Source organism: Alteromonas confluentis, assembly GCF_001757105.1.
In the GTDB taxonomy this organism is placed as follows: Bacteria; Pseudomonadota; Gammaproteobacteria; order Enterobacterales; family Alteromonadaceae; genus Alteromonas; species Alteromonas confluentis.
Genome location: NZ_MDHN01000045.1, coordinates 1 through 57015, shown reverse-complemented (window position 1 = coordinate 57015; position 57015 = coordinate 1). Strand labels below are relative to the sequence as shown.

At 46.5% G+C, this 57015-nt stretch carries 57 protein-coding genes and 1 tRNA gene (1 of these 58 only partly in view); 28 read left to right on the top strand and 30 right to left on the bottom strand.

Translation table 11 applies throughout. The features are described 5' to 3' along the window. The 7 genes from moeA to cmoA form a co-directional block, all read right to left on the bottom strand. A protein-coding gene (gene moeA / locus BFC18_RS21025) for a molybdopterin molybdotransferase MoeA (protein WP_070127731.1) crosses the window boundary here: on the bottom strand, nt 1–490 show its 5' portion. 764 nt of this gene lie to the left of the window's left edge; 490 of the gene's 1254 nt are visible here — the first part of the coding sequence; its start codon is at nt 488–490; the stop codon falls past the left edge of the window. A 111-nt stretch (nt 491–601) separates the two neighbouring features. Next, the gene (locus tag BFC18_RS21020; RefSeq protein ID WP_070127730.1) at nt 602–2365 is read right to left on the bottom strand and encodes a sugar phosphorylase; all 1764 of its coding nucleotides are present in this window, start codon (nt 2363–2365) and stop codon (nt 602–604) included. Between the two features lie 3 nt (nt 2366–2368). Further along, on the bottom strand, nt 2369–3592 hold the full coding sequence (locus BFC18_RS21015) for a glycosyltransferase family protein (RefSeq protein WP_070127729.1): 1224 nt from the start codon (nt 3590–3592) through the stop codon (nt 2369–2371). A gap of 14 nt (nt 3593–3606) precedes the next feature. Continuing rightward, entirely contained in the window at nt 3607–4425 is an 819-nt protein-coding gene (locus tag BFC18_RS21010) for an HAD-IIB family hydrolase (protein WP_070127728.1), read from the bottom strand. Nucleotides 4426–4427: 2 nt separating this feature from the next. Then, nucleotides 4428–5294, bottom strand: a complete 867-nt coding sequence (locus tag BFC18_RS21005; RefSeq protein WP_070127727.1) for a kinase — start codon at nt 5292–5294, stop codon at nt 4428–4430. A 94-nt stretch (nt 5295–5388) separates the two neighbouring features. Beyond that, nucleotides 5389–6372 (bottom strand): tRNA 5-methoxyuridine(34)/uridine 5-oxyacetic acid(34) synthase CmoB, encoded by a 984-nt coding sequence (cmoB, locus tag BFC18_RS21000; protein WP_070127726.1) that lies wholly within the window; start codon nt 6370–6372, stop codon nt 5389–5391. Next, a complete protein-coding gene (cmoA, locus tag BFC18_RS20995) occupies nt 6365–7117 on the bottom strand; it encodes a carboxy-S-adenosyl-L-methionine synthase CmoA (RefSeq protein WP_070127725.1) in 753 nt (250 codons plus the stop codon). Before cmoA ends, cmoB begins: the two co-directional genes overlap by 8 nt. A gap of 189 nt (nt 7118–7306) precedes the next feature. Between cmoA and BFC18_RS20990 the strand changes: the two genes are divergently transcribed. Continuing rightward, nucleotides 7307–7942, top strand: coding sequence for a response regulator transcription factor (locus BFC18_RS20990; protein WP_070127724.1), 636 nt, complete (start codon nt 7307–7309; stop codon nt 7940–7942). A 67-nt stretch (nt 7943–8009) separates the two neighbouring features. Here BFC18_RS20990 and fadE read toward each other — a convergent pair whose 3' ends face one another. From fadE to purM, 4 genes are all read right to left on the bottom strand, one after another. Continuing rightward, nucleotides 8010–10436: an acyl-CoA dehydrogenase FadE gene (gene fadE, locus BFC18_RS20985; RefSeq protein WP_070127723.1), complete on the bottom strand. Its 2427-nt coding sequence runs from the start codon at nt 10434–10436 to the stop codon at nt 8010–8012. A 141-nt stretch (nt 10437–10577) separates the two neighbouring features. Beyond that, the gene (locus tag BFC18_RS20980) at nt 10578–11324 is read right to left on the bottom strand and encodes a DUF3108 domain-containing protein (RefSeq protein ID WP_070127722.1); all 747 of its coding nucleotides are present in this window, start codon (nt 11322–11324) and stop codon (nt 10578–10580) included. Beyond that, nucleotides 11284–11934: a phosphoribosylglycinamide formyltransferase gene (purN, locus tag BFC18_RS20975; RefSeq protein WP_070127721.1), complete on the bottom strand. Its 651-nt coding sequence runs from the start codon at nt 11932–11934 to the stop codon at nt 11284–11286. Before purN ends, BFC18_RS20980 begins: the two co-directional genes overlap by 41 nt. Further along, on the bottom strand, nt 11934–12971 hold the full coding sequence (purM, locus tag BFC18_RS20970; RefSeq protein ID WP_070127720.1) for a phosphoribosylformylglycinamidine cyclo-ligase: 1038 nt from the start codon (nt 12969–12971) through the stop codon (nt 11934–11936). Before purM ends, purN begins: the two co-directional genes overlap by 1 nt. Nucleotides 12972–13181: 210 nt before the next feature. On the opposite strand from purM, the gene BFC18_RS20965 reads away from it, so the two are divergent. Both BFC18_RS20965 and hda read left to right on the top strand, forming a co-directional pair. Further along, entirely contained in the window at nt 13182–14453 is a 1272-nt protein-coding gene (locus BFC18_RS20965; protein WP_070127719.1) for a DUF2066 domain-containing protein, read from the top strand. Nucleotides 14454–14460: 7 nt separating this feature from the next. Then, a complete protein-coding gene (hda, locus tag BFC18_RS20960; RefSeq protein ID WP_070127718.1) occupies nt 14461–15201 on the top strand; it encodes a DnaA regulatory inactivator Hda in 741 nt (246 codons plus the stop codon). Here the strand turns inward: hda and BFC18_RS20955 are convergent. Genes BFC18_RS20955 through arsC form a run of 3 tightly spaced genes read right to left on the bottom strand, consistent with a single transcriptional unit; the run spans nt 15198 to nt 16569 of the window. Then, nucleotides 15198–15617 carry a DUF2069 domain-containing protein gene (locus BFC18_RS20955; RefSeq protein WP_070127785.1) on the bottom strand — a complete coding sequence of 140 codons (420 nt, stop codon included), beginning with the start codon at nt 15615–15617 and terminating at the stop codon, nt 15198–15200. The two genes, hda and BFC18_RS20955, sit on opposite strands and share 4 nt — an antisense overlap. Before the next feature lie 11 nt (nt 15618–15628). Further along, on the bottom strand, nt 15629–16216 hold the full coding sequence (gene wrbA, locus BFC18_RS20950) for an NAD(P)H:quinone oxidoreductase (protein WP_070127717.1): 588 nt from the start codon (nt 16214–16216) through the stop codon (nt 15629–15631). Continuing rightward, the gene (gene arsC, locus BFC18_RS20945) at nt 16216–16569 is read right to left on the bottom strand and encodes an arsenate reductase (glutaredoxin) (protein ID WP_070127716.1); all 354 of its coding nucleotides are present in this window, start codon (nt 16567–16569) and stop codon (nt 16216–16218) included. Before arsC ends, wrbA begins: the two co-directional genes overlap by 1 nt. Before the next feature lie 68 nt (nt 16570–16637). On the opposite strand from arsC, the gene BFC18_RS20940 reads away from it, so the two are divergent. Next, the gene (locus tag BFC18_RS20940) at nt 16638–17165 is read left to right on the top strand and encodes a TlpA disulfide reductase family protein (RefSeq protein WP_070127715.1); all 528 of its coding nucleotides are present in this window, start codon (nt 16638–16640) and stop codon (nt 17163–17165) included. A 1-nt stretch (nt 17166) separates the two neighbouring features. Here BFC18_RS20940 and bepA read toward each other — a convergent pair whose 3' ends face one another. After that, nucleotides 17167–18630 carry a beta-barrel assembly-enhancing protease gene (bepA, locus tag BFC18_RS20935; protein WP_070127714.1) on the bottom strand — a complete coding sequence of 488 codons (1464 nt, stop codon included), beginning with the start codon at nt 18628–18630 and terminating at the stop codon, nt 17167–17169. Between the two features lie 248 nt (nt 18631–18878). On the opposite strand from bepA, the gene BFC18_RS20930 reads away from it, so the two are divergent. After that, nucleotides 18879–19952, top strand: coding sequence for an AI-2E family transporter (locus BFC18_RS20930; RefSeq protein WP_070127713.1), 1074 nt, complete (start codon nt 18879–18881; stop codon nt 19950–19952). 62 nt (nt 19953–20014) lie between these two features. Here the strand turns inward: BFC18_RS20930 and bcp are convergent, their stop codons facing one another. Together bcp and BFC18_RS20920 are read right to left on the bottom strand one after the other, a co-directional pair. Next, entirely contained in the window at nt 20015–20479 is a 465-nt protein-coding gene (bcp, locus tag BFC18_RS20925) for a thioredoxin-dependent thiol peroxidase (protein ID WP_070127712.1), read from the bottom strand. A 22-nt stretch (nt 20480–20501) separates the two neighbouring features. After that, entirely contained in the window at nt 20502–21029 is a 528-nt protein-coding gene (locus BFC18_RS20920) for a glycine cleavage system transcriptional repressor (RefSeq protein ID WP_070127711.1), read from the bottom strand. Between the two features lie 264 nt (nt 21030–21293). Between BFC18_RS20920 and dapA the strand changes: the two genes are divergently transcribed. From dapA to BFC18_RS20900, 4 genes are all read left to right on the top strand, one after another. Continuing rightward, nucleotides 21294–22178, top strand: a complete 885-nt coding sequence (gene dapA, locus BFC18_RS20915) for a 4-hydroxy-tetrahydrodipicolinate synthase (protein WP_070127710.1) — start codon at nt 21294–21296, stop codon at nt 22176–22178. A 12-nt stretch (nt 22179–22190) separates the two neighbouring features. After that, the gene (bamC, locus tag BFC18_RS20910) at nt 22191–23306 is read left to right on the top strand and encodes an outer membrane protein assembly factor BamC (protein ID WP_070127709.1); all 1116 of its coding nucleotides are present in this window, start codon (nt 22191–22193) and stop codon (nt 23304–23306) included. Between the two features lie 15 nt (nt 23307–23321). Next, nucleotides 23322–24038: a phosphoribosylaminoimidazolesuccinocarboxamide synthase gene (gene purC, locus BFC18_RS20905; protein WP_070127784.1), complete on the top strand. Its 717-nt coding sequence runs from the start codon at nt 23322–23324 to the stop codon at nt 24036–24038. Nucleotides 24039–24171: 133 nt separating this feature from the next. After that, entirely contained in the window at nt 24172–25014 is an 843-nt protein-coding gene (locus BFC18_RS20900) for a DMT family transporter (protein ID WP_070127708.1), read from the top strand. 34 nt (nt 25015–25048) lie between these two features. On the opposite strand, the gene BFC18_RS22065 is transcribed toward BFC18_RS20900, so the two are convergent. Both BFC18_RS22065 and BFC18_RS20890 read right to left on the bottom strand, forming a co-directional pair. Next, on the bottom strand, nt 25049–25600 hold the full coding sequence (locus BFC18_RS22065) for a prepilin-type N-terminal cleavage/methylation domain-containing protein (RefSeq protein ID WP_083273230.1): 552 nt from the start codon (nt 25598–25600) through the stop codon (nt 25049–25051). Nucleotides 25601–25744: 144 nt separating this feature from the next. Further along, nucleotides 25745–26359, bottom strand: a complete 615-nt coding sequence (locus tag BFC18_RS20890) for a LysE family translocator (RefSeq protein ID WP_070127706.1) — start codon at nt 26357–26359, stop codon at nt 25745–25747. A gap of 237 nt (nt 26360–26596) precedes the next feature. Here BFC18_RS20890 and efpL point away from each other — a divergent pair, with 237 nt between their 5' ends. Both efpL and BFC18_RS20880 read left to right on the top strand, forming a co-directional pair. Then, nucleotides 26597–27169 carry an elongation factor P-like protein EfpL gene (gene efpL, locus BFC18_RS20885; protein ID WP_070127705.1) on the top strand — a complete coding sequence of 191 codons (573 nt, stop codon included), beginning with the start codon at nt 26597–26599 and terminating at the stop codon, nt 27167–27169. Between the two features lie 79 nt (nt 27170–27248). Beyond that, a complete protein-coding gene (locus BFC18_RS20880; protein WP_070127704.1) occupies nt 27249–27551 on the top strand; it encodes a hypothetical protein in 303 nt (100 codons plus the stop codon). Between the two features lie 64 nt (nt 27552–27615). On the opposite strand, the gene yfaE is transcribed toward BFC18_RS20880, so the two are convergent. From yfaE to ubiG, 4 genes are all read right to left on the bottom strand, one after another. Continuing rightward, nucleotides 27616–27888 carry a class I ribonucleotide reductase maintenance protein YfaE gene (gene yfaE / locus BFC18_RS21550; protein ID WP_083273229.1) on the bottom strand — a complete coding sequence of 91 codons (273 nt, stop codon included), beginning with the start codon at nt 27886–27888 and terminating at the stop codon, nt 27616–27618. A gap of 14 nt (nt 27889–27902) precedes the next feature. Beyond that, complete coding sequence (nrdB, locus tag BFC18_RS20875; RefSeq protein ID WP_070127703.1) at nt 27903–29033, bottom strand: class Ia ribonucleoside-diphosphate reductase subunit beta; 1131 nt, start codon at nt 29031–29033, stop codon at nt 27903–27905. Between the two features lie 70 nt (nt 29034–29103). Then, on the bottom strand, nt 29104–31434 hold the full coding sequence (nrdA, locus tag BFC18_RS20870; RefSeq protein WP_070127702.1) for a class 1a ribonucleoside-diphosphate reductase subunit alpha: 2331 nt from the start codon (nt 31432–31434) through the stop codon (nt 29104–29106). A 424-nt stretch (nt 31435–31858) separates the two neighbouring features. Further along, on the bottom strand, nt 31859–32563 hold the full coding sequence (gene ubiG, locus BFC18_RS20865) for a bifunctional 2-polyprenyl-6-hydroxyphenol methylase/3-demethylubiquinol 3-O-methyltransferase UbiG (RefSeq protein ID WP_070127701.1): 705 nt from the start codon (nt 32561–32563) through the stop codon (nt 31859–31861). A 356-nt stretch (nt 32564–32919) separates the two neighbouring features. On the opposite strand from ubiG, the gene gyrA reads away from it, so the two are divergent. The 10 genes from gyrA (at nt 32920) to pyrF (ending at nt 45827) form a co-directional block, all read left to right on the top strand. After that, entirely contained in the window at nt 32920–35616 is a 2697-nt protein-coding gene (gene gyrA, locus BFC18_RS20860; protein ID WP_070127700.1) for a DNA topoisomerase (ATP-hydrolyzing) subunit A, read from the top strand. 89 nt (nt 35617–35705) lie between these two features. Continuing rightward, nucleotides 35706–36791 carry a 3-phosphoserine/phosphohydroxythreonine transaminase gene (gene serC / locus BFC18_RS20855; RefSeq protein ID WP_070127699.1) on the top strand — a complete coding sequence of 362 codons (1086 nt, stop codon included), beginning with the start codon at nt 35706–35708 and terminating at the stop codon, nt 36789–36791. Nucleotides 36792–36794: 3 nt separating this feature from the next. After that, entirely contained in the window at nt 36795–38075 is a 1281-nt protein-coding gene (gene aroA / locus BFC18_RS20850) for a 3-phosphoshikimate 1-carboxyvinyltransferase (RefSeq protein WP_070127698.1), read from the top strand. Between the two features lie 136 nt (nt 38076–38211). Continuing rightward, entirely contained in the window at nt 38212–38886 is a 675-nt protein-coding gene (cmk, locus tag BFC18_RS20845; RefSeq protein ID WP_070127697.1) for a (d)CMP kinase, read from the top strand. 131 nt (nt 38887–39017) lie between these two features. Further along, on the top strand, nt 39018–40688 hold the full coding sequence (gene rpsA, locus BFC18_RS20840) for a 30S ribosomal protein S1 (RefSeq protein ID WP_070127696.1): 1671 nt from the start codon (nt 39018–39020) through the stop codon (nt 40686–40688). 76 nt (nt 40689–40764) lie between these two features. Then, nucleotides 40765–41055 carry an integration host factor subunit beta gene (gene ihfB / locus BFC18_RS20835; protein WP_070127695.1) on the top strand — a complete coding sequence of 97 codons (291 nt, stop codon included), beginning with the start codon at nt 40765–40767 and terminating at the stop codon, nt 41053–41055. Between the two features lie 222 nt (nt 41056–41277). Then, nucleotides 41278–43617: a hypothetical protein gene (locus tag BFC18_RS20830; protein ID WP_070127694.1), complete on the top strand. Its 2340-nt coding sequence runs from the start codon at nt 41278–41280 to the stop codon at nt 43615–43617. 82 nt (nt 43618–43699) lie between these two features. Further along, nucleotides 43700–43954 (top strand): lipopolysaccharide assembly protein LapA domain-containing protein, encoded by a 255-nt coding sequence (locus BFC18_RS20825; protein ID WP_070127693.1) that lies wholly within the window; start codon nt 43700–43702, stop codon nt 43952–43954. Nucleotides 43955–43957: 3 nt separating this feature from the next. Further along, nucleotides 43958–45127, top strand: a complete 1170-nt coding sequence (lapB, locus tag BFC18_RS20820) for a lipopolysaccharide assembly protein LapB (protein ID WP_070127692.1) — start codon at nt 43958–43960, stop codon at nt 45125–45127. A gap of 7 nt (nt 45128–45134) precedes the next feature. Further along, a complete protein-coding gene (pyrF, locus tag BFC18_RS20815; protein WP_070127691.1) occupies nt 45135–45827 on the top strand; it encodes an orotidine-5'-phosphate decarboxylase in 693 nt (230 codons plus the stop codon). Between the two features lie 75 nt (nt 45828–45902). On the opposite strand, the gene ald is transcribed toward pyrF, so the two are convergent. Further along, nucleotides 45903–47030: an alanine dehydrogenase gene (ald, locus tag BFC18_RS20810; protein ID WP_070127783.1), complete on the bottom strand. Its 1128-nt coding sequence runs from the start codon at nt 47028–47030 to the stop codon at nt 45903–45905. A gap of 134 nt (nt 47031–47164) precedes the next feature. Here ald and lrp point away from each other — a divergent pair, with 134 nt between their 5' ends. The 6 genes from lrp to serS all read left to right on the top strand — a co-directional run bounded on the left by lrp (nt 47165) and on the right by serS (nt 54204). Next, nucleotides 47165–47650 (top strand): leucine-responsive transcriptional regulator Lrp, encoded by a 486-nt coding sequence (gene lrp, locus BFC18_RS20805; protein WP_070127690.1) that lies wholly within the window; start codon nt 47165–47167, stop codon nt 47648–47650. A gap of 260 nt (nt 47651–47910) precedes the next feature. Next, nucleotides 47911–50568, top strand: a complete 2658-nt coding sequence (locus tag BFC18_RS20800) for a DNA translocase FtsK (protein WP_070127689.1) — start codon at nt 47911–47913, stop codon at nt 50566–50568. Between the two features lie 5 nt (nt 50569–50573). Beyond that, nucleotides 50574–51200, top strand: a complete 627-nt coding sequence (gene lolA / locus BFC18_RS20795) for an outer membrane lipoprotein periplasmic chaperone LolA (RefSeq protein WP_070127688.1) — start codon at nt 50574–50576, stop codon at nt 51198–51200. Nucleotides 51201–51241: 41 nt separating this feature from the next. Continuing rightward, nucleotides 51242–52510, top strand: coding sequence for a replication-associated recombination protein A (locus BFC18_RS20790; protein WP_070127687.1), 1269 nt, complete (start codon nt 51242–51244; stop codon nt 52508–52510). A gap of 4 nt (nt 52511–52514) precedes the next feature. Beyond that, complete coding sequence (gene crcB / locus BFC18_RS20785; RefSeq protein WP_070127686.1) at nt 52515–52898, top strand: fluoride efflux transporter CrcB; 384 nt, start codon at nt 52515–52517, stop codon at nt 52896–52898. A gap of 10 nt (nt 52899–52908) precedes the next feature. Then, nucleotides 52909–54204, top strand: a complete 1296-nt coding sequence (serS, locus tag BFC18_RS20780) for a serine--tRNA ligase (protein ID WP_070127685.1) — start codon at nt 52909–52911, stop codon at nt 54202–54204. Nucleotides 54205–54268: 64 nt separating this feature from the next. On the opposite strand, the gene BFC18_RS20775 is transcribed toward serS, so the two are convergent. From BFC18_RS20775 to BFC18_RS20755, 5 genes are read right to left on the bottom strand one after another with little or no spacing between them, the layout of a single operon-like run. After that, nucleotides 54269–54613 (bottom strand): TusE/DsrC/DsvC family sulfur relay protein, encoded by a 345-nt coding sequence (locus BFC18_RS20775; RefSeq protein WP_070127684.1) that lies wholly within the window; start codon nt 54611–54613, stop codon nt 54269–54271. Then, nucleotides 54610–54873 (bottom strand): hypothetical protein, encoded by a 264-nt coding sequence (locus tag BFC18_RS20770; RefSeq protein WP_139139063.1) that lies wholly within the window; start codon nt 54871–54873, stop codon nt 54610–54612. The genes BFC18_RS20775 and BFC18_RS20770 overlap by 4 nt, the downstream gene beginning before the upstream one ends. Next, the gene (locus tag BFC18_RS20765; protein ID WP_070127682.1) at nt 54873–55238 is read right to left on the bottom strand and encodes a DsrE family protein; all 366 of its coding nucleotides are present in this window, start codon (nt 55236–55238) and stop codon (nt 54873–54875) included. The genes BFC18_RS20770 and BFC18_RS20765 overlap by 1 nt, the downstream gene beginning before the upstream one ends. After that, nucleotides 55238–55591, bottom strand: a complete 354-nt coding sequence (tusD, locus tag BFC18_RS20760; RefSeq protein ID WP_070127681.1) for a sulfurtransferase complex subunit TusD — start codon at nt 55589–55591, stop codon at nt 55238–55240. The genes BFC18_RS20765 and tusD overlap by 1 nt, the downstream gene beginning before the upstream one ends. Nucleotides 55592–55645: 54 nt before the next feature. After that, nucleotides 55646–56311 carry a Bax inhibitor-1/YccA family protein gene (locus BFC18_RS20755; protein ID WP_070127680.1) on the bottom strand — a complete coding sequence of 222 codons (666 nt, stop codon included), beginning with the start codon at nt 56309–56311 and terminating at the stop codon, nt 55646–55648. 253 nt (nt 56312–56564) lie between these two features. Between BFC18_RS20755 and BFC18_RS20750 the strand changes: the two genes are divergently transcribed. After that, nucleotides 56565–56656, top strand: a tRNA-Ser gene (locus BFC18_RS20750). A gap of 21 nt (nt 56657–56677) precedes the next feature. Here the strand turns inward: BFC18_RS20750 and BFC18_RS21840 are convergent. After that, a partial coding sequence (locus BFC18_RS21840) for a hypothetical protein (RefSeq protein ID WP_211481057.1) occupies nt 56678–57015 on the bottom strand: 338 nt, incomplete at its 5' end.

Below are 57015 nucleotides of genomic sequence, written 5' to 3'. Positions count from 1 at the left end.
TGGCGGTGAGCTGGGTGCCTGCTGTTATAACGGTGGCGCCTGTTGCAATGTCGCCACCGGCGCGGCGGATATTTTCACCTGGCATGGCGGGTTTATTAATGACCACATCAGTGTCAGTACGCGTGGTATTTTCCTGCATGACAACACAATCAGCGCCATTGGGAACCAGCGCGCCCGTCATGATTCGTACCGCCTGACCTTTTTCCAGTTTCACTTCTCTTAACGGCATGCCGGCAAGTTGCGTATCTACAACCTGTAACGGCAGTGCAGACTGCGAATCACTGGCGTACAGCGCAAATCCGTCCATGGCCGAATTGTCGGCAGGGGGCACGTTTACACAAGCAACCACATCTTCACTTACCACCCGGTGTAATGCATCGCCAACCATTACGGCTTCAGCTTCTACTACAGGTTGAACGTGTGACAGCGCGTTATGAAGTGCATCTTCCAGGGGAAGCCAACCATTGGGGGCAGAAGTCGAGATAGTCATTATGTGTATACCGCAGGTGAAAAAAGGAATTATTGCTTAACAAAATAAAAAAACCAACACCCACAACAACATGTGCTGGAAGGTGCTGGTTTTTCGGGGTAGATAGCAGTGTTAGTCTTCAAACTCCATATTTGAAATCCACACTGTTTGGTAGGGTTTAAGCTGCAGGAAGCCACCCACATCTTCAAGCTCATCACGGGTGATGAGGTCCATCCATTTATCGGTACCAATCAAGTTTATACTCGACAGCAAAATAGACTGTTCTTCGTTCGTCACATTACTTACACAGAACACACTCTGCCGGCGATCAAGACTCTGGCGCCAGAAGCCGAACAAGGTGTCACCGAGTTGTAAAGTAAACTGTGTGGCGTTCGGGTGAAAGGCCGGTTGTGCTTTACGAATACGAATTAACTGCGAAATGCGTGTTAGCACCTTGTGATGCTGGGAGTAGGGCGAATCGAGCAGGGCAGCGAGTTCTTCAAAATTCCAGCGATGACGATTAATAGAGCGGTTTTGCCCAGTGTTGGCAACCTTTTCATAATCGTTACTGGTACCCAGCAAACTATGAATGTAAAGTCCTGGAATACCTTCCATACCAAGCATGATGGCATGCGCACAGATAAAGCGGTCTATCTGCCATTTGTCTGGCCCCGCCGTGGTACCTTGCAGAGCATCAAACAACGTGATGTTAATCTCGTATGGCTTTTGCTGACCGTGATCAGATGCCCGCCAGGACACTTTTCCGCCGAAATTCTGCATGGTGTGAACCAGTGTAGAAATTTCTTCGTCATCGAGTAAGCCTTCAGCAGGACGCAAACCAATGCCGTCGTGAGACGCAATAAAATTAAAATAAGTGGTGCCGTTTTGCGCCGGCGGCATGCTCATCATCCAGTTCTTCAAGTAGGCACAATTTCCGGTAACCAAGGTATTTACCAGCAAAGGTGGCAGCGAAAAATTGTAGATGGCATGGGCTTCATTAGCATTACCGAAATAGGTGAGGTTTTCCCGGTTTGGAATGTTAGTTTCGGTAATGATGATGACGGTCGGGTCGGCATGTTCAATTAGCGTACGAAGCAAACGAATGCACTCGTGAGTTTGAAACAAATTAATACATGAGGTGCCGATTATTTTCCATAGGAAAGCGACAGCATCCAAACGGAACAATTTCGCGCCTTTATCCAGGTACTGGCGAATGATTTCCACAAACGCCAGGAGCACCTTAGGATTGCGGAAATCAAAATCAACCTGATCATGACTGAAGGTACACCAAACATATTGCGTACCAGTGGCTGTTTGGGTTTCTCGTAATAGAGGAGAAACCCGGGGCCGGGTAACCATTGACAAATCATCACTGGGATCAGCGGTGAAGAAGAAATCGCTACCGATCCCTTCTCCTTTCTGGAAATTCTCAAACCAGGCACTGCGAGCTGAGCAATGGTTAATCACTAAATCGAACATCAGTCCGTAGTGTTTAGCCAATCGCTCGATATCACCCCAATCTCCAAGTGATTCATTCACACTGGAGTAGTCGATAACGGAAAAACCATCATCTGAGCTATAGGGGAAGAACGGCAACATGTGTACTTTGTTGATTGTGTTCTTACAGTAGGTATGGAGAAATCTATCGAGCGTGAACAATGGCTGTTCACCTTCACTGATCACACTATCGCCATAGGTGATCATAATGATGTCTTCTTCATCCCAGTAATTGCAGTATGGTGTTGGCTGAACGATATCTTCGTCAGCCTTCAGGCGCATGGTTGCTAATAGTTCCGTGGCCAGTTCACCAACCGGGATTTCCAGATGCACATCCGCATAAATAGCCTGTAATTGATTACAAACCTTTTCGTGTAATTGATCCCAACTTGTCGTCATGCGTTACCCTAGTAGTTCAGCGGTGTCTGCTTCAACAGCCTCCAGCAGGCGGTCAAGAATATCTGGTACCGCACTGGTGACACGGTTCCAGCTTGGAATAAACGGTGTTTCCATCGGATTTTCCAGGAAGCTAGTGCCTGCTTTCATGATGTTACTGGCGAATAATTCAACGGCTTTTTCTTCGTTGTGAATATCCAACGTAAGGCCGTTCATTACCGCATCGTTGTGGTAGGTTTCAACGAAATCCAGTGCAATACGGTAATATGTTGCTTTAATCGAACGGAACATTTCGTTACTGAACGTAAAGCCCTGTGTCGCTAGTTTGCGGAACAGTGCCTTGGTAATGTCGATAGACATTTTGGACAGGCCGCCCTGGTCGTTATTGAAAGACAGATCCTGGTGTTTGTGATCGTAGTTATCAGCAATGTCTGCCTGACACAAACGGTTATGGTTATAGTTTCTGTGCATTTCAGAAAGTACACCCACTTCCAGACCCCAGTCGCTTGGAATTCGAATATCGCTCAATACATCGCGACGGAAAGAAAATTCACCTGCCAGCGGATAACGGAAGCTGTCCATGAATTCGAGGTATTCGTGATCGCCTAGTGTACGCTTAAGCGCGCGCAATAATGGGGTAACCAGCAGTCGCGAAACCCGACCATTGATTTTTCCGTTAGCAACACGGGCATAGTAGCCTTTACAAAATTCATAGTTGAATTGTGGGTTAGCCACCGGATAAATCAGGCGCGCAAGTAAATCGCGGGTATAAGTCACAATGTCGCAATCGTGCAGCGCAACAGATTCTGAGCGGTTAGATGCCAGAATGTAACCCATGCAATACCATACGTTTCTGCCTTTGCCGAGCTCTTTAGGTGCCAGGTTAAGAGCAGATAATTCTTCATCGATGGCTTTTAAACGGGGGCCATCATTCCATAAAACACGGTGATGCTGTGGAAGCTTTTCAAAGAACTTCAGTGCAGACTTGTATTGTTCTTTATCGGCGCGGTCCAAACCAATGACGATTTCAGAAAGATAAGGAACTTGGGTCAGTTCGGTAACGATGTTAGGGAGTGCCTCACCTTCAAGCTCAGAATACAGCGAAGGTAAAATAAGAGCCATTGGGCGCTTCTGCGAAAATCGTAAAAGTTCAGCCTCAAGTTCCTCTGTGGGGCGTCTAGATAAGTTGTGTAACGTGGTCACTACGCCATTTTGATAAAAATCAGCCATGTGTTCTCCGTGTCCTATTTAAAAAGTAATTGGGTCAATACTTCAGTCCAGCCTTCGGGGCCATGTAGGGTACTGGTATATACATTTTCTTCTTTTTGTAATGGTGGTGGTGGATGGCTGGGAGAAGCGATTCTTACCGCTATATTCGCCGCCTCCAGCATCGCAATATCATTTTTGCCGTCACCCAGCGCTATGCTGGATACGTCTTCGTTACTTTGTCGACGGTACTCATCAACAAACCATTCCAAAGCTGCACCTTTATTGCAGTCGCCGGAAATGTGAATAAAGCGTCCGCCTTCGAGAGGGTAGGCGCCTCGCTCGGTTACCGATTTGATGAATGCTTCTTTGCGTTCATCAGAACCTTTCCATAAAACCGGTTCACCAAATTGACGCTGCGCTGCACGGGTGGCATCGGCGGCGTCGAGGCCGGTAGCTTCGCAAATATCTTCAATGGTCATTTCACTGAAATGGGTGAACTCATCCTGAAAATCCGGTTTCACTTTTTCAAGTAACTTCAGCCAGTACATTTTTGATGAAGTGAAGGATTTGCACCAAAACCCATCTTGCCAAACCGTACCTGCTGGCTTCTTCTTAAAAAAACCATGAGGAATATAGGCCGCAGCGCCATTTTCGACGATAAACGGTCCGTTCAGACTCAATGTTTGGCGTAGCGCCAATAATTCAACAAATGTCTTGCTGGTGGTTGGGATCACCGGAATGTTTGCGCCTTCCAGTTTTTTTAGCGTGGGTTCGGCGGCGGCAAAACTGTAAGTGTTGTGATCCAGCAGCGTGCCGTCCATATCAGTGAAAATTAGCGTTTTAGCGTTGCTCATTACTACTTCCTGATTACGTCTTTTATTATTCGGTTTTCGTCGAGTTCAAATACCTGATTACATTTATCTGGCAGTGTGGCAAATGCATGTTCGGTAAGTCGTTGATAGTGCTGTATGAAGCGTAGAATTTGTTCATCAGACATAATGCCAGCGTTGTGCTTCCCGGTTTTTGCGGCAAGTTTATGTTCTTGCTCGCATCGCCATTTATACACGTGTTCAAACGATGGACCTTTCAACATTACCCAATACTGCATAAATCGGTATAAGGATTCATATTCGTCAGTAATTTTATCGTTAACAAAATTGCGCCAGGTGCCGTCTGGGTCTTCCTCAGACTCGAGGATGTTAACCGGTTCGTTTAGTGCTTGTGGCGCTTGTGCATCTACGCCCCAGCACCAGCCTTCCATAAGCACGATATCTACGGGGGCTTGAATAACCGGCCACTGCGCCGATGGGAAAGGGTCGTTAATGGCTTTATTGAAACGGGGGAGGGCAACGTCTTCCGTTTCACCTAATGCGGTAAATGTTTGCAATGCGAGTGGCGTGTTGTGGGTGCCAGGTACGCCCCGGGTCTTAAGCAACGGGTGAACAGATTCAGCTAACTCAACGCGCGATTGTTTTGAAAGGTAGAAGTCGTCGAGAGACACCGTCACGGCGGTGAGGTTTTTAGAAGTAAAATAATGAACCAGAAAATCACATAAGGTGGATTTTCCTGAACCCTGACAGCCATTAACGCCAACAAAGAAAGGTTTGTTTGCACTCTTTTGGTGCTCTGCAATTTCCTCTGCGAGCGGCATGAACCACTTTAGTGCAGTGGTGCGATAGCTGTCCGGTAATTGGTGTTCGGTCAGAAAGCCCGTAATATCCATGTTACTACCTATGTGGCGTGCATCTCAGCACAATCTTATGAGAGTAGTAACTACAACAATTATGCCAACATAGGTCACCATGTTGGCGTAAAAGCTACTTTTTCGTGGCGACTAAAACGGCACGTTGTGGTGCAGGATAGCCTTCAATGGTCTTACTATTGTCTTCAGGGTCGAGGAAATCGACCAAAGACTGAGAGGTCATCCATTCGGTGGTTCGCTGCTCTTCCAGTGAGGTGGTATTGATATCGGCAACGCGGATATTTTCAAAACCGAGTCGCTCAAGCCATACGGTGAGCGCATTCACACTCGGTAAGAACCACACGTTACGCATTTGCGCATAGCGTTCACCGGCCAACAGCACCGCTTGCTCATCACCGTCTACCACCAACGTTTCGAGTACCAGTTCACCGCCTTTACGTAACTGATCTTTCAGTTGAGTAAGAAACAGCATTGGATCCTTTCTATGGTATAGCACACCCATTGAAAATACGGTATCAAAGGCTTTCACTGGCTGCATTTGTTCGATACCTAGCGGCAGGAAATGAATAGCTGAATTTTGACAGTAATGTTTAATCGCCTGAAATTGAATCAAAAACAATTGCGAGGGGTCGATACCATACACTCCTGACGCGCCTTGACCCAGCATCCGCCACATATGATAACCACTGCCACAACCCACATCGAGTACGTAGCGATTTTGTAATGGACTAATGTGCGGTAGCACGCGATCCCATTTCCAGTCTGAACGCCACTCAGTGTCGATATGAATACCGTGCAGATGGAAGGGGCCTTTTCGCCATGGCATGAATTGCTTTAGCAACCCTTCAATTTGCTTTTGTTGATAGTCTGTTACGCTGTTGGCATCGCCAATCGTTACCGAGTCGAGTAAGTCAACATTACCAGCAGGTACATCAGGTAACTTTTCCAGCAACTTACACCATTTATTGAACTCACCATGTAAATCGTTTTTCTGCCAGTGAGCAATTTGGGCAGGCAATGTCTCTAGCCAATGTGACAGCGGCGAGTGTAATACCTGTTCGTAACAATCTTTGAACCAGCGATCGGCAAGCTTATTCATTGCCAGACTCCTGGGGGGCTTTAATCGCCACCATGGAAGTAAAGTTAAAACACTTGAACCACATTACAACATCAGTAAAGCCTACGCCTTTGAGGCGGTCTTCGTGAACCTTAAAGGTGTCGGTAAGCATGACGTTTTCTAAAGCAGCTCGCTTTTGGCTCACTTCTAATTCGCTGTAACCATTATTGCGTTTAAATTGATGGTGCAAATCAATAAGCAGATGATTGCCGGCTTCACTCGGATGCTGAATTTTTTCTGAAAGCACCAAAATACCGCCGGGGTTGAGGCCTGCGAAAATAGTCGCAAGTAATCCTTCTCGTTCGGCAGGCGGAATAAACTGGAGCGTGAAGTTCATGATCACCATTGAGGCGTTTTCAATGGTAGTTTCCAGTGCTGATTCACAACGAATGGAAACCGGATTAGGCAAGTTAAAGCTGGAGACCACACGTTCGCATCGCTCAACCATGGCCTGGGAATTATCTATACCAATGATATTGCACTTAACGTGCTCGGTGCTTCTGGCCACAGATAAACTGGCAGCGCCTAATGAACAACCCAAATCATACACGTTGCTGTTATTCGTTACCCGTTCCCGGGCTAGTTCGCCAATAGTATGAAGAATGGTTTGATAGCCCGGTACCGAGCGCTGAATCATGTCGGGGAAAACATCGGCAACATGTTCATCGAAACGGAAGTCACTGACCTGGGTCATGTGATTCGCAAATATAGTGTCTGACTTTTGCACAGAAGCTGTCCGGATGGAAAAATTGAAAAAACAGGCGGCGATTTTAAAGGATTGGCAGAATTTTTTCACATAAAAGGAAAATTATTATGAATAATCAAGCCGTGTGCGCTAAATTGACTTTATATCCTTAGCCTAAAGTATTAGTCTATACAGATTAGCAAATTTCTATAAAAGATCGAGCACGCATTTATGACCCGTATTTTAGTCGCAGACGATCATCCACTGTTTAGAGAAGCACTTAGCGCCGCCCTTGAGCCGTACTTTAAAGATGCTGAAATTCTCGAAGCTGGCAGTCTTGAGGCAATGATGTCTGTACTGGCTGCAAACAGGCAGATTGATTTATTGTTGTTAGATTTGAACATGCCTGGTGGTGAATATTTCAACGGATTGATCACAGTAAAAGATGAATATCCAGATTTACCCGTTGCAGTCATCTCAGCCAACGAATCTATTGATGTGGTTGCACAGGTTATGGGGCTTGGGGCGGAAGGCTTTATTCCTAAATCCTCACCAACGAAAGAAATTGCATCTGCCATTGTCACTATTAAAAGCGGTGAGAATTGGGTGCCTGAAGAAATGAAAGAAGATTTGCAGAACGTAGATGAAGAGTTGACCATTCTCCTGAAGCGATTCCGCGAACTCACGCCAAAGCAAATTCAGGTGTTAAGTTTCTTACGCGCTGGCTTGATGAACAAACAAATCGCCCATGAAATGAATGTGACTGAAGCCACCATTAAGGCGCACATTAGTGCCATTCTACGTAAACTTGAGATTAACACCCGTACTCAAGCCGTACTGCTCATGGATAAACTGCAGTTTAGTTAACCTTTACTGTTGTACAAAAAAATGCCGCTTTCTATTAAAGCGGCATTTTTGTATCTGGAAAACGACATTACAATGTATTGATTTTCGCCACCAATTCTTCGTTGTCGAAGTCATCCACATTTATCGTGCGTAGTCGACCCGCTTCAGCGCGCTTCAGCAGCGCAGCTTCTTCTTCATCAATCCAGTCTGCAGCCAAGGCTTCATCCGCCAGAGCATCGAGGTTGGTAAAAGAGAGGCGGGCTTTTTTCTGCTTACTTATGCGTTCAAAAATAGGTTCCGCTTCGAGAATATCGTCAAGGGTTTGTTCGAGGTCGCCAAACAGGTTGCCTTCTTCTCGTGTTAAATATTGACCGTCGCCTAATCGACTGCGGGCTGTACCAGGTGTTTGTAGTACAGTGGCAATCTTGTGTTCCAGTTTGTCATCAGGTCGCTTACAAAGACGTCCGAAAGGCAATACCAGAAGCCGCATTGCCACAGACATGGGTTTACTGGGGAAGTTTGCGATAAAGTTATCGAGGGCTTCTTCAATATCAAACAATGTATTTTGCATCGCCCAATGCATCATTGGCGCATCTTCAAACAAGCGGCCGTCTTCGTCGAAACGCTTGAGCGTGGCACTGGCCAGATACAATCCACTGAGAATATCACCAAGACGGGCAGAGAGTCGCTCTCGACGTTTCAGATCGCCGCCGAGCATTCCCATGGAAATGTCGGTCAGAAAGGCAAGGTTAGCACTGTAGCCTTGTAACAACTGATAGTAGCGCGCGGTGTTATCGTTAAACGGGGCACGATGGAAAATACCGCCAGTTATGGAGAACCAGAAGCTACGTACCTTGTTAGCAATGGCAAAGCCGATGTGGCCAAATACGGCTTTATCAAAGGCGCGTAACTGCTCTCGTTTGTCCTCTAGGCCTGCGGCTTGGATTTCGGCCAGCACATAAGGGTGACAACGCATAGCACCCTGACCAAATATCATCATGTTGCGGGTAAGAATGTTGGCCCCTTCAACCGTAATGGAAATGGGCGCCCCCTGGTAACCACGACCAAGGTAGTTGTTCGGGCCGAGCATGATGCCTTTACCCCCGTGAACATCCATGGCGTCATTAATCACCTGGCGCATCTTTTCGGTTAAGTGATATTTGGCAATGGCTGAAATGACTGAGGGCTTTTCGCCTAAATCAACGCCAACAGTGGAAAAGCGTGTTACTGCATCCATGAGGTAAGCGTTACCACCAATCCTCGCCAGCATTTCTTCAACGCCTTCCATTTTCCCCACAGGAATACGGAATTGACGACGAATACGGGCATAAGCGCCGGTCGCTAGGGCGACAGACTTCGCGCCACCTGCACCGGTAGAGGGTAACGTGATGCAGCGTCCAACAGACAAGCATTCCATAAGCATTCGCCAACCTTTACCAGCCATTCGCGGACCACCGATTATAAAATCAAGCGGCACAAAGATGTCATTGCCTTTGACGGGACCATTCTGGAAAGGGGTATTCAATGGAAAGTGACGGCGCCCAATTTCAAGCCCTTTGGTATCTCGTGGGATCAAGGCGCAGGTGATACCTGAGGCATCATGCTCTAACAAACTATCAGGGTCTTCTAGTTTAAACGCCAAGCCTACCACGGTGGCAACCGGTGCCAGGGTAATGTAGCGTTTGTTAAATGTCAGGCGCATACCAAGCACTTCTTTGCCTTCCCATTCCCCTTTGCAAACGATGCCTACGTCTGGAATCGCACCGGCGTCGGAGCCGGCTTCCGGGCCTGTTAATGCGAAGCAGGGAATTTCATCACCATTTGCCAGCCGCGGCAGGTAATGATCTTGCTGCTCTGGTGTACCATAGTGCTGTAACAGTTCGCCGGGACCCAGTGAATTTGGTACGCCTACCGTGCTTGATAACACGGCTGAGCAGCCTGCTAACTTCTGAATTACTCTTGATTGGGCAAAAGCAGAAAATTCGAGGCCACCGTATTTCTTCTTAATGATCATGGCGAAGAATTTGTGCTCTTTCAGGTAGGCCCAGATCTCTGGCGACAAATCAGCATTCTGATGGTTAATTTGCCATTCGTTAACCATGTGACAGACCCGATCTACAGGCCCATCAAGGAACGCCCGCTCCTCTGGTGTTAGTCGCCCTTTAGGAATGGCATGAAGCTTGTCCCAATTGGGTTTACCAGAAAACAGTTCACCATCCCACCAGACAGTGCCGGCATCAATCGCTTCCTGCTCAGTGGCTGACATCTCAGGACTGACTTTTTTATAGAAAGCGAGTATGGGTTTAGTGATGTAAGGTCGACGAATATCCGGGATTGAAAGTGGTACGGCGACAATAAGAAAAACCAACCAACTGAAAAAACCAATACTACCGAATAAGGTACCGAGTACCATCACGCCGGCTAAAAGTGAAACAGTGTTAGACAACGTCATCCGTTTATATGCTGCGACACTGGCCGTCAGCAGGAAAACCAATAACCAGACGAGTTCACCCATATTAAGCTCCTTTACCGTATGAGAATGTAATGCTTTTAGAAAGCATTACTATGAGGTCAGACCAGACTAATGACCTTAAGCTAATCCCTCAACGAAAAAAGGTCAAGGAACGAGAGATGAATAATAAAAGAAGTCAGTCAATTAAAGGTGACGGTAGCTTTTTAGACGAATATCGCCCTGTTCGTCACCATCTTTGAATTGCTGCAAGCGGACAAGGTTATAATCCAACGAGGGGGCAAACCAAGCAAAGGTTTCCCGAGAACTGCTGTGGTCGCGAAGTAATTTAACTTTAATGGTCGCGAGTTTGCCGTAAGGTAAATCGAGGGTTTCATTGCCAGTGACTTTAATGTCGTAATTTTTGAGTTCGCCGCGATAGTTGACGAAGTCATAACTGACTTCAGTTTCACCGGCTGCCAATTTTCGGGCTAAGTCGATACGGTAGAGTTGGTTATCAGTTTCGCCATTCCAAGGCAGCGTTTCACCGCCTTTAATTTCAATTTGCTTTTCCGGATAACTGGCAAACTTTACTTCAAGCTCTTTATCGGGCCCGGTTCCAGTGCGCTTGTAGTAGTAAGAAAACGGGTGAATAAATTGCTCAGAGGCGAAGAAAACGGAGTGTTCGAAACGTTCGTCAGAGAGGAAAAACTTTGACACATCTGAATGATAGGTGAGGGCATACTGCTCATCTTTCAGATATTCAAGTTTGATAGAGACATTGCCTACATCGCCACCCCATTTATAAGCGGTGTACTCTGCTTCAAACGGTGGGATGACCGGACCATCGTCAGCAAATGCTGCTGATGATGTCATCAGCAGCATAAACAACGATACAGTGAAAGAAATACGATTATTCGCTGGCGTAGCCTTGTGGCGGAAGAATGTGATCATCAAGTACAGCCTTATTGTCCTTCATCGTCAGTCTACCGGCTACAAACCACTGTAATACGAGTGGGTAAATGCGGCGTTCCTGCTCTTGCACCCGTTCAGCCAAATCGCTAGCGGCGTCATCTTCAAACACCGGTACACGGCTTTGAATGATGACCGGACCACCATCGAGTTCCGGGGTAACAAAATGAACGCTGACACCGTGTTCGCTGTCGCCGTTATCTATAGCACGTTGATGGGTATTTAACCCTTTGAACTTTGGCAACAAAGATGGATGAATGTTCAATAGTTTACCGGAAAAATGTTCGACAAATTCTGCAGTCAGAATGCGCATAAATCCTGCCAGTACAACAGCATCAGGTTTTACACTATCAATCAGTGATTGCAGTTTTGCGTCAAATTCATCACGTACCGGGTAATCTTTGTGGTCGAGACAATGTGCAGGTATACCTGCTTTCTCAGCGCGCTCCAGGCCGAAAACGCCAGGGCGGTTTGAAATAACCGCCACAATTTCAGCATTTAACTGGCCACCTTCAACGGCATCTATCATTGCCTGAAGGTTAGAACCGTTTCCGGAAATCAGTACGCAAATGCGTGGCTTTGCTGCAGACATTAGTTGATCTCTACCTGCTCACCGTCATTACGTGGTTCAATGTGACCCAGCAACCAGGCTTTTTCGCCACCAGCGGTCAGGATCTCAATGGTTTCGTCTACGTCTTTCTCGTCAACTACGATAATCAGACCTACACCGCAGTTAAAGGTACGATACATTTCATGACGGGTAACATTGCCGTTTTCCTGCAGCCAGTCAAACACTACTGGCCATTCCCAGCTGTTTTCCTCGACAACCACTTTGGCATCGTCAGGCAAAACGCGCGGAATGTTTTCCCAGAAACCACCACCGGTAATATGTGAAATCGCTTCTACTTTTACTTTTTCAAGCAGTGCCAATACGGATTTTACGTAGATGCGGGTAGGGGCCAGAAGGTGATCAATTAACGGCTTGCCGTCGAGATCTGCATTGACGTCTGCGCCACTTACTTCAATAATTTTTCTGATTAACGAATAACCATTTGAGTGAGGACCAGATGAGCCTAACGCAATAATTTTCTGACCGGGTTTAACACCCGTGCCGTCGATAACGTTGTCGGCTTCCACCACGCCCACACAGAAACCCGCAATGTCGTAGTCGCCGTCGTGGTACATGCCAGGCATTTCAGCGGTTTCACCACCAATTAATGCGCAGCCTGCTTGCACACAACCTTCACCGATACCGGTAACCACGTCTGCAGCAACATCAACATCTAACTTACCTGTTGCATAGTAATCGAGGAAGAACAAGGGTTCAGCACCTTGTACAATCAGGTCATTAACGCACATGGCCACCAGGTCGATACCCACGCCGTCATGACGCTTGGCATCCATGGCTACACGTAATTTAGTGCCCACACCATCGGTACCAGAAACCAGTAACGGGCGCTTATATTTTGCCGGTAACTCGCACAGTGCGCCAAAGCCACCTAAACCGCCACGAACTTCTGGACGGCTAGTCCGTTTGGTAACGGATTTGATTCGTTCAACCAATTGATTTCCGGCATCGATATCTACGCCTGCATCTTTATAGCTAAGTGACTGTTTATTTTCGCTCACGAGTATGGCCCTGGTGCGGTGGTTTGAAAGACGCGGATTCTACCAGCAAGTTGCGGTAAGTCCAACAGCGACGGGTTACGAAATTGTTGTGGCAAAACCAGTTGCTGTCAAAGTTTTACATTTTAGTGGTGAAAAATTCTGTCAAATAACTCACAATACGATTTCTTTAGTTCATGAGCTTTCACTTTCCCGGAGCGACGCTAAATCTTCATGTTTTTTCAACGTATTATTCTTCGCTTTATTCCAGCCTGCGTATTGGTCTTTACCTCAGTGGCTAGTGTGAGTTGTATTGCCAGTACAACCGTATCCGTCAACGAAGCCAGTGTGGCAGTGGAAAATCAATCTTCCCGCACGCAGCGCGCTGCAACGAGAACCGCCCTTGAACAAGTGGTTGTGAAAATTACCGGTCAAAGGGATGCGCTGAAACAGGCATCGGTGAGAACTATGCTATCCGAGCCACAACGCTACTTGCGGGCCTATCGATTCGAAATGAATAACGGCGAACTGTTTTATGTGGGCGAATTTGATTCGCAAACCGTTACTCAGGAATTGCGTGAGGCTGGATTACCCATCTGGGGCCAGCGTCGCCCAGATACCCTTATATGGTTGGCAACCCAGGATGATAATTCAAATCGCGAGATTATCAGTGACGGTACTGCCAACGACATTACTGAAGCATTACGTGAAGTCGCCACGGAGCGCGGTGTGCCGGTGGTGTTCCCGTTAATGGACCTTGATGATAGCTTAAGTATTAGTGTTTACGATGTATGGGGGCGGTTTGCCGTTAGTCTCAAAGAAGCATCAGCGCGTTACCAGCCAGACTACATTGTAGGGGCACGTCTTTATAAAGTAGAAGAAAATGCCGTTCCTGATATCGAAGAAGCAAAAAAGACCCAGGAACAGGTCAGAAAACTCAAATATGACAGTTATCGCCCCGCTTTTTCCAATAACGGTTTACAAGACTTAAATACGTATTTGGTCGACGATTTGGTACAGGCGTCAAAAGCGCCAGCATTTTCCCGCAGCGAATTTGAGGAAATGGGGAATCAGAGTCAGGATGGCGCTTACGCATTGGATTGGGTAGTTATCGACAATACTGATATCAATTTTGGCAGCGTATACGCAGATGACCCGGCAGAACTGGCCGCGCTTTTTCTGGAAGATTACAGCGATTTTCTCGGCAAGCATTTTTCGGTAAACACCACTGAAGAGAACATTACCGAAGATCTGCTGACTATTTCGGTCGCCAATGTGGACTCATTAGAAAAGTATGTGCATGCACGAGAGTACATGGCGCAAATGAGTATCGTGAAAGCCGTTTCTTTGATTGAACAAGAAGGCTCTGTTGCCACATTTTCACTGACCTTACGGTCCCGGCCAGATGACTTTTACAAAGTCATCAAGCTCGACTCCAGACTAAAACCTGTTACAGATGCGGCAGGAAATAGATTGGAAGGGCAGAATTTCTACTGGAACGAATAAGTCCGCTATGCAGTTACCGCTTCCAGTCTCTCTGCCCGTAGATGAAACGTTCGGAAGTTATGTCGGCGGTGATAATCAGGACCTGGCAGATTTTCTTAGAGCTTTGAGTCAAAGCGGTAGTGAATGGCGCATTAACCCGGCTTTCAGTTCCCTTGATAATAATCCTCTCGCTGCGGTAGGCATCATTGGTGCGCATGGTAAAGGAAAAAGCCACTTGCTTTATGCGGTTTGTCATCAGCTTGCTGCACGTAACACATCGCATATCTATCTTAACCTCCGTGATCACAAAGAGTGGACGCCAATTATCTTCGATGGCTTAGAGCTATTACCTTATGTGTGTCTCGACAATATTGATGCCATTGCGGGTATTGCCGAATGGGAAGAGGCGTTATTCCACTTTATCAACCGGGTGGTCGATCATCACACATCGGTTTTATTGTGGGCTTCGGCCATGGGCCCGAATCATCCTGCCTTTCAATTACCTGATTTACGTTCGAGACTAAGCTGGGGTATAACGTATCAACTCCACGCACTGAGTGACGACAATCGCTTGGCCATTTTGAAACATCGTGCCGCACAACGTGGAATGGGCTTCTCAAAACAAGCGTTAATGTTCTTAATGAACCATTGTGAGCGTGATTTACCTACGCTGATGAATTTGCTGGCGAGATTAGATACCCGCTCTTTGCAGGAGCAGAAAAAGCTCTCGGTTGCGATGATAAAACGAGAGCTGGGAATAGAAAATTAAGAGTGGTTTTCGAAACGGTCTTTTTCTTCCTGCATCACATCTTTTAATTTCTTCAAACCCATTCCTAACTCGCGGCCTCGCATACGGGCAAAGGCACTGCAACCAATAAACATACCGGTGGCGAGTACCAGTTCGATTACCGCGTAGGCGAGCTCATCTGGTGCCGCGTAACCCGCAGTGAACCCATGAATGACATAGAATAGGACAATGAAGTTGGCCCAGGCATGGGTGTAGGGTTTGCCTGCAATTACACCGCGCAGCGGCAGCAATAAAGGCAGAATATATACAATGGCAATGAATGTTGTGCTGTATACCCGTTCATTAACCAGCGTGAACTGCCACAGTGTTACCCAAGCCAGCAGCATTAAGTGACAGCTTAACGCAAGGTAGCGAAATGTCCGGGTTTTCGATGACATAGGTGCCATGGCTAACTTCCTTTCAATTGATTCGCAAGTAGGGCTAGCCTTTTACCCTGTGCGAATGCCAGTTGTTTTTCATGTTCTGACAAGGCTTGTTGGTGATTGGTCGCTACATGTGTTGCGCCGTAGGGAGAGCCACCGGTTTCTGTGTCATGGAGAGCGGCTTCAGAGTACGGTAAACCACACAACACCATGCCGTGATGCAACAAAGGTAGCATCATGGTAAGCAGGGTGGTTTCCTGTCCACCGTGCATGCTGCCGGTGGAAGTAAAAACACAACCGGGCTTATTAATAAGTGTGCCTTTCAGCCATGCCTGACTGGTACTGTCGAGAAAGTGCTTTAACGGTGCAGCCATATTGCCAAAGCGGGTAGGGCTGCCCAGTGCCAACCCATCACAGTTGCTGAGATCTTGCTGACTCACAAAAGGCGCACCAGACTCGGGTACTGCAGGTTGGGTCGACAAATAATCAGGTATCGGCGGAACAGTGCGTAGCATGGCCTCGGCACCGGTGCTTTCTACGCCTTTCGCTATCTGGTTGGCGAGCAATTTAGTGCTACCGTTCCGGGAATAATACAGCACCAGAATTTTTGTCATTAGAGAATTTCCAGCACAGCTTCAGGGGGACGACCAATGCGGGCTTTATTACCATTGATCACTACTGGCCGTTCTAACAACTTAGGCGTATCTGCCATCGCAGAAAAAAGCTGGTCTGCTGTGATATCCGTTGCTTTGAGGCCCTGTTCTTTGAATTCAGCTTCTTTAGTGCGCATCATTTCAAGGGGAGAATTTACGCCCAGTTTTTCCGCCAACGCTTCAAGTTCAGTTTTGCTGAGGGGATTTTTGAGGTATTCAATGACCTCTGGCTCAATGCCATTCTCCTGTAATAAAGTCAGAGTTTGACGGCTTTTGGAACAGCGCGGATTGTGAAGGATCTGAATGGTAGACATTGGCATCACTTTGTTTGTGTTATAGTTTCGTTATCAGGAATTCTAGCAAGGATAGGTTGGATATTCACATGACCGAAAACAAAAATAGCGTAAAAAAAACGGTTTTTTTATTTGTGGTTGCCTTCCTTTGCCTGTTGGCGATGACGGCAGGTATTGTGGTTAATCATTCTATGCAGGCTGATGCTAAAACCCTAACGGGAGAGCCGATCCGTTGGCAAAGCGAAAATTGGAAAGTGGTGAATTTCTTTGCTCCCTGGTGTGCGCCTTGTTTACGCGAAATACCGGCCCTCAATAGGCTGTATCGTTCTCTTGAAAATGACGTACAGATTATTGGTGTGAGTTATGACGGGGGGAGTCAACAAGCACTGCAGCAATTGGTGAATGATTTAAACGTTGAATTCGACGTGTTAAATACTAGCGACGACTTTACGCTACCTATGGCTTTCCCTGGCTATTTACCTGCTACCTACCTCATATCGCCTTCGGGTGAGGTAGCCCAAACGCTTTACGGGGAGCAAACCGAAACGGCCCTGCGCGAGCGGCTAAATCACTTAAGGCAAGAAGTTGAGGGCGCGCACTCTGCAGACGAGCACTAAGCTACAAGCGCTCTAGCCGTTCTTGTTGTTCTCGTAGCTGTTTGATGCGGGCGCGTATCCGTTGCTTTGCAAGGTGTTTATCAGCAGTAAAATTGTAAGCAAACTGCAATTCATCAATGGCCGGCTTATAAGCGCCATTCAATACCATCAACTCAGCTTTGCTTTGATGCATACCTTGAAAGTCTTTCTCATTTTTATAAGCTTCTGTCAGCAATTGATACGCAATTTCGTAGTCTGGGTGTACCAGCAGGAAGTCTTTTAAAATAATAATGGCGTCATCATTGTCGCCGGCGGCAATCATCGCATTCGCCTGATTTAGTGCGAGTACTTGATTACGCGGCGTGCGTGCAAGATGAGGTTTTAACCTTGCCACGGCTTCATCGGCTTTGTGTTGTGCCAGCGAAATATCCGTTGCTGCATCAAGATAAAACAGGTTTTCCGGGTTAGCCGCCAGTAACGTATCGATAATTTCTTTCGCTTCTACCACCTTTTCATTTCGCAGGTAGGCGAGAGCAAGGCCGTATTCAGCGGCTTCTTTCATCACGTAGTCTTTTTTGCGCACTACGTCTTGATAGTAATCCAAGCTGTAGTTTTTATCGAACGTGTAACGAGACATGACGCGCGCTTTGGCTAAATGAAATGAGAGGCTTTCGCGTATGTGTACTCGAGGAAAGTCCCTTGCTCGGGCTCGCGCATCGGCAACCCGGGTTTCGGTGAGTGGGTGAGACATTAATCGTGCAGGCGGTCTGGATACCATGCGGTACTGCGCCGTTAAGGTTTGGAAAAATGTAGCAGCCGCTTCTGGATCAAAACCGGCGCGGGCTAACATTCCTATGCCAATACGGTCAGCTTCCTGCTCATTGGAACGGGTATAGTCGATAGACATCTGCGCTGACGTGGCTTGCCCAGCAGAAATTGCTGCCATGCCTGCTTGCGGGTCGGCCATGGCTAACAACACACCGCCAAGCATACTCGCAATGGCAATTGGCGCAGCCCGCTGTTGGGCTTGAATATGTCTGGCAAGGTGACGTTGGGTAACGTGTGAAATTTCGTGGGCCAAAACAGAAGCCAGTTCGCTTTCATTCTTCGCATTGTGAATGAGACCGGTATGTACACCGATATGACCGCCGTAAAAGGCAAAAGCGTTGATGGCGTCGTTATTCACCCAAAAGAATTCGAATGGAAATTTCGTGTTCTCGGCTTCAATAACCAGACGATTACCTAAATCCTGTAGATATTCATCAAGTACAGGATCGCCTATAACAGGGGCGCCGCCACGCATTTGTCGCATAACCGCATCACCAATCAGCATCTCTTTATCTAAAGAAAGAACGTCAGAGGCTACCACGCCAATCTCAGGCAGGGCATTACGATCATTGAATTTACTCTCCTGTGCAATAACTGAAAAACTCATTGCCAGAAGAAACAGACCTAACTTCATTCCGTTGCGCGCTAAATATCTCATCGAACCTTTTACTGTAGAGTACCACCAAAGCGTTAACACATAGAGTGGTGACCGGATAGATAAGTTTCAATTATCCATCGCAATATTTAACTATTGTGCCGTACAATACCGGTTAATGCTATAAGTCGGTATGTATAATATAGCGATAAATCCCGCACTTAGTGTGCAACATCAATGGTCTGCCCTTGCAGGCGACGGTTGATATCTCCTATGATGCGATTCCTTTTTGTTCCTGTTGAGCAGAATTTATGAGTTTATTCAGTGTATTCGGCCGCTGGTACCGCCGAAAATTCTCCGATCCTGATGCAGCAATGCTGCTCATCTTGATCCTATTATCTGCCACCGTTTTGGTTGTCTGGGGTGGCCTGATTATGCCTGTTTTGGTGGCGGCTGTGATTGCCTACCTGCTTGATTGGCCCGTTACACGGTTGGTAAATGTGGGGGTGGGGAGAACCCTGGCATGTAGTTTGGTAATGGTCGCCTTTGTGGCGATTACCATTTTGTTATTGGTTGGATTAGTGCCGACTATCAGTAAGCAAAGCGTGAATTTGATTCAGGAAACGCCGCTCATTTGGCAAAACGCGCAGGAGTGGATATTGCGTTTACCCGATCGCTACCCAGACTACGTTCAGGTGTATCAAATTCAACAAATGATGGAAGGGTTTAACGATCACATGGTGGAGTTCGGGCAGACAGTCCTGTCTGCATCGGTCAGTTCGCTGGGCAATGTGGCCGCACTCTTGGTATACATGATACTGGTACCGTTAATGGTATTTTTCATGCTCAAAGACAAAATGTTCTTTCTTGACAGTATCTCCAATCTGCTCCCAGCGGAGCGGCGTCTCATCACCCAGGTGGGACATGAAATGAACACACAGATTGCTAACTACATACGCGGTAAGGTAATCGAAATTGTTATTGTCGGCGCGGTGTCCTGCGTCACCTTTGCGTTAATGGATTTACGCTATTCAATTCTGCTAGGGGTTTTAGTCGGCTTGTCTGTACTGATCCCATACATTGGTGCTGCCGTGGTAACCATCCCTGTGGCCGTCGTTGCCTTATTTCAGTGGGGGCTAACCCCGGACTTTTATTACCTGATGATCGCTTACGGTATTATTCAGGCACTGGACGGTAACTTGTTAGTGCCGTTATTGTTCTCTGAAGCGGTGAGCCTGCATCCTCTTTACATTATTGTTGCGGTGCTTTTCTTTGGTGGTCTGTGGGGATTCTGGGGCGTGTTTTTCGCCATACCTCTGGCAACGCTAGTGAAAGCCGTTATTACTGCCTGGTCAGGCCCGGAAGTGATATTGCCGGAGCAATAAAAACATAAAAAAATCCCCCGAATTCGGGGGATTTTTGTGATGTGACTAGGGTTAAGTTAAGTTTAACCTTCGAGGTAATCCAACACGACCTGATGGTGATCTTTTGTCTTAAACTTATTGAAAACATGTTCAACCGTACCATGTTCATCAATGAGGAAGCTTAAACGGTGAATGCCATCATATTCCTTGCCCATAAACTTCTTCGGCCCCCATACGCCAAACGCATCTGCAACGGCGTGGTCTTCATCAGACAATAAGGTAAAGTTAAGGCCTTCTTTTTCAATAAATTTTGGCAAACGTTTAACCGCATCAGGGCTTATTCCTAATACCACCACGTTTTTATCATCCAGCGCGGTTTTGCTATCACGCAGATTTTGCGCTTGAACAGTACAACCGGGTGTCATCGCCTTAGGGTAAAAATAAACTAAGACTTTTTTTCCGGCAAAGTCAGTGAGGTTTACCGGGTTATTGTCTTGATCGGGTAAAGTAAATGCTGGCGCTTTATCGCCGGCCGCCAAGGTATTCATAACGCTCCTTAAATCTAGCGGATTAATCTTTCCTGGTAATACTGCCGGTGAGACCAATGGAAGAAAACAATTCGTCAGCTTCTTGTCTCAAAAGGGCAATATCAAGAGTATCTGGTGTGTTGACAATAAACTTACAGCGCATCATTTCCTGACCACTTTCCTTATTGGTGAATGTACGCTGTCTGAACGCGCTGATAGACACATTTCTTTCTGCAAAAAAGCGGGTAACAGACCGTAAAAGTCCGTGACTGTCTACACCACTGTATTCAACATCATAAAGGTGGTCGAGATTCTGTTTTTCATGATGACTTGTACGCTTCATCATCGAGAGCAAATCAAGACGTTGGCAAACCGGCGGAATAGCCAGTTCGGCGCGGGTAATAGCTTGATGCGACCCTTCAATTATCATCGTCAGTGAAAATTCTTTGCCATAAATAGCTTGCCGACTATCGAGGATATTACAGTGAGCATCGGAAACCGTATCGGCAATTTCACTGAGAATACCGCTGCGATCTGTACCAAGAATAGTGACAATGAGTTGATGATTCATGTGGTGGCTTATTATTCTGTTAACCATTTGAATGGTAACACATCCTAAAATTTCGATGCCAGTTTCTTGTCCGCAGTGGTAAAGAATCGTTGATGAACGCTTGCCCAGAAAACCATCAATATTATGGGTTTTACAATACGGCTTTCGTAAAATATTCAGTATTTAGGATAACGATGGCGATTTCCTGCTAAAAAGCCCGCGCGATAACTTGTTTTTACCCCTTTACCTCATTACCATGTGCGCTCACAAAATGTGGGAGATAATATGTTTAAAGGCAGTTACGTTGCGCTAATCACACCAATGACTCAGACTGGTGAGATAGATTATCCTGCGCTTGAGAAACTTGTAGAGTTTCATATCGAGCAGGGCACACATGGTATTGTTTCAGTGGGTACTACCGGTGAATCTGCGACGTTGCCATTTGAAGAACATATTGAAGTAGTCAAACAAACCGTTGCTGTTACTGCGGGTCGTATCCCGGTGATAGCAGGCAGTGGTGCAAACGCCACCGACGAAGCTATTTTCCTTAGTGAACAAATGGCGGGTCTGGGAATTGACGGTTTCCTCAGCGTTGTACCTTACTACAACAAACCACAGCAACGTGGCATGGTGGCGCACTTTAATGCGATTGCCGATGCGACTGACTTACCGGTACTGCTTTATAACGTACCTGGTCGTACCGTTGCCGATATGCTGCCTGAAACTGTTGCAGAACTGGCTTCTCACAAGAAAATTGTTGGTCTGAAAGATGCCACCGGCAATTTAGAGCGTCTTAAAGCTACTCAGGCGTTAGTACCCGATGACTTTGTGCTGTTAAGCGGCGACGATGGTACCAGTGCAGAATTTTTGTGTCAGGGCGGCCACGGTGTTATTTCGGTGACAGCCAACGTGGTACCTGGCGCCATTTCAAAAATGTGTGAAGCGGGTCTGGCAGGAAATGCAGAGGAATGTCGTGCAATTAATGCTAGTATTGCATCGCTTCATAACGGCATGTTTATCGAACCCAATCCTGTCATGCCAAAGTGGGCTTTATACAAAATGGGGCTAATAAATAGCGCCGAATTACGATTACCGATGGTTTTACCGGAACTTGCGAGCCAAAAAGCACTCGAAGAACTACTAAAAAAACACGCATTGATTTCTGGTTAAGAAGGATTTCCGATGAAAAACACACTGGCTTTGCTAAGTGGCCTGTCTGTATTGGCCCTGGCAGGTTGTTCAAGCCAACAAGATTATCAAACGGCTTCAGGCAGTTACGACTATCTTGACGTATCCCAACGCGCTTCTGTAAAAGTGCCTGAAGGGCTCGATTCACCTGAATTTAGTCAGCAGTATGAGTTACCTAATGTCGGTGACGGTGCAGACAACAATTTGATTGGACGTAGTCTCTCAGTGCAATCACCCGCACTGGTTTTGCCCCTCGTTGCTGGTTCACGAGTTGAAGAAGGCAGCGATTCAGCCGTTGTGGTTTTTGATCAGGTCGACGACAGCAAGCCGTTAGAAGATGCTATTTGGGACACCGTACTGAGCTTTTTAGAAGAAAAGCAAATAGGTGTCGAAAGCTTCGATAAAGCAGCAGGAAAACTGGTGACCGACTGGACGGTAGAGCGTATCGTTTCTGATGACTCCTGGTACGATTTTTCTGATGCTAAAACATCGGAAGTTTCTCGCCGATTTGTTTTCCAACTCGACGTAAAAGCGCATGGTCGCTCTGCAGCGTTAAGCGCTAGCTTAGATGACTACAAAATGAAGTCTTCGTCTGGTGATGCCGAAACACTTGCATCGATCAACGAAATGACAGAACGCCGTGAAGAGATTGGTATTCTTAATGAAGTGCTTGGTCACTACGAGTATCAGATTAAATTAGACGAAAGCAAACGTATTGCGCAAATCCGTAGTGGTTTGAACATCGAAATGGGCTTCGACGGCGATGGCGCGCCAGCCTATGTTGTTGATGCACAATACGATATTGCGTGGCCCAGAATGTTACTCGTTTTACGTAAGATGGGCTTCGACGTTAAAGATTTAGACAAATCAACTGGACTGCTGTTTGTTTCCTATAATGATGAAGACAGCGGTTGGTGGAGTGGACTATTTTCTGACGATAAAGATCTGCTTGAAAAGGGTGAGTATCGTTTGAAAGTTCAGGCCATTGGCGAAAACAAAACGAGCATTACTTTCATGAACGATGAGAGTGAACCGTTTGAACCTAATCAGGTTGCTGACTTATACGACCAATTTGCTCGTGTAATGACAGAAGATAACCTGGATATCTAAATTTCGAGATTGATGATGGAAAAGCGCGAAGAACTGTACCGCGGTAAAGCGAAAACGGTATATCTCACTGACGACAGTGAAAAACTGATCCTTGAGTTCAGAAATGACACATCGGCATTTGACGGTGAAAAGATTGAGCAACTCGACCGTAAGGGCGAGGTGAACAACAAGTTTAATCACTTCATCATGACCAAGCTGGAAGAAGCGGGTATCTCTACCCAGGTAGAAGCTCTGCTGTCTGACACCGACTCTTTGGTTAAGAAACTGGATATGATCCCGGTTGAATGTGTTGTAAGAAATGTTGCAGCGGGTTCACTGGTTCGCCGTCTGGGTGTTGAAGAAGGGTTAATGCTGAATGATAAGCCAATTTTTGAGTTCTTCCTCAAAAATGATGCGCTGCATGACCCTATGGTCAACGATTACCACATCACAGCCTTCGGTTGGGCCACTGAAGCGCAAATCGCTGAAATGAAGCGCTTAACATTCGCTGTGAACGATGTGCTTAAAGCATTGTTCGATGAAGGCGGTATGATTCTGGTCGACTACAAACTTGAGTTTGGCCTCGACGCCGATGGCAACATTATTCTCGGCGATGAATTCAGCCCGGATGGTTGTCGCTTATGGGATAAAGAAACCCGTAAGAAAATGGACAAAGACCGTTTCCGTCAAGGGTTAGGTTCAGTTGTTGAAACCTATATCGAAGTTGCTGAGCGTTTAGGCCTGACACTTTAATAAAAGCAATTTTGAAAAAAAGCACCTTCGGGTGCTTTTTTTATTTTTACAATTTTTTAGCAAACAGTGCCTTAGTAGCATTGTCATTATAATTTCTTCGTGGGAAGGTGAGTAAAATATCAGGGAGATTTACATGCCAGTATCCACATACCTGTTTGCCTGTCTTGCCATGATAGCGTTCGCCGCTAATTCTTTACTCTGTCGTATGGCGCTGGTCGAGACCGACATTGGTCCCGCAACATTCACATTTGTTAGGTTGCTCAGCGGTGCACTTATTCTCAGTCTATTTATCCAATTCAAAGGGCACAAGCCGGCAAGGCAGGGTAGCTGGGCAGGCGCTATTGCACTGTTTTGCTATGCAGCGGGTTTTTCATTCGCTTACCAACATGTAACAACGGGCACGGGAGCACTGCTGCTATTTGGTGCGGTACAAATTACCATGATTGGAATTGGCTTCTTCCGCGGTGAACGGTTTTCAATGGCGCAATCAGCAGGCTTTCTCATCGCGTTTTGCGGGCTGGTATATCTGGTATTGCCAGGTGTTACTGCGCCACCGCTCGTGTCTGCCTCACTTATGATCCTGGCGGGCGTGAGTTGGGGCGTTTATTCCATTTTGGGCAAGGGGGTTGCGGCGCCGCTTTTGATGACGTCAGGGAATTTCTTGCGTACGACACCTTTTGCAGTTGTCTTGTTCTTGGTGATGGCTGAACCTTTTTCCATGTCAGATCCAGGCATCATTTATGGCGTGCTTTCGGGCGCCATCGCCTCGGGGTTGGGCTATGCGCTGTGGTACTTTGTGTTGCCCGAGCTAAAAGCCACCAATGCAGCTACGTTACAACTCAGTGTACCGGTAATCGCCACTTTTATGGGATGGTTGTTCCTTAACGAAACAATCACAATACGCATCGTACTTGCCAGTTTGGCGATAATCGGTGGTATCGTGTTAGTCATTAAAAGCAAAAGAAGCGTAAATTGACATGCCTTGATTCACGCTTTCTGAGCAAGTGGGGTTACAAATTGTACATTTTCACCTGGCCGGGACTACCTTCATAGCCATACGCGGGATAATTAGTATCGCTAATAAAGTAAACGAAATAAGGGGCGGAATAGCCAGAAAGCGTTCCTGCGGAACTACTTTTCAAGTACGCGCACACTTCAGCACTGGAATCAGCATAGTAAACCGTATTCCAACCTGCTGTCATTGCTGAACCGAAATCATTCATTACGTTTACAGGCTGCGGATCAGCAAACACATTTGACCATAATTCAGCACAACCCGCGCTGTCGTTTGTCGAGCCTTTCGGCCAGCCATTATCAGAGAACGTCACAGACTGGCCATTGATCATAATGGGCGATGTGCGTCTGATCATATACTTCGCATTCATCAAGGTCAGGCCAGATTTGAAACCCGCCATCATTGAATTCGTTACAGCATCATTGGCATCGTCAGATAGGTCAATGAAGCGAGGCGCTGCAGTAACGGCAAGAACACCAAGAATAATAATAACAATAATGAGTTCTATGAGGGTAAAGCCCTGGGCATAACGATTTGTTTTCAACATGATAATTTCGTAATAATTCAGGAACTTTAATCGTAGATTAATGTTTTTCTGTGAGCAATCTGAAAACCGGTGTGACAGTTATGCAGACACGTTTACAGGTATCCGCACACATAATTAAGCAGGTTTATCAGTTAGATAAAAGAACTAGCTAAGCGCTAACCAGGCACCTACGCCAATCATTAAGCTGCCGGCAATTCTGTTCATCACACGCACATTACCGCTCTGCAGCAGTAACGTTCGTAGCGAACGGCCACCTGACGCATAAATTAATAAACAGCTAAATTCTAACGTGAGGATTATGGCGACTAACGTTATGAGTTGCTCGGCCAACGGTTGCTCCGATTTAAGAAACGGAGGCAATAATGCGACAAAAAATGCCCATCCCTTGGGGTTGGCGATGGCGGTGATAAATCCTTGAGAGATTAACGCTGTACGACTTGCGGGCTGGGTTTCTTCTGATGTAAGGGCCATTTTTCCGCGGGACAGCCACATTTGAATACCGGTATAAGCCAAATAGGCAGCACCAATGAGTTTGAGAACAGAAAATAAAGTAGGATAATTTAATAGTAATGCCGCTACGCCGATTGCAGAGAGCGTGGCGACTAAACCAACCCCAATTAATTCGCCGAGCATCATCCACAGTGCACGCTTAACACCAATACTCATTCCCAATGTCATGGCCATTGTCATACACATACCCGGTGTAACAGACACAAAGAAGAATGTTGGGATAAAAACGGACAAGACGGCCCAGGTCATAAACAGATTTCCTTAAATAACGGGCGTAGACGATGCCAGAATTTGACCATTCAGGCAAAAATATTTCTGATTAATTTCTGCTATCAATGTGTAATATTGAAAATCCAATGTGGTTAAAACAGTATTAAGGATTGATAATAATAAAACTGCTTTCTAAGCAAAGCGAAATGGCGGAAAATACCAACTGGAATTGTTTATCAGGTATTTTCGCCTGACTCTCATTTACAGGAAATCGCCATGCCTAAGGCAAGTGAAATAAAAAAGAATAATACGATTATTTTCGATGGAAAGACCTGTATTGTTCGTGACATAGAGCGTTCCGTGCCACAGGGCCGTGCCGGTGGCAGTATCTATCGTATGCGCATGTACGACGTAGTAAGTGGTGCCAAGTACGATGAGACCTTTAAGGACTCCGACATGCTGGAAATGGCCGATTTAGTTCGACGCCCAGCCATGTTTTCGTATATCGATGGCGAAGAATATGTGTTTATGGATAAGGAAGATTACACACCTTATCATCTGAATAAAGACAGCATCGCTGATGAAGCATTATTTATTAATGAAGAAACAGACGGTATTCAAGTATTGGTTGTGAGTGAAGTGCCAGTAGCGTTGGACTTACCAATGAGTGTGGAGTTGGAAGTAGTTGAAACCGATCCGTCAATCAAAGGTGCATCAGCGACTTCGCGTACCAAGCCGGCCAAACTTTCTACGGGTTTAGTCGTACAAGTCCCTGAGTACATCAGTACTGGTGAGTGGATCAAAATCAATACTGAAGAACGTAAGTTTCAGAGTCGGGCTGACAAGTAATCATTTTAACGAAACGTATTTTAACGGCAGGAGCCACGAGCGGTTTCTGTTTAATTTTAACGAGTAAAAGGAAATTCCTGTGAAAATAGTAAAACAGTTATCAACGATTGCCTGTATCGGTTTGTTTACCTGTGTACTGGGTGCTTGTAGTGAAGAGAAGCAAGAGCAAACTGAAGAATCAATGAGCAAAATGAAAGGTGCAGCCAGTGAAATGATGGATGACGCAAAAAATGCCGCGTCAGACTTAGCGGATAAAACTGAAGATTTTGCTGAAGATGCGGCGGATAAGGCAGAAGACTGGGCTGATGACGCAGGCAACGCCATTGAAGACAATTGCGAAAAAATGAAAGAGAAAATGGACTTAGAAGACAAGGATTGCTAATAATCTTTGCTGCCATTAATCAAAAAAGCCCGCATTGGTCAGCCAATTGCGGGCTTTTTTTCGATTAAAGTGGTACGTCAATTTTCAAATTGGTCAGAGGCTTGCAGCAACAGGGAAGAATTTCATCGTCATCGATGAAGGCGAGGGGATCGACAGTATAACTGACTTCACCACTAATTAGCTTTGTGCGGCAGGCACCACAAAATCCATCACGACAATTAAAGTGACATTCCACGCCAGCATGTTCTAAACATTCAAGCAGAGTCTTATCGGAAATGGCATCAACACACCCCACATCGACAACGTCGATGCGAAGTGTGGTGTCGGGTTTTCCCATTCGCGATGGGAAGCTTACAGTTCGAAATCGGCGAAATCGTCTTCACTTACGGAAGAGTCGATTTGTCCTACCAGATAGGAGCTGATTTCAGATTCCTGAGGTGCTACCTGAACGTTATCGGAATTGAGGTAATTGTTCATCCAGGGAAGTGGATTACTCTTTACTTCATACGGCGCTTCGAAGCCAATGGCAGTCATTCGCTGATTCGCGATGTATTCCACATACTGACACAGAATTTCTTTATTCATGCCAATCATTGAGCCGTTTTTGAACAGGTAATCTGCCCATTCCTTTTCCTGCTCTACAGCACTGATAAAGATTTGACGTGCTTCTTCATGACACTCTGCGGCAATTTCAGCCATTTCAGGATCATCTTTGCCTCGGGCCCACAGGTTAAGAATATGCTGTGTGGAGGACAAATGCAGGTTCTCATCACGAGCAATAAGACGGATGATTTTCGCATTACCTTCCATTAGTTCTCGTTCAGCAAACGCAAAGGTACAAGCAAATGACACATAGAATCGCACAGCTTCCAACGCGTTAACCGAGTTCATACACAAGTACATTTTCTTCTTCAGTACACGCATATTCACTTCGTACACTTCACCATCGACAGTGTGAACGCCTTCGCCCTGGGTTTGCCAAAGCTGAGTGTGGAAGATGAGGTCGTCGTAATAACGGGAGATATCTGCGGCACGGCGTTTGATCTGCTCATTAACCACAATGTCTTCAAATATTGAACTGGGATCAGAAAACAGATTACGCAGAATGTGCGTGTAAGAACGCGAGTGAATAGTCTCAAAGAAAGACCAGGTTTCGATCCAGGTTTCCAGTTCCGGTAATGAAACGATGGGCAGAAATGCGATATTAGGACTACGGCCTTGAACTGAGTCGAGCAGCGTTTGATATTTCAAATTTGAAATAAAAATATGCTGCTCTGGTTCAGTCAGCTTCTGAAAGTCCACGCGGTCACGAGTTACATCGACTTCTTCAGGACGCCAGAAGAAACTGATTTGCTTTTCAATCAACTTCTCGAAGATGCTGTGTTTTTGTTGATCGTAACGGGCCACGTTAACAGGGTTACCGAAAAACATAGGTTCTACGAGAGGATTGACGCTTTGTTGATTAAACGTTGTATATTTCATAACTGCAATTTAGCTCGATTTATTACCGGTTAGAAAGCGAATGCCAGGACATGCGTCCTGGCTAATACCGTTAGATTTTACATGCACCGCCGGCACAGTCGTCATCTTCTTCGATGACAGCAGTTTGTGCTTGTTGGTTCTGGGGCTGAGTTTGGCTCTGCTTAACTTCCATAGAACTGGTGTCTGTGTTGCCATCACGGGTATTGTGATAGTACAGGGTTTTTACACCTAGCTTGTATGCTGTCAATAGATCTTTCAGCAACAGCTTCATCGGTACTTTACCGCTTTCGTATTTGCCCGGGTCATAGCTGGTGTTGGCAGAGATTGTCTGGTCGATAAACTTCTGCATAATACCCACCAGTTGCAGGTAACCGTCGTTCGAAGGAATATCCCACAGCAGCTCGTAGGCATCTTTCAGGTTTTCATACTCAGGTACAACCTGCTTAAGCACGCCGTCTTTGCTCGACTTAATTGAGATGTGACCACGTGGTGGTTCAATACCGTTTGTCGCGTTAGAAATCTGAGAAGACGTCTCAGACGGCATCAGCGCAGACAAGGTAGAGTTACGCAGACCGTGCTCCATCATCTCTGCACGCAGGCCTTCCCAATCCATGTGCAACGGTTCGTTACAAATGGCGTCGAGATCCTTCTTGTAAGTATCGATAGGCAGAATGCCTTTGGCGTAAGTCGTCTCGTTAAATTTCGGACACGCACCTTTCTCTTTTGCCAAATTCACAGAGGCTTTGAGCAGGTGATACTGCATGGCTTCGAATGTGCGGTGAATCAACGGATTTGCACTGAAGTCAGAGTACTTAACGCCATTTTTCGCCAGATAGTAAGCGAAGTTAATTACGCCTATACCCAGTGTACGACGGTTCATCGTTGCGTGATATGCCGCTGGAACAGGATAGTCCTGGTAATCCAGCAAACTGTCGAGTGCACGTACGGCAAGGTCAGACAGTTCTTCAAATTCATCTACCGATTTAATCGCACCTAAGTTAAACGCAGACAGTGTACACAGGGCAATTTCACCGTTTTCATCGTTCACGTGTTCCAGTGGTTTGGTCGGCAGGGCGATTTCAAGACACAGGTTACTTTGACGCACAGGAGCAACAGCCGGATCAAATGGGCTATGCGTATTACAATGGTCAACGTTTTGCAGGTAAATACGACCCGTAGAAGCACGTTCTTGCATGAACAGGCTAAACAGTTCCATGGCTTTAATTTGCTTCTTGCGAATGGAGTCGTCCTGTTCGTATTTAATGTACAGTTCTTCGAACTTGTTCTGATCAGCGAAGAAAGCATCATAAAGGCCCGGCACGTCAGACGGGCTGAACAAAGTAATGTAGCCATCTTTCATCATGCGCTGATACATGAGCTTGTTGAACTGAACACCATAGTCGAGGTGACGTACACGGTTTTCTTCGACACCACGGTTATTTTTAAGTACCAGCAGAGATTCTACTTCCATGTGCCAGAGTGGGTAGAACAGGGTAGCTGCGCCACCACGAACACCACCCTGAGAGCAGCTTTTCACTGCCGTTTGGAAATACTTGTAGAATGGTATACAACCAGTATGGAATGCTTCACCACCGCGAATTGGGCTTCCCAGTGCGCGGATACGACCCGCATTTACGCCGATACCGGCACGCTGGCTCACGTATTTCACAATGGCACTGGCTGTGGCGTTGATAGAATCAAGGCTATCGCCAGTTTCAATCAGTACGCATGAACTGAACTGGCGGGTAGGCGTACGCACACCAGACATAATAGGTGTTGGCAGAGAAATCTTAAATGTTGACGTTGCATCGTAGAAACGACGGACATAATCAAGACGGGTCTCTTTCGGGTAGTCTGCAAACAAACATGCCGCAACCAGTACGTAAAGGAACTGCGCACTTTCGTAGATATCGCCGGTAACGCGGTTCTGAACCAGGTACTTGCCTTCCAATTGCTTAACAGCAGCATAACTGAAAGTCATATCACGCCAGTGATCAAGGAAATCATCCATGGCTTCGAATTCTGCCTGGCTATAGTCAGACAGCAAATGTTCGTCGTACTTACCTTGCTCAACCATTTTCTTCACGTGGTCGAAAAGTTTTGGCGGCTCAAACTGGCCGTATGCTTTTTTACGTAAGTGGAAAATAGCGAGACGCGCAGCAAGATATTGGTAATCTGGTGCATCAGTAGAAATAAGATCGGCCGCTGATTTGATCAGGGTTTCGTGGATCTCGCCGGTTTTAATACCGTCGTAAAACTGGATCTGGGCTTTGAGTTCTACCTGGGAAACAGAAACATTGTTGAGTCCTTCTGCTGCCCACGTAATGACTTTGTGGATCTTATCTAACTCAATAGCTTCTTTTTCGCCATTGCGTTTAGTGACATACAAGTTATTGTTCATTTGTACTGGCCGTTAGTTTGTTAGCGCATGAATGACGGGATGAATACCCGTTTTCACTGTAATTATTTGACGTAATTTAGCTCTGAAAGCCTGATCCAGCAGAGATCCCTACTGCCTGGCGGGATCCTGTGTTTTGTTACTCACTTTTCGTTATAAAACACCCGTCGGACAAGACACAAGATAGTGAGGTTTACGTGTTAATGCAACCCAATATCTGGTGGTAAATCCAGCGATCAAACTAGGCAATAAAAATGGTTAGTGAAGACTAACCAAATACAGGCAATCAAATGGCAAATCAGCCAAATGCAACCGTTTTTTACTTTTTTGATCTGCAATTAAAAAATTTTAACCGCAACGAGTATGACTGCTCACAAATACGACATGTAGCGCAGATTATGTTCATCGGCACTACATGTTGTGTTTTCTAGTCAGCTTTTTGCGTATGAACGATGTAGTTAACGTCGACGTTTTTATCTGAAAGATAAAATTGACGGCTTAAGGGATCCATATGCAAGCCAGTGGTGTTTCGTGGCAGCAGATCTACCTTATCGGTCATTGCCATTAATTCTGAAGGCTTAAGAAAGCGGGCGTGCTGATGAGTACCTTTCGGTACCAGATTCAAAATGTATTCTGCGCCCACGATACCCATCAACCAGGATTTGACGTTGCGGTTTAATGTGGACAGAAAAACATGGCCTCCTGGTTTAACCAGACGCGCACACGCTGCAACAATAGAGGCAGGGTCGGGTACGTGTTCAAGCATTTCCATACAGGTCACAACATCAAATTCGCCTTGATGCTGGGCGGCGAACTCTTCTGCGCTGATACATTGATAATCAACACTCACACCAGATTCAAGACCGTGAAGTTTCGCAACTTCAAGGGACGCCTGGGCCAAATCAATACCAGAGACTTCTGCACCCAGTTTTGCCATGGATTCTGCAAGAATGCCTCCGCCGCAGCCCACATCGACCACCTTTTTACCAAACAGGCCGTCACAATGTTGCTGAACGAAGTCCAAACGTAAAGGGTTAATTAAATGCAGTGGTTTGAACTCACTCTCCGTGTCCCACCAGCGCGAGGCCAGCTCACTGAATTTGGCAATTTCTTGCTCGTCGACGTTGCTCATGAAAACGCTCTGTACCGTTATTAAGGAAAATAAAAGAAAGAAAACAATCAGCGTAATAGGTTACATCAACCGGTAGTGAAAAGGCATGTTTTGTCGGTGAAACATCGTTAACTGAACGAAAAGTAGACGCTCAGGCACAACTGTCCTGATTGCACTGATTAAGCGCTACATAAATCTGTCATCCAGTGATACACTCAATGATTACCTGAGGAGGTTATGAGCGGGTCAACCGGCTCCTCAAGATAAACCCATAATAAGAAAGCGCTGTTCTTAGCTGCATTTATTACCAGGTTTCAACACCTGGTGGTGCGTGATATTGGATACGCTTGAACTTGAATCAAGGGACATAGCAGTTTATGACTGATAACGCTAAAGAAATTCTGCCCATAAATATTGAGGAAGAGCTGAAGAACTCTTATCTCGATTATGCGATGAGCGTTATTGTTGGGCGTGCATTGCCTGACGTAAGAGACGGCCTCAAGCCGGTTCACCGTCGTGTACTCTTCGCGATGAACGAACTCAAAAACGACTTCAATAAACCATACAAAAAATCAGCCCGTGTGGTCGGTGATGTAATCGGTAAATATCACCCTCACGGTGACAGTGCGGTATACGACACCATTGTACGTATGGCACAACCTTTCTCGCTGCGTTACATGCTCGTCGACGGGCAGGGGAACTTCGGTTCTGTAGACGGCGACTCTGCCGCTGCAATGCGTTATACCGAAGTGCGTATGGCCAAGATCGCCCACGAGTTATTGGCAGATCTGGATAAAGAAACCGTTGATTTCGTACCGAACTACGACGGTACAGAACAAATTCCTGACGTACTGCCAACCAAAGTACCTAACCTGCTGGTAAATGGTTCTTCTGGTATCGCGGTAGGTATGGCGACTAACATTCCGCCACACAACCTGACCGAAGTTATCAACGGCTGTATTGCTTTAATAGAAGATCCTTCGGTCACTATCGAAGATTTGATGCAATACATTCCGGGCCCTGACTTCCCGACTGCCGCTATGATTAGTGGCCGTAAAGGTATTGATGATGCGTACCGTACTGGCCGTGGCAAGATTTATATGCGCGCCAAGGCGGAAATCGAAACTGACAGTAATGGTAAAGAAACCATCGTTGTTAACGAGATCCCGTATCAGGTCAACAAAGCCCGTCTGATTGAAAAAATCGCCGAGCTGGTGAAAGAAAAACGTATTGAAGGCATTTCGGCGCTGCGCGATGAGTCTGACAAAGACGGTATGCGTATTGTTGTGGAAGTTAAGCGCAACGAATCGGCGGAAGTGCTGCTGAACCACCTTTATGCCAATACCCAGTTACAAACGGTATTCGGTATTAACATGGTGGCGCTGGATAACGGCCAGCCTAAAGTTTTCAACCTCAAGGAAATGCTTGAGGCGTTTATCCTTCACCGTCGTGAAGTGGTAACCCGCCGTACGGTTTACGAACTCCGTAAAGCCCGTGATCGCGCGCACATCCTTGAAGGTCTGGCGATTGCGCTGACCAACATCGATCCTATCATTGAGCTTATTAAAGCCTCGCCAAGTCCGTCTGAAGCCAAGAAAGCCTTGGTTGCACAGGGTTGGAACCTGGGCGACGTGGCAGACATGCTGGAACGCGCGGGCGATGATGCAGCGCGTCCTGACTGGTTAACACCAGAATTCGGTATCCGCGACGGCAAATACTTCCTCACCGAGCAACAGGCTCAGGCCATTCTTGATCTGCGTCTGCACAAGCTGACAGGTCTGGAACACGAGAAAATTCTCGACGAATACAAAGAATTGCTGGCGATCATTGCTGAGCTTCTGCATATCCTGCGAAGCCCTGAGCGCCTGATGGAAGTGATTCGCGAAGAACTTGAAAAAATCCGTGATGAATTCGGTGATGAACGTCGTACAGAAATCACCGCAGCCAGTCATGACATTGATATTGAAGATCTCATCGAACAGGAAGACGTAGTAGTGACGCTTTCCCGTGAAGGTTATGTGAAATATCAAAAACTCAGTGAATATGAAGCGCAGCGCCGCGGTGGTAAAGGTAAGTCAGCGACCAAGATGAAAGATGAAGATTTCATCGAGCGTCTACTGGTAGCCAATACCCATGACCACATTCTGTGTTTCTCTACCCGCGGTCGCCTGTACTGGTTGAAGGTATATCAATTGCCGTTCGCCAGCCGTAATGCGCGGGGTAAACCCATCGTTAATATTCTTCCGCTGGAGAATGACGAGCGTATTACAGCCATTCTGCCGATTAAAGAATTCGAGGAAGGTAAATTCGTACTCATGGCTACCGCTAACGGTACCGTGAAAAAGACTGACCTTAGCCTGTATTCCCGTCCGCGATCCAGTGGTATTATTGCCGTTAACCTGAACGACGGTGACGAATTGATTGGTGTCGCGATCACCCATGGTGATGACGACATCATGCTGTTCTCTGATGAAGGTAAAGTGGTTCGTTTTAACGAAAAACTCCGCGATTCAGAAACTGGTGAAATCAAGCGTGATCCTGAAACCGGTGAAGAACTCCAGGCACTACGTCCTATGGGCCGAACTGCAACGGGTGTTCGCGGTATCAAACTGCAAGAAGGCCAGCGCGTTGTGTCACTGATTGTTCCACAGGGTGATGGCGCTATTCTGACAGCCACAGAAAACGGATACGGTAAGCGCACACCGCTTGAAGATTACCCAGCGAAGAGTCGAGCGACTCAAGGCGTGGTATCTATCAAGGTGTCCGAGCGTAACGGCAAAGTGGTTGGCGCAGTTCAGGTAGATGAGTCTGACGAAATCATGTTGATCAGCGACATGGGTACGCTGGTGCGTACGCGTGTGAGTGAAGTCTCAACGGTAGGCCGTAACACCCAGGGTGTACGTCTTATTCGTACCGCTGAAGAAGAGAAAGTAGTTGGGCTGCAACGCATTGAAGAAGTGATCGACGAAGACATCGATCTTGAAGACGGTGAAGAGAACACCGCAGACGCTGAAGCATCAGCAACCGATGATGCCGCTGTTTCTGACAGCGATAAGCCAACGACAGAAGAATAAGTCTACGCGCTTTGTAAAAAACGCGTTTTAACTCTTATTCAACAAGCGGCTTTTGCCGCTTGTTGTGTTTACAGGTGTTGAAAAAATCTATGAGTAACGTATTTAACTTCAGTGCAGGTCCAGCCATGCTGCCTGCAGAGGTCATGCAACAAGCACAGGCGGAATTCCTTAACTGGCGTGATTCAGGCTGTTCAGTAATGGAAGTGAGCCACCGCGGTAAAGACTTTATCGAGGTTGCCGCTACGGCAGAGCAAGATCTGCGCGATCTTCTCAATGTGCCTGAAAATTATAAAGTGTTATTCGCACACGGCGGTGGCCGTGGACAGTTTGCCTCTGTACCGCTTAACATTTCGACTTCTTCAGACACGTCTTTACACATGGTTACCGGTTCATGGTCTAAAGGTGCCGTTGCCGAAGCTGCCAAATACAACAACGCCAAAGTCATTGGGGAAACCATTGAAGTAGATGGCCTGCAGGCTGTGGCTAAAGTGACGGAAGCTGACGTTGACCAATCAGCTGCCTACCTGCATTTTTGCCCTAACGAAACAGTAGATGGTGTTGCCTTTGACTGGTTACCAGAATCTGGAAACGTACCACTGGTTTCAGACATGTCCTCTTGCATTTTGTCAAAACCCCTCGATGTGTCTGCACACGGTATCATCTATGCTGGCGCGCAAAAAAATATCGGTCCATCAGGTTTGTCAGTGTTAATTGTTCGTGATGACCTGATTGGTAAAGCCCGTAAGGAAACACCATCAATTTTCGATTATGAACTGATGGCGAAACATGACTCCATGTATAACACACCGCCGACATTCTCATGGTATTTGGCTGGTCTGGTATTCAAATGGCTGAAAAGCAATGGTGGTTTAACTGCCATGCAGCAGCGCAACGAAGCAAAAGCGGCGCTGTTATATGGAGCTATTGATGGTAGTGACTTCTACAGCAACCCAGTACATCCTGATAACCGCTCTATCATGAACGTACCTTTTCACTTAGCTGATGACTCGCTGAACCAGAAGTTCCTTGAACAATCTGATGCTGCTGGCCTGAAAGCGCTGAAAGGCCATCGTTCTGTAGGTGGTATGCGTGCCAGTATTTATAACGCCATGTCAGTGGAAGGTGTTGCTGCGCTGGTTGAATTTATGAAACAGTTTGAAAAGGAAAACGGGTAAGTTATGGAGCAGTTAACCTTACAACCGATTTCCCGTATTGACGGTGAAGTAAACGTCCCTGGTTCGAAAAGCCTGTCTAATCGCGCCTTGTTACTTGCTGCTTTGGCTGATGGTGAAACGACACTCACCAATTTGCTGGACAGCGACGATATTCGTCACATGCTCGTGGCACTGGAAAAGCTAGGTGTGCGTTATGAACTGAGCGACAGTAAAACCGAATGCAAAGTGCAGGGTATCGGCGGTAAATTTAAAGTGACCGGCGAAACAGAGTTATTTTTAGGTAACGCGGGTACCGCGATGCGTCCGCTTTGTGCGGTACTGGCAGCCAGTGATGTGTTGGTTACCCTTACTGGCGAGCCGCGCATGGAAGAACGCCCGATTGGCGATCTTGTTGATGCATTACTTGAAGCCGGTGCAGATGTTACCTATCTGAAAAACAAGGGGTACCCACCTCTGCGTATTGCCGGCGGTAGTTTATCGGCAGATGAAGTGTCGGTGGACGGGAGTGTTTCCAGTCAGTTTCTTACCGCGATTCTGATGGCCGCGCCGCTCTTTGCATCTGATACGTTGATCAAAATTAAAGGTGAGCTTGTTTCTAAGCCGTATATCGATATTACCTTAGATACCATGGCGAAATTTGGTATTGACGTGGTTAACAACGATTACGCGAGTTTTGAAGTGAAGGGCAATCAAACTTATAAAGCGCCAGGACGTTTTATGGTTGAGGGCGATGCGTCGTCAGCGTCTTATTTCCTTGCTGCAGGCGCGATTAAGGGCGGGACGGTAAAAGTCACGGGGATTGGTAGCAAAAGTATACAGGGTGACATTCGCTTTGCTGATGTGCTTGAGGCTATGGGCGCTAAGGTGGAGTGGGATGATGAATCTATCACTGTGACTGGTGCACCGCTGAAAGGTGTCGACCTCGATATGAACCATATCCCAGATGCAGCGATGACCATTGCTACTACCGCGCTTTTCGCAGAAGGGCCGACGTCCATTCGTAACATCTATAACTGGCGGGTAAAAGAAACAGATCGCCTGAATGCGATGGCAACAGAACTTGAAAAGTTAGGTGCAAAGGTAGAAGAGGGCCATGATTACATAACAGTATGGCCAACAACGACGCTGAACCACGCAGCCATTGATACTTACAACGATCACCGCGTTGCCATGTGTTTCTCACTCGTTGCGCTTAGTGATACGCCTGTGACTATCAACGATCCTGGCTGCACAGCAAAAACGTTCCCTGACTACTTCGACAGATTCGCAACAATCTGTCACTAAATGTTCTACATCTTCTGTCATTTTAACTAAACGCCCTGAATCGCAATGCCATCTTCCTGGAAGGTGGCATTGCTAATCTACTCAGGGCGCGTATAATTGCGCGCGATTTTATAACCTTTTTATAACTGGAGCAGCTATGCAACTGATCCCCGTCGTCACGGTTGACGGACCGAGTGGAGCTGGTAAAGGAACCCTGAGCAGTTTGCTTGCAAAAGAACTTCAATGGCACTTTCTCGACAGTGGTGCTATATATCGCGTGCTGGCTGTAGCCGCACTACATCACGATATCCCGGTAGACGATGAGCCTTCTATTGTGCCGTTGGCAACCGGTCTTGATGTGAGTTTCGAGACCGACGGCGAAAGCAGTCGCATCATCCTTGAGGGCGAGGATGTCACAGACGATATCCGTACCGAGCAGGTTGGGGCGGTTGCCTCACAGGTAGCAGCATTACCTCGTGTTCGCGAGGCATTGCTTCGACGTCAACGAGCGTTTCAGCAAGAACCTGGACTGGTCGCAGATGGTCGCGATATGGGTACTGTTGTATTTCCTGATGCACAGGTAAAACTTTTTCTGACTGCCAGCGCCGAAGCCCGCGCGGAGCGTAGATATAGTCAGTTGAAAGATAAGGGCATGGATGTTAACATTGCGCGCCTTTTAACCGATATCAAAGCTAGGGACGAACGAGACACCCAACGCGCAGTAGCGCCATTGGTACCGGCAGAAGATGCAGTAGTAATAGATTCCACGCATCTGGATATTACCCAGGTGTTTGAAAAAGCGATGGAAATTGTAAGAACAAAGGTACGTTGATAAACAGCGTTACCTTTATTTGTATTTCCGTTTTTTGTGATATGTCGACACAGGATGTGACGACTTTTGTTAGTAACCCCACGTTAGCCGGACTGTAATGTGGTTTTAAACTGAATAAATTAACTGAACTTATGACTGAAAATTTTGCACAACTTTTTGAAGAAAGCCTCCAGGAATTAGAAACACGCCCTGGTTCGATTGTTAAAGGTACCGTAGTTTCTATCGACAAAGACATCGTTCTTGTTGATGCAGGCCTGAAATCAGAAAGTGCTATCCCAGCTGATCAATTCAAAAATGCTGAAGGCGAATTAGAAATCGCTGTTGGCGATTCTGTAGACGTAGCACTCGACGCGGTAGAAGACGGTTTCGGTGAAACTATCCTGTCTCGTGAAAAAGCTAAGCGCCATGAAGCTTGGGTTGAGCTGGAAAAAGCTTACGAAGATAAAGCCACTATCAAAGGCGTTATCAACGGTAAAGTTAAAGGCGGTTTCACTGTTGAAGTTAACAGTGTACGCGCGTTCCTGCCAGGTTCTCTGGTTGACGTACGTCCAGTACGCGACACTACTCACCTGGAAGGTAAAGAGCTTGAATTTAAAGTAATCAAGCTTGATGCGAAGCGTAACAACGTAGTTGTTTCTCGTCGTGCAGTTATCGAAGCAGAAAGCAGCGCAGAACGTGAAACTCTGCTGGCTAACCTGGAAGAAGGTCACGAAATCAAGGGTATCGTTAAGAACCTGACTGATTACGGTGCGTTCGTAGATCTGGGTGGCGTAGATGGTCTTCTGCACATCACCGATATGGCTTGGAAGCGCGTTAAGCACCCAAGTGAAATCGTAAACGTTGGTGACGAAATCAACGTTAAAGTTCTGAAGTTCGACAAAGACAAGCAACGTGTATCTCTGGGCATGAAGCAAATGGGCAACGATCCATGGCACGACATTTCTCAGCGTTACCCAGAAAGCACTAAGATCTCTGGTCAGGTAACTAACCTGACTGACTACGGTTGCTTCGTAGAAATCGAAGACGGCGTAGAAGGTCTGGTTCACGTTTCTGAAATGGATTGGACTAATAAGAACATCCACCCATCTAAAGTTGTTAGCTTAGGCGACACTGTAGAAGTTATGGTTCTGGAAATTGACGAAGAGCGTCGTCGTATTTCTCTGGGTCTGAAGCAGTGTATTGCTAACCCTTGGGAAGAGTTCGCGAAGTCTCACGAGAAAGGCGACAAAGTGTCTGGTAAGATCAAGTCAATCACTGACTTCGGTATCTTCATCGGCCTTGACGGCGGCATCGATGGTCTGGTTCATCTGTCTGACATTAGCTGGAACAAAACTGGCGAAGACGCAGTTCGTGAATTCAAGAAGGGCGACGAAATCTCTGCCGTTGTTCTGCAAGTCGACCCAGAGCGTGAGCGTATCTCTCTTGGCGTTAAGCAAATCGAAGAAGATCCTTTCAACAAGTATCTGACAGATAACAAGAAAGGTGCTATCGTTAACGGTACAGTTACTGCTGTTGACGCGAAAGGCGTTACAGTTAACCTGTCTGAAGAAGTTGACGGCTACATCCGTGTTGCTGACTTGTCACGTGACCGTGTAGAAGATGCTTCTGAAGTTGTTAGCGTAGGCGAAAGCATCGAAGCGAAATTTATGGGCGTAGACCGTAAAAACCGCACTGTTAACCTGTCTGTTAAAGCGAAAGATCAGGCTGACGAAAAAGAAGCTATCGATAAAGTTAACCAGCAGGAAGACGCTGGCTTCGCAAACGCGATGGCAGAAGCATTTAAAGCTGCTAAAGGCGAATAATGCAAATACGGGTGTGCTAAACCCACACCCGTTCCGTAGTAGCTGTACCATAATGTTTTTACGAGAGAGGTTTTAGATGACCAAGTCGGAACTGATTGAACGGCTCGCGGACCAGGCGCGACATATCCCGGCAAAAGATTTAGAGCTGGCGATTAAAGAAATTCTGGAACAGATGGCGCAAACTCTGCAAAAGGGTGAGCGCATCGAAATTCGTGGTTTTGGTAGTTTTTCACTGCATTACCGTGCTCCGCGTGTTGGGCGTAACCCTAAAACCGGAGATACCGTTAAACTTGATGGTAAATACGTTCCACACTTTAAACCCGGTAAAGAATTACGTGAACGGGTAGATAGCGCCATAAACGCTTAATTCTAAAAAGCCGCATTCTGCGGCTTTTTTTATTTCTGCTCTTTTTTCATTCTGCAATCGCATAACCACGCATTCCCACATCCCGTCATTAGCATAAAAAGAGCGCGGTAGACCATCTTTATCAATAAGTCTAATTTATAAGATTAAAACTTGACCACGATCTCATAATCGATATATTAGAAAGGTGCTAATTAATACTTTTTTGCTGTAATAACAAAAACAATGCCAGCTTCCGAAGAACAACAGGTCATAAAACAGTATCAGCCGCTCATTAGAGCGCTTATTCCTTACGAGCAAGATAACAGACTGCTCGAAGGCCTGAACAAGTTTACGGGTCGCGTTTCTGCTTCTATACGCAAAACAATTAAAGAAGAAGTCATCAGACTCACGTCGCTAACTGACGCGCCAGCCGACAATTCCTCCTTTGCACAATTTCCTGTTTTCAAGTTTTCTCATTTTGGAATCGAAATGCGGCTTGATAAAGTGGGGGCGCGAATTCTGCAAAAAGAGTCCGAGTTATATCGTGAGCGCTATACTGTTGGTGTTTTTGAATCCATTACTAATTCTGATTTTTATAAAGATCACCTTAAAAAAGAAAACCATAAAAAAATCGTTGATGCGTTCACGATAGAAAGTCAGACATTAGATGACATTAATTTTGGTGATGCACTTGCAATAACACCCCATTTTCCCGTCTCTTCACTTGAGTTTGAAAAAGGGCGTAGCTGTACAGTATCTTCGTTCGCCAGTAACAGTATGTCGCTTGAGAGTAAGCGCCCGCCGAAAGTTAGCTCTAAAGAGGTTTTTAGTTTTCATTTGCCAGAAGTACCAGGCATACCCAAAGAGCAGACTGTCAGATACATGGTGAGTGCGATTAAATTCAATAAGCATACCGAAAAATACGAAACACACTTTCGACTTCATCCTAGTACCGAACCCAAAATACTGGCAGCACTAAAAAAATATGTGAACATGGCTTCGTTCCAACAGCCTTTACAGCGTGAACTGGAAAGTGAACGAGCCATGCAAGATCTTGAGCGTGATCGTATTCTCGATAATAGCCCTTGGGTTCCGGTATTTTTGCAAGTGAATAAGCAAGGTGTAACACCGCTCTCGGTGCTTTTCACGGCTGCGAACGAGCAGTTTAGTGGCGGAATACCTGCCACTCAAGATCTCACTCGTCCAAAGTTTATCAAAAGAATAATGGCTGAGATGGCAAGGTACTCAGAGTCATTTGTTATTACAGGGTTAATACAAACAAAGCAGGGCGAAGTAAGAATTGCCGCGACAATTCGCGAGCTCGAATCAGCTGGCATAATCGCCCAAGTTATTCACCTGCTCAATGCAAATAACTCAATGTATTGCGCACACTGTCGCTTGCAGCCGGTTGGTAACGTAGATAAGCAAAAAGCGTTTGCCATACATGACATTGTCTCGAACGAAAACGAGCAGTTAATGCAGATTTCTCATGTCATGTTTTATCGTAATGCGACGGAGAGTTTGACCGGTCTGGCTCTGAGTCAGCGACTGCCGATGCCAGCTATCCCCGATGAGTTTTTGCAAGACACCGCGAAGGCGAAAATCTCGCTGCTTTTTGATGAGCAACTTAACCGGCGTGCCGAAACCCGATATTTGCTAGAGAAGGAAGGGGCAATTAAAACGGGTTTGCTAAAATCACAACAGGTTTTCGTAAAAGACATCTCGCCCACTGGCATGTGCATTGAGTTGCCTGAACCATTATCGTCAGCTGAGAAAGAACTGAAGGTTTCCGTGCCCGAGTTCAAACTCAAGTCTCAGCGTTACCGCGTTGTAGGTGTTTCGCCTTGCAAAAAGGTCATACGGCTAAAGCTGCCTGCAAAACGAGATACAGTATCTGCAGGCATTAGTCAGTTTGTAAATAAAAATATCAGCTACTTTAAATCTCGCGATTTAACGGTAATCCAGCGAAGAAACCACCGATTTGCCTGGGAACTGGCTGTTCGTCATCATCCCTCTGCCAGCATTTTGTGTATAAATAACCGCTATTTAATCAACCGTCTGAAGACACTTTATCAGACTAGTGAATGCAGCGATTTATATCCATTTTCTGTTATCGAAAATGTGGTCCCTATGCATGGTTTTTTTGCCGATAAAAACGCCGATAAGCCTAAGTCTCGTTTGCTATCGGAAATGTTCGAGGGAAAAGTAACCTCATCAAATGTTGTCCATTGCGTCCGTAAAACCGATAGCAAGCTGGTTTATCTACCAGAACAAGAATATTTCTTCGGTGCTTTAAGAAAGCAGGTGCATAACCATTTAACTGAAAATAAAATTGAGTTATGCGTAACCAGGGTTGACGTTACACGATGCCAAAACCACGAAACAGCGATGTCTAAAAAGCGTCTCGCTCAGCTTTCTCGTATCGATAAACCCATGTACGATCGCTTCAGCGTAATGCAGACCTCTTATAGTCATGTATTGTATTTGACTAGCGAATCTGCTCTTCACAGCGCAGTGATGCGCGCAAAATTGCGTCCGGTCAAAGCTAAAGCTGAGCAAAAGCAGGCTGCGGCGACAGCATAACGTAGATTTTTACTGATTCTGATATTATGTTTTCCTTCAATTTGCTATCCTTTTGCTTAGTTGAAAAACAAAGGTTTTTACGTTGAAAGGAATAATCACACTTCTTGTTATCGTTTTCCTGTTAGTGATGGCGTTCGCCATTGGCTCCCAGAACGAAACGCTAGTGACCGTAAATTATTTGATAGCGCAGTCTGAATTGCGAATGTCTACGTTAATCGCTGTTACGTTGTCCATTGGGATCCTGATAGGGTTACTCATGATGCTTCTTAGCTGGCTGAGCTTGCGTGTTCAGCTCGTTGCGGTGCGGGGCCGGTTACGCAAGGCGACGAAAGAATAAAATATGCTGGAATTGTTGTTTCTTCTTTTGCCTGTTGCGGCCGGCTACGGTTGGATAATGGGCCGCAACAGTGTGCGTCAAGCGCAGCGGAAACAATCGAGCATATTATCTCGTCATTATTATAAAGGCCTCAATTTTCTATTATCCGATCAGCCTGATAAGGCTGTCGATACACTCATCAAGATGATCAACCTCAATAGCGATACGGTGGAGACTCACATCGCCATGGGGAACTTTTTCCGGCATCGCGGTGAAATAGATCGCGCCATCAAAATTCATCAAAACCTGGTTTCAAAAGAGGAAATTCAGGGTACACAGCAAGAAAACGCGCTTAAAGAGTTGGGCAAAGATTACATGCAGGCCGGTTTTCTGGAACGTGCAGAAGGCGCTTATCTGCAATTATTGAATAGCGATAGGCACTATCAGGTCGCTCAGCAACAATTATTCAGCATTTATCAGACAACCAAAGAATGGGAGCGCGCCATCGAGCTTGCTGAGCGTATGGTGGAATGCCATGGCGATACAGATGATGTGAGTGAACGGCTTGCCCATTTTTATTGCGAGCAGGCACAAATAGAACAGAGCAATGGTCAGCAGGGCGACGCACTGATATTGCTTCAAAAAGCGGTAAACGCTGATGAGCATGCTGTACGTCCTTGGCTCATGCTGGGGCATATTGCATTAGACCAAAAACGATATTCCGATGCGAATGCCTATTTTATTCAAGTTGCCGAACACGACCTGAACTGGTTTAGTGAAGCGGTACCTAGCTTAGAAGTTATCGCTAACGAAACCGGAGATTGGGATGGTTTCGAGAAAGCATTGGCTTCACATTGGCAAGAATGTGCAACGTCTTATCTCGCCATGGTCGATATTAAAATTCACCAGGGTAAAACATCTGAAGCCGCCCAATATTTGCTTGATCAATTGCGCAAGCGTCCTACCATGAAAGGGTTCAAAACCCTCATGGGGCTTTATATAGACCAAATCAACGATACTGAATCCGCAGATAGTTTACGTTTGTTGAAAGGTTTGGTTGAAGAACAGATTAAGCAGCGTCCCAAGTATCGCTGTGTAAGTTGCGGGTTTTCCGGAAGAAAACTGTATTGGCTATGCCCATCCTGTAAGAAATGGAATGTAGTAAAACCCATCAAAGGCTTAGACGGAGAATAAATCTCTCATGCAAGATCCTAAAGTCATCGTCGCTCTCGATTACGACAATGCAGACAATGCCCTGGCATTTGTTGACCAGCTAGACCCAAGCCTGTGCCGGCTGAAAATCGGTAAGGAAATGTTTACCTTATTCGGCCCAGAACTGGTTAAAAAGCTTCAGAATAAAGGCTTTGATATCTTTCTTGATCTCAAATTCCACGACATTCCGAATACGGTTGCCAAAGCATGTAAAGCGGCAGCAGAAATGGGCGTGTGGATGGTAAATGTCCATGCAAGTGGCGGCCTGGAAATGATGAAAGCAGCGAAACTGGCCATTGAATCCAGCTCTCATCCACAAACCAAACTGATCGCCGTAACAGTTTTAACCAGTATGGATGAAGCACAACTTCAACGCGTTGTTCCTGGTGTAACACCTGCCCAGCAGGTTGAAAAGCTTGCGGCGCTCACTTTTGAAGCGGGCCTGGATGGTGTTGTTTGTTCGGCACAAGAAGCCGTGCTTCTACGGAAAACCATGAAGGCACCTTTCTTGTTGGTCACGCCGGGTATTCGTCCTGCGGGCAGTGATGTTGGCGACCAAAAACGTGTGATGACACCCGTCGATGCGATGGAAGCCGGCGTGAGTTACCTTGTAATGGGCCGTCCTATTACCCAGGCCGCCGAGCCCATTACCGTATTAAAAGAAGTAAACGCATCACTTTAAAATATATTGTGGTTTATAAAACAAAAGCCCCGCTGTGTTCGCACACAGCGGGGCTTTTTCAGTAACTACTACTGATTATTTCAACGCTTCTTCTGCTGGCGTGTAGGTGAGGCCCAGCTGTTCACCTAAAGCATCAACTACGGCTTTGTAAGTCACTTTACCTTCGTGAACGTTCAGTCCGTTCAACAAATGTTTGTCGTCGAGCATGGCTTGCTTAGGCCCTTTGTTGGCCAATGCCAGTCCAAACGGCAGAGTTGCATTGTTCAGCGCCATAGTTGACGTACGAGCAACACCGCCAGGCATATTTGCTACACAGTAATGAACTACGTCATCGATAATGTACACAGGATCTTGGTGAGTGGTTGCCTTAGAGGTCGCAAAACAACCGCCCTGGTCAATTGCAACGTCAACTACGACTGAGCCTGGCTTCATCGCTTTGATGTGTTCTTCGTTCAGCAGTTTAGGGGCTGCCGCACCCGGAATAAGTACCGCGCCAACCACTAAATCCGCTTTTGAAGAATATTGCTCGATAGCGTCTACTGTTGAGAATACTGTTTTTACCTGACCATTAAAGATATCGTCAATCTGACGTAAACGAGGTAGAGAGCGATCCAGAATAGTGACATCTGCACCCATACCCACTGCCATTTTCGCCGCGTTAATACCAACCACGCCGCCACCGATAACTAATACTTTTCCTGGCGCTACGCCTGGTACACCGCCGAGTAACGTACCACTACCGCCATGCGCTTTCTCAAGGTAGTGCGCACCCGCTTGAACAGACATACGACCTGCAACTTCACTCATTGGTGCTAGCAGAGGCAGGCCACCACGATCATCAGTCACTGTTTCGTAAGCAATGCACGTTGCGCCTGAGGCAATGAGAAGCTCTGTTTGCACTGGGTCTGGGGCAAGGTGAAGGTAAGTGTACAGGGTTTGGCCTTTTCTCAGCATCTTACATTCGTTTGGCTGCGGCTCTTTCACTTTTACGATCATTTCTGCTTCGGCAAAAATTTCTTCCGCTGTTGCAGCGATATGTGCACCAGCAGCGATATACATTTCATCAGTAAATCCAATCGCTGTACCTGCGTTGTTTTCCACAACGACACTATGACCGTTTGTAACAAACTCTTTCACGGCGGCTGGCGTCAGGCCAACACGGTACTCATGGTTTTTAATTTCTTTTGGTACACCTACTAACATAGAACCCTCAATCATTGCTGTTTTATTGTGTTTTGAAGTGCCGCAGTATACGTGATGAAAAAACGAAGTTTGTGCTGAAGATTTCTGAGATGCCATGTTATATTCTGAGTTAAAGGGAGATCACGGAATATAATATGCTGGTAAAAACGCCAAAACACCTTGACCGAATAGACAGGAATATACTCATTCAACTTCAAAAAGACGGCAGGATTTCTAACGTTGAATTGGCAAAATCAGTGGGGTTGAGTCCGAGTCCGTGTTTGGAAAGAGTCAAGCGGCTAGAGGCGCAGGGGTACGTTAAGGGCTATCATGCAACCCTCGATCCTGAGAAGCTAGGCGCAGCTATGTTGGTGTTTGTTGAGATTACCTTAACAAAGACTTCAGTGGATATATTTGCAGAATTTTCTGCTGCCGTTCAAGATCAGGAAGACATCCAGGAATGTCACCTTGTTTCTGGCGACTTCGATTTTTTATTGAAAGCCAGAGTGGCTGATATGTCGAGTTATCGAAAATTACTTGGCGATACATTATTGCGGCTTCCTGGCGTGAGTGAATCTCGCACTTACGTGGTGATGGAGGAAGTGAAAAGCACTACCTCTTTACGGATAAACCTTAAATGAATGGTGAGTCGGTAAAATTCGATTAGAAAGTCGTCATGCAGATGTACCGTAGACAGATTAAAATAGGTAACTAAGCTACCTTTATGGTAGGCTTTTGCTATAAAAACACCTGTTGAAACGAGGGAATTTCAGGTTGTATTCAGCCATGATTCAGCAGGGTTGCAAATAATAATGAATGTTTCAAACAGGCCGGCGTTGTCTTCCGTGTGCAGGGATATGCCTTTACACAAACGCCTGGCTGATATTAGTGATTAGGGTTTATGGCGCGTTTAACAGGTGTTCAGCGATTACTCGAGGCCGGCATGATTGTCGCCAGTGTGTTCGCTTTCTTCATTCTACTAGCATTAGCCTCCTTTCATCCCGGCGATCCGGGATGGAGTCAGGCCGGGCTGCAACTCGATGTACACAACTGGGTTGGTGCTACCGGGGCATGGGTTGCCGATCTTTTATTGTTTAGCTTTGGTTGGCTGGCCTATTTATTACCTTTCTGTTTTGCCTTCATTGGCTGGTTTCTTTTCCAGCATGTGAAAGATCTTGATGAGTTCGATTATCTTACTATCGGATTGCGTATCATCGGCGGCTTGCTGATTGCGTTGGGCGTAACAGGCATCGCCAGCATTAATTTCAACGATTTGTATAACTTTTCTGCCGGCGGCTTTGTGGGTGATGTCATTAGTTCAGCGCTCATTCCGTATTTTAATACTGCCGGTACCATTCTTTTGTTGCTTTGTTTTTCCTGCACCGGTTTTACCTTGCTAACCGGCATCAGCTGGTTGGATATAATCGATGGTCTGGGAAGTGCCACCATATGGTTTGGACGCAAAACGATCACGGTACCGCAGCAGCTTATTGGTCTTGAAATGCCACGTCTTGCGCTTTCTTCTCCAGAAAAATCAGCGGGGCAGGGGAGTGACGATTCTCTCGATGTGACAACGTTGAGGGCTGCGCCTCCTGCAGAAGATGAAAAGCCCACGAAAACTTCAACCGGCCGTACATATGGCAGTTCAAACAGGGATGAACCTTCTTTTAGTATTCCAGATGAAGTGTTTGCTGACGAAGAAGAACCCGAATATACCCTGAATGAAGGCAGCAGCGACAAAGGTGATACCAAAGATAGCAAATCTTCAGGATTTTCTTTTAGCAGCTTAAAAGAAAAAGTCATGCCAGCAAAAGAGAAAGCCTCATCAGAGCCCGAAGTAGAAAAATCGGAACCCACTTTCTCTGCGTTTGATGATGTCTCAGAAACCGACAACACAAGTACGGAAAGTGGTATCAATACGCCACCGTGGACAGAAGAACAAACGGCTGCCCAACAGCCTGAAACGTCGGGCACTGCGCCTGCTTCGCAAAAGCCGAAAGCGCCTACCACGTTGGCAGAGGCCGTAGCTGCAAAAAAAGCAGAAAAAGCGGAAATTGCTGCACTTGGTCCCATGCCTTCATTTGAACTGTTGGATCGCCCGAATCGGAAAGAAAACCCCATTACCCAGGAGGAAATGGACATGCTTTCCCGCCTGGTTGAAGACAAATTGAAAGACTTTAACATTGAAGCGAACGTGGTAGGTGTTTATCCAGGCCCGGTGATTACCCGATTCGAACTTGATTTAGCACCTGGTGTGAAAGTCAGTAAGATTACAGGTCTTTCAAAAGACTTAGCCCGTGCTATGTCTGCAATGTCAGTACGCGTGGTGGAAGTTATTCCTGGTAAGTCGGTTATTGGTCTTGAGTTACCGAACAAAAAGCGCGAGATGGTAAGCTTAAAAGAAGTGATCACCTGCGACGCTTTCCAGAGTAATAAATCGGCGCTAACCATGGTATTAGGTGCGGATATCAGCGGAAAACCTGTGGTGGTTGATCTTGCGAAAATGCCACATTTGCTGGTAGCCGGTACCACGGGTTCAGGTAAATCGGTAGGCGTGAACGTGATGATTCTGAGCTTGCTGTATAAGTCTAAGCCAGAAGATGTACGCATGATAATGATTGACCCGAAAATGCTCGAGCTTTCGGTATATGAAGGCATTCCGCATTTGCTTGCTGAAGTGGTTACCGACATGAAAGAAGCCGCCAATGCCTTGCGTTGGTGTGTGGGCGAAATGGAGCGTCGTTACAAGCTAATGTCTGCGCTGGGCGTACGTAACCTCAAAGGTTATAACGCCAAAGTGCTGCAAGCCATTGAAGACGGCGAGCCGATTAAAGATCCACTGTGGCGTACCGAAGACAGTATGGAGCAGGAAGCGCCTGACCTCGAGAAATTGCCTGCGATTGTCGTGGTGGTGGACGAATTCGCTGATATGATGATGATTGTCGGCAAAAAAGTAGAAGAACTAATCGCCCGGATTGCACAGAAAGCCCGTGCTGCGGGAATACATCTTATCCTTGCGACTCAACGCCCATCGGTAGACGTTATTACTGGTCTGATTAAGGCCAATATTCCTACCCGTATTGCGTTCCAGGTATCCAGTAAAATTGATTCCCGCACTATCCTTGACCAACAGGGCGCAGAAGCCCTTCTCGGCATGGGTGATATGCTGTATTTGCCGCCAGGCAGCCCAGTTCCTACCCGGGTGCATGGTGCATTTGTTGACGATCATGAAGTACACGCGGTGGTTAGCGACTGGCAGAAGCGCGGTAAACCCAATTACATCGATGAAATTCTAAACGGTGAATCGTCAGCCGAAATTCTGTTACCCGGTGAGGCGTCAGAGAATACCGATGAGGAATACGATGCTTTCTTCGATGAAGCCGTTGCATTTGTTACTGAAACACGACGTGCCAGTGTATCCTCAGTGCAGCGAAAATTCAGAATTGGTTACAATCGCGCAGCCCGCCTGGTAGAACAAATGGAAGCAAACGGTGTCGTATCTTCACCGGGCCACAACGGTAACCGGGAAGTTCTGGCACCACCTGCACCGAAGGAGTAATTAATATGCGTCAGGTTTTAGCATTATCGGCAATGGTATGTTCTCTTAGTTTTTCATCTGTAGCGTTGGCTGATGATCAGGCAACCACCGAATTGCGCACCTTGCTCTCACATATCAGTCAGTATAAAGCGATGTTCAAACAAACCATTACTGACACCGAAGGTAATGTGGTTCATGAAGCCAATGGAAATATTGTGCTTGCCCGTCCGGATAAATTACGCTGGGAAACGGTATCACCCGACGAAAATACCTTGGTGGCCGATGGTGAAACCGTTTGGAATATCGACCCTTTCGTCGAGCAAGTCACGATTATCGATCAGAAAAAAGCGGTTAAAGATAACCCTATTATGTTGATCACTGCTACGGACGATGAAACTTGGTCAAAGTTTGTGGTGAGAAAAGCGGATGCGGCTAGTGACGAGTACTTTGTTACGCCGGTGAATCAGGAAGGACAGATTCGTGAACTTACCCTTATTTTCAGTGATGACGCCTTAGTCGGTTTAACCACGCTAGATGCGCAGGAGCAAATCAGCAGTCTGAAATTCAGTGCCGTTGAGACCCAATTTCCACTGGCAGCCGATGCCTTTACGCCTTCTTTTTCTGATTCTTACATAGTTGACGACCAGCGGTGAGTTTATTTTCCCAGGATGATTACGCGCCGCTTGCGGCGCGGATGCGCCCTGTCAGCATTGATGAATATGCAGGCCAGCAGCATTTATTAGGCGAGGGTAAACCGCTGAGAAAAATGCTCGAGGCGGGACAGTGTCACTCGATGATCTTGTGGGGACCGCCAGGCACCGGCAAAACCACCTTGGCGGAAATGATTGCCCAATATACTCATGCAAAAGTTGTGAGGTTGTCAGCAGTGACGGCGGGTGTGAAAGATGTACGTGCTGCCATGGAACAGGCAGAGATAGATAAGCGTCATGGTCAGCGAACCCTGTTGTTTGTCGATGAAGTACATCGCTTCAATAAGAGCCAACAAGATGCCTTTTTGCCTTTTGTTGAATCTGGTGTGGTGACTTTCATTGGTGCTACCACCGAAAACCCATCGTTCGAACTGAATAATGCGTTACTGTCCCGAACCCGGGTATATGTACTCAAAGCACTTGACGATGAGGCGCTGAATCGTTTGCTAGAACGCGCATTACACGACACCGAGAAAGGTCTTGGCAGTCGCGGGTTGTCGCTTACAGATGAAGCGCGCAGTGCGCTGGTTGGTTTATGTGCTGGGGATGGACGTAGATTGCTCACGTATCTCGAATTAGCCAGTGATTTTGCTGAAGGTGACGAAATCGTCCTTGCCGACATTGAACAAGCGGTAGGTGAAAAAGTCGCAGCCTATGATAAAGGCGGTGATGCGTTTTATGATCTCATTTCTGCTTTTCATAAATCGGTAAGGGGCTCTGATCCTGATGCCGCGTTGTATTGGTACGCCAGAATTCTCAATGGTGGCGGCGATGCACTGTACGTAGCAAGACGGTTGCTGGCGATTGCGTCTGAAGATATCGGCAACGCCGACCCCAGAGCCTTGCACATTTGCGTGACCGCATGGGACTGTTATCATCGTGTTGGACCCGCAGAGGGTGAACGGGCTATTGCTCAGGCTGCGGTGTATTGTGCTCTGGCACCAAAGAGCAATGCGGTCTATATGGCGTTCTCGCAGGCGAAGCAGTTAGCCGCAAAAGCGCCTGATTATCCTGTTCCCATTCATCTGCGAAATGCCCCAACCGCACTGCTAAAAGAGCTCGGCCACGGTGATGAGTACCGGTATGCCCATAACGAGCCAAACGCTTTTGCGGCGGGTGAAGTGTATCTGCCACCTGAACTTGCTGGGAATCGGTTCTACGAGCCTTCCGAGCGTGGGCTGGAACAAAAACTAAAAGCGAAGCGGGATTTTCTCGACGCACTCAATCAACAAGCATGGAATAAAAAGGGATAACACAATGCCAACAGGGATTGTACTTTACTGTTATATTGCCGCTGGCGGTGCCATGGGGGCCTGCTTGCGCTATTTTGTTAGTTCAAACATCGATTCCTGGTTTGGAAAAGCGTTACCGTTTGGTACACTCACCGTCAATGTGGTGGGCTCTTTCAGCCTGGCACTTTTATATGGATTCATAGAGCGGCACGAACTGGTGGAATCACCGTATCGGGCGCTTATTGGTGTGGGCTTATTAGGCGCCTTTACCACCTTCTCCACGTTTTCAATTGAAACGCTGACACTACTGGAAAACGGCCTGATCATGAAAGCTGTTGCCAATGTGTTACTGAATGTCTGCCTTTGCCTGTTAGCAGGCTGGGCAGCCATAGCAATGATGAAAGGATAAAAAGAATTACATGTTAGATCCAAAGTTACTTCGCGCAGACATCGATAACACCGCGAAGCGTCTTGCAGAGCGTGGTTTCACGCTGGACGTAGATGCATTTAACGCACTGGAAGAGAAGCGTAAGGGTTTACAGACCAAAACGCAGGAATTGCAAAACGAGCGTAATGTTCGTAGTAAATCTATCGGTAAAGCTAAAGCACAGGGTCAAGACATCGCACCACTGTTGGCTGAAGTCGGGCAGTTAGGCGATGATCTGGATGCCGCAAAAGCCGAACTTGATGCATTACTTAGCGAGATCAGTGCATTGACACAGGGCATTCCTAACTTACCGGATGCTTCTGTTCCTGCAGGTAAAGACGAAAACGACAATGTTGAAATTACCAAGTGGGGCACACCTGCTTCTTTCGATTTTGAAGTAAAAGACCATGTTGATGTCGCGGAAGGTTTGGGTAAGGGCGCCGACTTCGAAGTGGCAACTAAACTCACAGGAAGCCGCTTTGTGGTAATGCGTGGCCAGGTGGCGCGTTTACACCGTGCACTCGCGCAATTCATGTTAGACACCCACACCGGCGAACACGGCTATCAGGAAATGTATGTACCTTACCTGGTAAACCATGACAGCTTGTACGGTACTGGGCAACTGCCAAAATTCGGTGAAGATCTTTTCCACACCAAACCCGCTACGGAAGAAGGACAGGGGCTTTCTTTGATCCCAACTGCCGAAGTACCATTGACTAACATTGCCCGTGACGAAATCTTTGATGCGAAGCAATTGCCGGTAAAAATGACTGCACATACACCTTGTTTCCGCAGTGAAGCCGGTTCGTATGGTCGCGATACTCGCGGGCTAATTCGTCAGCATCAATTCGAGAAAGTTGAGCTTGTGCAACTGGTGAAGCCTGAAGATTCCTTTAATGCGCTGGAAGAACTAACCGGTCATGCTGAAGTGATCCTGCAGAAATTGGGTCTGCCATACCGCAAAGTTTTGTTGTGTACTGGCGATATGGGCTTTGGTTCGTGCAAAACCTACGATTTGGAAGTGTGGCTACCGGCGCAGGATACTTATCGCGAGATTTCATCTTGCTCAAACATGCTGGATTTCCAGGCGCGCAGAATGCAAGCACGTTACCGTAACCCTGAAACAAATAAACCAGAATTGCTGCACACATTAAACGGTTCTGGCTTAGCGGTAGGGCGTACATTGGTAGCGGTTCTTGAAAACTACCAGCAAGCTGACGGCAGTGTGAAAGTCCCGGAAGTATTGGTTCCTTACATGGCTGGCGTAACAGAAATTAAACCTTCCTGATAATTTCTGGCAGCTGTAAAAAAAGCGGAGCAATTAACTCCGCTTTTTTGTGTCTGATAGAAAATTATAAACACTTTGCCGGTTTCGGCAGTCCCGCCAGTTTAGTAGCCTGCTTTGCGGGTCCTTTCTTAAAGAGGCGCTGTAGATAGCGGCTATTGCCTTTTTCTGGTCCGTGCTCGGCAGCAATGGCTTTCACCAGTGCGCGAATAGCTGGGCTGGTGTCGTATTCCAGATAAAATGCGCGAACGAATCGCACCACTTCCCAGTGCGCATCCGTTAGTTCAATATTTTCTTGTTCAGCTAAAAGCGGCGCCATGCCTTCGTCCCATTGTGTGTGGTCCAAAAGATAGCCGTTTTTGTCTACCGCTATTTGCGCGCCGTTATACTCTAAAAAATGGGTGTCACTCATTTCACTACTACCTGTTTACCGTATTGCTCTATAAGCACTACAATTTCACTGTCTGTTATCAAGGCTGCGTCTTCTACTTGCACACCACGTTGTTCGGCGTCGAGCTGACGTACTTTCAGTGTTGAGCACAAACTGGCAAGTTTATATACCTGATACACGCCATCTTCTAACAATATCACCGGTGATCCTGCCACATTCGCTGCAGCGAGGTAGCGATACATTTGCGTGGTTTCTGTGGCCGTATTAATCGTTACTATCATTAAAATGTCACCACGTGATCGGCTTGTTCGACAAGAAAGATAATTCCTGCATCGTCGAGAGGCTCAGCTAAGTCTGATACGATATCTAATGAATAGCTTTGTGTACTCATGCCCTGGCGTTCTATATCGCTTTGCGCGTAATAGCATTCTTCAATATCGAAAAACGGTAATGATTTAAGTCGCTTGCTTTGATCTTTAACCCCGTTGACTTTCTTTTGCGGCAATAGCTGATACAGACCATTGCCTTCGAATATTATCACTACCTCATGACCGTAGTTCGTAGCGGCAAGTGCAAAATCCAATCCGTCAGATGCATCGCTGGTACCATAAGGTGCGCTGGTCAATCTAATCAATAGTTTAGCCATTAGAATTGCACCAGATGTTTGCTGTTGTGTAAATCGGCAAAAAATTCACCCAGACCCGTTTGTTCAAACGGTACAATGTCATTTGCATTTACACCGCGCTTTTCGCCAGCGGTCATACAAACCCGTAATGTGACATTATGGTTCTGATTTAGTGTTTTCCATGCCGTGAAATAATTGGTTTCATCATTCGGCGGGGCCATTGCGGGCATCGCATTATAAATCCCACGCTGATAAAAAAATATTTGGTCTATATGATGTCCATCAGCCAAAAGCTGATGACAGAAGGCAAGGGCAGTAGACACTCCCTGGTCGTCATAAGGCGCTGATGTAACAAGGACAGTGTAATTAGACATAGAAATAAAAAAACACCCCGTTTGGGGTGTTTTCTCCAGACTCACGGGTAACGATTAGTCGTCGCTACCGAACGCACCTAACAGATGCAGAATTGCTGTGAACAGGTTGTAGATGTTCAGGTACATCGATACTGTTGCACGAATGTAGTTAGTTTCGCCACCGTTAACAATACGGCTGGTATCGAACAGAATGAAACCAGACATAATGAAAACAATTGCTGCACTAATTGCCAGTGAAACCGCAGGTACCATAAAGAATATGTTAGCGATACCAGCAACTATGGCCACAACCAAACCAACAATCAGAAAACCGCCCAGGAATGAGAAGTCTTTCTTAGTGGTGAGTGCATAACCAGAAAGCGCGAAGAATACCAGTGCTGTTGCACCTAAAGCCTGCATGATAAGGCCCGGACCACCCATTGCGAGATAAAACTGCAATGTGTAACCCAAAGATGCACCCATCAAGCCGGTGAAAGCAAATACCCAGTAAATACCGGAAGCAGAATCCGCTTTTTTCTGAACTACGAATAAAGTGATGAAAGCGCCGATGGTCATTACCAGAGACATAATAGGTGAAATACCTACTGCCATGGCAATGCCGGCACAAACAGCACTGAAAGCCAGGGTCATGGCAAGCAGCATATAAGTATTGCGAAGTACCTTATTGGTTTGCAATACTGACTGTTGAGATGCACCTGCATACATCGAACGTTGATCCATTGTTTCCTCCAGAAGGATATCGTTAAAAACCAAAAAAATATGGTGATGTAATCTTAGGTCATTTGTATGGGTTTTGGTTCAATATTTCAAGTGCTTTCCACATCAAAGACACCCCTTGTAACATCTTACGTTTAATTAATACGCAAGTTGGGGTAAATCCAGACCAGTTTGTTTAAAACATAAGCGCTTAAACAGTTTTTTAAAATTATCCCTTTACAGCCATAAAAATATCATTAAGATACGCACCACTTACGGAGAGATGGCAGAGTCCGGCTGAATGCACCTGACTTGAAATCAGGCGAAGGGTCAAACCTTCCGGGGGTTCGAATCCCTCTCTCTCCGCCACATTCTAGAAAACACCGCCTATCAGGCGGTGTTTTTGTTTGTTTGCCCAGCGAAGCTGGCAAACCCGTCAGGTTGAAAGAAGCCTGAATCACCCTGACTGAGGGGAAGATAATCCGAATGGCAAGGGCGTTGCTGGCTAACGGCAGGGTCTGAAGGAAGCCATAGGAAGTTAGAAGTACACAACGAAAGTGAACCTGATTCGGCAATGCAGGAGGGTAAGCGTGCAAAATAGCGTGAAGCCCGATACTCGGTCAGTCCTGTATTGTGCTTGAGGGTGGGATTTCTAACAGGGAGCCAGTGCAGTAACTGGGGAAGCCTGACACCGTCTCTGGTGATAAACCAGAAGCATCTGTACGAGA

What these genes read in the sequence shown, in the direction of transcription:
- BFC18_RS20830 (WP_070127694.1), top strand. Translation starts at nt 41,278, where the DNA reads ATGCCAGCTTCCGAAGAACAACAGGTCATAAAACAGTATCAGCCGCTC.
- purC (WP_070127784.1), top strand. Translation starts at nt 23,322, where the DNA reads ATGGAAAAGCGCGAAGAACTGTACCGCGGTAAAGCGAAAACGGTATAT.
- BFC18_RS21005 (WP_070127727.1), bottom strand. Translation starts at nt 5,294, where the DNA reads ATGGATATTACGGGCTTTCTGACCGAACACCAATTACCGGACAGCTAT.
- BFC18_RS20790 (WP_070127687.1), top strand. Translation starts at nt 51,242, where the DNA reads ATGCGCCCTGTCAGCATTGATGAATATGCAGGCCAGCAGCATTTATTA.
- aroA (WP_070127698.1), top strand. Translation starts at nt 36,795, where the DNA reads ATGGAGCAGTTAACCTTACAACCGATTTCCCGTATTGACGGTGAAGTA.
- BFC18_RS20920 (WP_070127711.1), bottom strand. Translation starts at nt 21,029, where the DNA reads ATGAATCATCAACTCATTGTCACTATTCTTGGTACAGATCGCAGCGGT.
- ald (WP_070127783.1), bottom strand. Translation starts at nt 47,030, where the DNA reads ATGTTAGTAGGTGTACCAAAAGAAATTAAAAACCATGAGTACCGTGTT.
- fadE (WP_070127723.1), bottom strand. Translation starts at nt 10,436, where the DNA reads ATGGGTGAACTCGTCTGGTTATTGGTTTTCCTGCTGACGGCCAGTGTC.
- lapB (WP_070127692.1), top strand. Translation starts at nt 43,958, where the DNA reads ATGCTGGAATTGTTGTTTCTTCTTTTGCCTGTTGCGGCCGGCTACGGT.
- yfaE (WP_083273229.1), bottom strand. Translation starts at nt 27,888, where the DNA reads ATGGGAAAACCCGACACCACACTTCGCATCGACGTTGTCGATGTGGGG.
- cmk (WP_070127697.1), top strand. Translation starts at nt 38,212, where the DNA reads ATGCAACTGATCCCCGTCGTCACGGTTGACGGACCGAGTGGAGCTGGT.
- cmoB (WP_070127726.1), bottom strand. Translation starts at nt 6,372, where the DNA reads ATGAATAAGCTTGCCGATCGCTGGTTCAAAGATTGTTACGAACAGGTA.
- BFC18_RS22065 (WP_083273230.1), bottom strand. Translation starts at nt 25,600, where the DNA reads ATGTTGAAAACAAATCGTTATGCCCAGGGCTTTACCCTCATAGAACTC.
- purN (WP_070127721.1), bottom strand. Translation starts at nt 11,934, where the DNA reads ATGTCTGCAGCAAAGCCACGCATTTGCGTACTGATTTCCGGAAACGGT.
- tusD (WP_070127681.1), bottom strand. Translation starts at nt 55,591, where the DNA reads ATGTCTAATTACACTGTCCTTGTTACATCAGCGCCTTATGACGACCAG.
- BFC18_RS20940 (WP_070127715.1), top strand. Translation starts at nt 16,638, where the DNA reads ATGACCGAAAACAAAAATAGCGTAAAAAAAACGGTTTTTTTATTTGTG.
- BFC18_RS20755 (WP_070127680.1), bottom strand. Translation starts at nt 56,311, where the DNA reads ATGGATCAACGTTCGATGTATGCAGGTGCATCTCAACAGTCAGTATTG.
- ubiG (WP_070127701.1), bottom strand. Translation starts at nt 32,563, where the DNA reads ATGAGCAACGTCGACGAGCAAGAAATTGCCAAATTCAGTGAGCTGGCC.
- hda (WP_070127718.1), top strand. Translation starts at nt 14,461, where the DNA reads ATGCAGTTACCGCTTCCAGTCTCTCTGCCCGTAGATGAAACGTTCGGA.
- serS (WP_070127685.1), top strand. Translation starts at nt 52,909, where the DNA reads ATGTTAGATCCAAAGTTACTTCGCGCAGACATCGATAACACCGCGAAG.
- BFC18_RS20800 (WP_070127689.1), top strand. Translation starts at nt 47,911, where the DNA reads ATGGCGCGTTTAACAGGTGTTCAGCGATTACTCGAGGCCGGCATGATT.
- BFC18_RS20775 (WP_070127684.1), bottom strand. Translation starts at nt 54,613, where the DNA reads ATGAGTGACACCCATTTTTTAGAGTATAACGGCGCGCAAATAGCGGTA.
- BFC18_RS20900 (WP_070127708.1), top strand. Translation starts at nt 24,172, where the DNA reads ATGCCAGTATCCACATACCTGTTTGCCTGTCTTGCCATGATAGCGTTC.
- lolA (WP_070127688.1), top strand. Translation starts at nt 50,574, where the DNA reads ATGCGTCAGGTTTTAGCATTATCGGCAATGGTATGTTCTCTTAGTTTT.
- ihfB (WP_070127695.1), top strand. Translation starts at nt 40,765, where the DNA reads ATGACCAAGTCGGAACTGATTGAACGGCTCGCGGACCAGGCGCGACAT.
- crcB (WP_070127686.1), top strand. Translation starts at nt 52,515, where the DNA reads ATGCCAACAGGGATTGTACTTTACTGTTATATTGCCGCTGGCGGTGCC.
- gyrA (WP_070127700.1), top strand. Translation starts at nt 32,920, where the DNA reads ATGACTGATAACGCTAAAGAAATTCTGCCCATAAATATTGAGGAAGAG.
- bcp (WP_070127712.1), bottom strand. Translation starts at nt 20,479, where the DNA reads ATGAATACCTTGGCGGCCGGCGATAAAGCGCCAGCATTTACTTTACCC.
- BFC18_RS21020 (WP_070127730.1), bottom strand. Translation starts at nt 2,365, where the DNA reads ATGACGACAAGTTGGGATCAATTACACGAAAAGGTTTGTAATCAATTA.
- BFC18_RS21015 (WP_070127729.1), bottom strand. Translation starts at nt 3,592, where the DNA reads ATGGCTGATTTTTATCAAAATGGCGTAGTGACCACGTTACACAACTTA.
- bamC (WP_070127709.1), top strand. Translation starts at nt 22,191, where the DNA reads ATGAAAAACACACTGGCTTTGCTAAGTGGCCTGTCTGTATTGGCCCTG.
- pyrF (WP_070127691.1), top strand. Translation starts at nt 45,135, where the DNA reads ATGCAAGATCCTAAAGTCATCGTCGCTCTCGATTACGACAATGCAGAC.
- wrbA (WP_070127717.1), bottom strand. Translation starts at nt 16,216, where the DNA reads ATGACAAAAATTCTGGTGCTGTATTATTCCCGGAACGGTAGCACTAAA.
- BFC18_RS20965 (WP_070127719.1), top strand. Translation starts at nt 13,182, where the DNA reads ATGTTTTTTCAACGTATTATTCTTCGCTTTATTCCAGCCTGCGTATTG.
- efpL (WP_070127705.1), top strand. Translation starts at nt 26,597, where the DNA reads ATGCCTAAGGCAAGTGAAATAAAAAAGAATAATACGATTATTTTCGAT.
- arsC (WP_070127716.1), bottom strand. Translation starts at nt 16,569, where the DNA reads ATGTCTACCATTCAGATCCTTCACAATCCGCGCTGTTCCAAAAGCCGT.
- lrp (WP_070127690.1), top strand. Translation starts at nt 47,165, where the DNA reads ATGCTGGTAAAAACGCCAAAACACCTTGACCGAATAGACAGGAATATA.
- bepA (WP_070127714.1), bottom strand. Translation starts at nt 18,630, where the DNA reads ATGAGATATTTAGCGCGCAACGGAATGAAGTTAGGTCTGTTTCTTCTG.
- dapA (WP_070127710.1), top strand. Translation starts at nt 21,294, where the DNA reads ATGTTTAAAGGCAGTTACGTTGCGCTAATCACACCAATGACTCAGACT.
- BFC18_RS20770 (WP_139139063.1), bottom strand. Translation starts at nt 54,873, where the DNA reads ATGATAGTAACGATTAATACGGCCACAGAAACCACGCAAATGTATCGC.
- BFC18_RS20765 (WP_070127682.1), bottom strand. Translation starts at nt 55,238, where the DNA reads ATGGCTAAACTATTGATTAGATTGACCAGCGCACCTTATGGTACCAGC.
- BFC18_RS21010 (WP_070127728.1), bottom strand. Translation starts at nt 4,425, where the DNA reads ATGAGCAACGCTAAAACGCTAATTTTCACTGATATGGACGGCACGCTG.
- BFC18_RS20990 (WP_070127724.1), top strand. Translation starts at nt 7,307, where the DNA reads ATGACCCGTATTTTAGTCGCAGACGATCATCCACTGTTTAGAGAAGCA.
- serC (WP_070127699.1), top strand. Translation starts at nt 35,706, where the DNA reads ATGAGTAACGTATTTAACTTCAGTGCAGGTCCAGCCATGCTGCCTGCA.
- BFC18_RS20980 (WP_070127722.1), bottom strand. Translation starts at nt 11,324, where the DNA reads ATGATCACATTCTTCCGCCACAAGGCTACGCCAGCGAATAATCGTATT.
- rpsA (WP_070127696.1), top strand. Translation starts at nt 39,018, where the DNA reads ATGACTGAAAATTTTGCACAACTTTTTGAAGAAAGCCTCCAGGAATTA.
- BFC18_RS20955 (WP_070127785.1), bottom strand. Translation starts at nt 15,617, where the DNA reads ATGTCATCGAAAACCCGGACATTTCGCTACCTTGCGTTAAGCTGTCAC.
- nrdA (WP_070127702.1), bottom strand. Translation starts at nt 31,434, where the DNA reads ATGAACAATAACTTGTATGTCACTAAACGCAATGGCGAAAAAGAAGCT.
- nrdB (WP_070127703.1), bottom strand. Translation starts at nt 29,033, where the DNA reads ATGAAATATACAACGTTTAATCAACAAAGCGTCAATCCTCTCGTAGAA.
- BFC18_RS20930 (WP_070127713.1), top strand. Translation starts at nt 18,879, where the DNA reads ATGAGTTTATTCAGTGTATTCGGCCGCTGGTACCGCCGAAAATTCTCC.
- BFC18_RS20890 (WP_070127706.1), bottom strand. Translation starts at nt 26,359, where the DNA reads ATGACCTGGGCCGTCTTGTCCGTTTTTATCCCAACATTCTTCTTTGTG.